Source organism: Agathobaculum sp. (assembly GCF_022775115.1).
GTDB lineage: Bacteria > Bacillota > Clostridia > Oscillospirales > Butyricicoccaceae > Agathobaculum.
Window position 1 is genome coordinate 57672 of the sequence record NZ_JALFLA010000011.1, and the last position, 49612, is coordinate 107283.

Annotated in this window: 35 protein-coding genes (1 of these 35 running past the window's edge); 6 read left to right on the plus strand and 29 right to left on the minus strand. The window is 60.4% G+C overall.

Annotated features, from left to right (window positions below; all coding sequences use genetic code 11):
- The 16 genes from MR935_RS01605 to MR935_RS01680 form a co-directional block, all read right to left on the minus strand.
- Window positions 1-760, minus strand: partial view of a hypothetical protein gene (locus tag MR935_RS01605; protein WP_290570444.1) — the 5' portion only. It extends 377 nt beyond the left edge of the window; 760 of the gene's 1137 nt are visible here — the first part of the coding sequence; it begins with the start codon at window positions 758-760; the stop codon falls past the left edge of the window.
- An 84-nt stretch (window positions 761-844) separates the two neighbouring features.
- Window positions 845-5629, minus strand: a complete 4785-nt coding sequence (locus MR935_RS01610; protein ID WP_290570446.1) for a hypothetical protein — start codon at window positions 5627-5629, stop codon at window positions 845-847.
- Between the two features lie 44 nt (window positions 5630-5673).
- Window positions 5674-5973: an STAS domain-containing protein gene (locus tag MR935_RS01615; protein ID WP_290570448.1), complete on the minus strand. Its 300-nt coding sequence runs from the start codon at window positions 5971-5973 to the stop codon at window positions 5674-5676.
- 10 nt (window positions 5974-5983) lie between these two features.
- Window positions 5984-9964 (minus strand): TraG/VirB4 family ATPase, encoded by a 3981-nt coding sequence (locus tag MR935_RS01620; RefSeq protein WP_290570450.1) that lies wholly within the window; start codon window positions 9962-9964, stop codon window positions 5984-5986.
- 55 nt (window positions 9965-10019) lie between these two features.
- Window positions 10020-12380 carry an Mbov_0396 family ICE element transmembrane protein gene (locus tag MR935_RS01625; RefSeq protein ID WP_290570452.1) on the minus strand — a complete coding sequence of 787 codons (2361 nt, stop codon included), beginning with the start codon at window positions 12378-12380 and terminating at the stop codon, window positions 10020-10022.
- A 40-nt stretch (window positions 12381-12420) separates the two neighbouring features.
- Window positions 12421-13368 (minus strand): hypothetical protein, encoded by a 948-nt coding sequence (locus tag MR935_RS01630; RefSeq protein WP_290570454.1) that lies wholly within the window; start codon window positions 13366-13368, stop codon window positions 12421-12423.
- Window positions 13369-13376: 8 nt separating this feature from the next.
- Window positions 13377-15404, minus strand: a complete 2028-nt coding sequence (locus MR935_RS01635) for a type IV secretory system conjugative DNA transfer family protein (protein WP_290570456.1) — start codon at window positions 15402-15404, stop codon at window positions 13377-13379.
- A gap of 51 nt (window positions 15405-15455) precedes the next feature.
- Window positions 15456-16928 carry a hypothetical protein gene (locus tag MR935_RS01640; RefSeq protein ID WP_290570458.1) on the minus strand — a complete coding sequence of 491 codons (1473 nt, stop codon included), beginning with the start codon at window positions 16926-16928 and terminating at the stop codon, window positions 15456-15458.
- A 70-nt stretch (window positions 16929-16998) separates the two neighbouring features.
- Complete coding sequence (locus MR935_RS01645) at window positions 16999-17430, minus strand: hypothetical protein (protein WP_290570460.1); 432 nt, start codon at window positions 17428-17430, stop codon at window positions 16999-17001.
- A gap of 147 nt (window positions 17431-17577) precedes the next feature.
- Window positions 17578-17979, minus strand: a complete 402-nt coding sequence (locus tag MR935_RS01650; RefSeq protein ID WP_290570462.1) for an Mbov_0395 family pilin-like conjugal transfer protein — start codon at window positions 17977-17979, stop codon at window positions 17578-17580.
- Between the two features lie 112 nt (window positions 17980-18091).
- Window positions 18092-18550: an RNA polymerase sigma factor gene (locus tag MR935_RS01655; RefSeq protein WP_290570464.1), complete on the minus strand. Its 459-nt coding sequence runs from the start codon at window positions 18548-18550 to the stop codon at window positions 18092-18094.
- Between the two features lie 106 nt (window positions 18551-18656).
- Window positions 18657-19106: a hypothetical protein gene (locus MR935_RS01660; protein WP_290570466.1), complete on the minus strand. Its 450-nt coding sequence runs from the start codon at window positions 19104-19106 to the stop codon at window positions 18657-18659.
- Window positions 19107-19145: 39 nt separating this feature from the next.
- The gene (locus MR935_RS01665) at window positions 19146-19523 is read right to left on the minus strand and encodes a response regulator (RefSeq protein WP_290570468.1); all 378 of its coding nucleotides are present in this window, start codon (window positions 19521-19523) and stop codon (window positions 19146-19148) included.
- Between the two features lie 379 nt (window positions 19524-19902).
- Window positions 19903-20676 (minus strand): response regulator, encoded by a 774-nt coding sequence (locus MR935_RS01670; protein ID WP_290570470.1) that lies wholly within the window; start codon window positions 20674-20676, stop codon window positions 19903-19905.
- On the minus strand, window positions 20673-21977 hold the full coding sequence (locus tag MR935_RS01675; protein WP_290570472.1) for a sensor histidine kinase: 1305 nt from the start codon (window positions 21975-21977) through the stop codon (window positions 20673-20675). Before MR935_RS01675 ends, MR935_RS01670 begins: the two co-directional genes overlap by 4 nt.
- 56 nt (window positions 21978-22033) lie before the next feature.
- On the minus strand, window positions 22034-22549 hold the full coding sequence (locus MR935_RS01680) for an ATP-binding protein (protein ID WP_290570474.1): 516 nt from the start codon (window positions 22547-22549) through the stop codon (window positions 22034-22036).
- A gap of 287 nt (window positions 22550-22836) precedes the next feature.
- On the opposite strand from MR935_RS01680, the gene MR935_RS01685 reads away from it, so the two are divergent.
- From MR935_RS01685 to MR935_RS01710, 6 genes are all read left to right on the plus strand, one after another.
- Entirely contained in the window at window positions 22837-24456 is a 1620-nt protein-coding gene (locus MR935_RS01685; protein ID WP_290570476.1) for a PP2C family protein-serine/threonine phosphatase, read from the plus strand.
- 330 nt (window positions 24457-24786) lie between these two features.
- Window positions 24787-27354, plus strand: a complete 2568-nt coding sequence (locus MR935_RS01690) for a hypothetical protein (protein ID WP_290570478.1) — start codon at window positions 24787-24789, stop codon at window positions 27352-27354.
- Window positions 27355-27414: 60 nt separating this feature from the next.
- The gene (locus MR935_RS01695) at window positions 27415-29550 is read left to right on the plus strand and encodes a hypothetical protein (protein ID WP_290570480.1); all 2136 of its coding nucleotides are present in this window, start codon (window positions 27415-27417) and stop codon (window positions 29548-29550) included.
- Window positions 29551-29587: 37 nt separating this feature from the next.
- A complete protein-coding gene (locus tag MR935_RS01700) occupies window positions 29588-29803 on the plus strand; it encodes a hypothetical protein (protein ID WP_290570482.1) in 216 nt (71 codons plus the stop codon).
- 15 nt (window positions 29804-29818) lie between these two features.
- Entirely contained in the window at window positions 29819-30553 is a 735-nt protein-coding gene (locus tag MR935_RS01705; RefSeq protein WP_290570484.1) for a C39 family peptidase, read from the plus strand.
- Between the two features lie 199 nt (window positions 30554-30752).
- On the plus strand, window positions 30753-32822 hold the full coding sequence (locus MR935_RS01710) for a hypothetical protein (protein WP_290570486.1): 2070 nt from the start codon (window positions 30753-30755) through the stop codon (window positions 32820-32822).
- Window positions 32823-32898: 76 nt separating this feature from the next.
- Here MR935_RS01710 and MR935_RS01715 read toward each other — a convergent pair whose 3' ends face one another.
- The 13 genes from MR935_RS01715 to MR935_RS01775 form a co-directional block, all read right to left on the minus strand.
- Window positions 32899-33840, minus strand: coding sequence for a 1-phosphofructokinase family hexose kinase (locus MR935_RS01715; RefSeq protein ID WP_290570488.1), 942 nt, complete (start codon window positions 33838-33840; stop codon window positions 32899-32901).
- A gap of 112 nt (window positions 33841-33952) precedes the next feature.
- A complete protein-coding gene (locus tag MR935_RS01720) occupies window positions 33953-34738 on the minus strand; it encodes an esterase/lipase family protein (protein ID WP_290570489.1) in 786 nt (261 codons plus the stop codon).
- On the minus strand, window positions 34735-35217 hold the full coding sequence (rlmH, locus tag MR935_RS01725) for a 23S rRNA (pseudouridine(1915)-N(3))-methyltransferase RlmH (protein WP_290570490.1): 483 nt from the start codon (window positions 35215-35217) through the stop codon (window positions 34735-34737). Before rlmH ends, MR935_RS01720 begins: the two co-directional genes overlap by 4 nt.
- The gene (locus MR935_RS01730; protein ID WP_290570491.1) at window positions 35199-36011 is read right to left on the minus strand and encodes an MBL fold metallo-hydrolase; all 813 of its coding nucleotides are present in this window, start codon (window positions 36009-36011) and stop codon (window positions 35199-35201) included. The genes rlmH and MR935_RS01730 overlap by 19 nt, the downstream gene beginning before the upstream one ends.
- A gap of 143 nt (window positions 36012-36154) precedes the next feature.
- Window positions 36155-37450, minus strand: coding sequence for a UDP-N-acetylglucosamine 1-carboxyvinyltransferase (locus tag MR935_RS01735; RefSeq protein ID WP_290570492.1), 1296 nt, complete (start codon window positions 37448-37450; stop codon window positions 36155-36157).
- A gap of 157 nt (window positions 37451-37607) precedes the next feature.
- The gene (locus MR935_RS01740) at window positions 37608-38429 is read right to left on the minus strand and encodes a hypothetical protein (RefSeq protein ID WP_290570494.1); all 822 of its coding nucleotides are present in this window, start codon (window positions 38427-38429) and stop codon (window positions 37608-37610) included.
- Window positions 38430-38455: 26 nt separating this feature from the next.
- Window positions 38456-39754, minus strand: coding sequence for a hypothetical protein (locus MR935_RS01745; protein ID WP_290570496.1), 1299 nt, complete (start codon window positions 39752-39754; stop codon window positions 38456-38458).
- Window positions 39751-41532 carry an ATP-binding protein gene (locus tag MR935_RS01750; protein ID WP_290570498.1) on the minus strand — a complete coding sequence of 594 codons (1782 nt, stop codon included), beginning with the start codon at window positions 41530-41532 and terminating at the stop codon, window positions 39751-39753. The genes MR935_RS01745 and MR935_RS01750 overlap by 4 nt, the downstream gene beginning before the upstream one ends.
- 93 nt (window positions 41533-41625) lie before the next feature.
- Window positions 41626-42324: a response regulator gene (locus MR935_RS01755; protein WP_290570500.1), complete on the minus strand. Its 699-nt coding sequence runs from the start codon at window positions 42322-42324 to the stop codon at window positions 41626-41628.
- A 41-nt stretch (window positions 42325-42365) separates the two neighbouring features.
- The gene (locus MR935_RS01760; RefSeq protein WP_290570501.1) at window positions 42366-42905 is read right to left on the minus strand and encodes an NUDIX domain-containing protein; all 540 of its coding nucleotides are present in this window, start codon (window positions 42903-42905) and stop codon (window positions 42366-42368) included.
- 26 nt (window positions 42906-42931) lie between these two features.
- Window positions 42932-44836, minus strand: a complete 1905-nt coding sequence (locus tag MR935_RS01765; protein ID WP_290570502.1) for a glycoside hydrolase family 13 protein — start codon at window positions 44834-44836, stop codon at window positions 42932-42934.
- A 238-nt stretch (window positions 44837-45074) separates the two neighbouring features.
- Entirely contained in the window at window positions 45075-49280 is a 4206-nt protein-coding gene (locus MR935_RS01770) for an S-layer homology domain-containing protein (RefSeq protein WP_290570504.1), read from the minus strand.
- Between the two features lie 103 nt (window positions 49281-49383).
- On the minus strand, window positions 49384-49612 hold a 229-nt coding region (locus tag MR935_RS01775; RefSeq protein ID WP_290570506.1), incomplete at its 5' end, for an IdeS/Mac family cysteine endopeptidase.

Below are 49612 nucleotides of genomic sequence, written 5' to 3' on the forward strand. Positions count from 1 at the left end.
ATGCCTTCAGCTCCTGCATGCCGGGTATCTGGTCAGCCGGTATGTCATAAGACCCGGCCTGATGCTCGTTTACAGTGACCGCGCCATCCTCGCCTACGGTCAGTTGCAGGCGGATGCCAAAATCCTGCTCCAGATCATACACCACAAGTGCGGTCTGCCCCGCCTTAAGGCCGGTCATGCGCAATGTGCACCCGCTCTCATCATATACCTGAGACACAAGTTGGAGGAGCGTATCGTCATAGCCTATCGACTCCCATATATACGGCTTTTCACCGCTTTGCAGGTGTATGGTGAAATTACCCTGCTCATCCGTGTACAGGGTGTAGGGCACAGGGCCATCTTCTCCCGCAACCACGGCCGGCTGCTGCTCGATATACACCGTGTCCACCACCTTCAGCTTTTCCTTTTGGGTGGTTTGCAGCGTCATGGTGATCTGAAAGCGCAGCTCCTGCGGCGCGCTCTCCCGCCGGCAGGTGAAGGTCACGGCTCCGTTGCCTAAGCCCTGACCTGTGATAGAAAACACGGCCTGCCCGTTCGTGCCGTCCTCCACGCTTTCCACTTGGATGGTGCCGTCCTCCGTGCCCCCGACCAGCCAGTGAAAGCCGTCCTCCGGCGCGCCTTGGATAGTCAGTTGCACGCTGCCATCCGATTTTTCCTTCCAAGCATAGGGGTGTGCCGAGCCTTGACCGCCCCGCCCGCTTCCACAGGCAGTGAGCAGGGTCAGGCTCAACGCCATCCATATCATAACCCATTTTTTCACAAAGCATCCTCCTTAACACCAGCGCTCTCCCGCACCGAAATCCTCCGGTACGGGAGAGCGGCTTGCTTCATGCGGTTCGATTCCTCACGCGGCTGGCGCGGGCACTGGGGCGTTCTCCGGATCAAATGTGTTTTTCGTCTGATCGGAGGCGCCTCCCCCTGCCGTGGCGTTTTCAGCCGGTGCAGCCGGGTCAGTCGGTGTGGTCGGCGCAGCCGGGTCGTCGGTCGGCGCAGCCGGGTCGGTCGGCGTGGTCTGCCCGGCCTTGGTGCGTGGCTCAACGGCGATTTCCAGCACAGCTTGCATCATCGGCACCTCGTCAGACGAGATGGTGATCCGGTAATAGGCGGTGAGCTGATCGGACTCATTCGTTACCTTAAAGCGCACGGTATTGCCGCTCTGCTCGAGCGCGCCTGCCGCACTCTTGGTGTACTCTCCCAAACGCTGCACCGCAGTGATGGTATAGCCCGTGGTCGAGCCTTGAACAGCCGGGGTGATCGTCACCTCCTGCCCGCTTTCCACCAGCAGGCTGACCGTCCCGTTTTCCGCGCTCACGCGCGTCTCCTCGCCGCTTGACAGGCTCTTTGTGACCGCAGCCGCGCTGACGCGGATGGCGGACAGGCCGATGCGCTCTGATGTGTTCCAGCTTTGCAGATCACGCTGATAGTTGATCTCCTTGTCACCCATTCGCAGCACAGCGGACACCTTGCTCAGCGCGAGCGGCGCGGCGCCGCCGTTTTCACCCGTCGGGCTCAGGCTGATCCAGCGCAGCTCCTCTACCCCGGGAATCAGCAAGCGGATGGTCACTGTGCTGCCGGGCGTAAAGGCATTGCTTCCCTTTTCGGCATAGTCGCGGATATCGCGGATGACCGGCAGTTCCTTATTGACGCCATTGACATCCCGGTAGCTCAGGCGCATACCGACTGCGCCGGTGGCATTGTCCGCTGCGGCGGGCGTCTGCTCCAGCTGCGGCACGGTAAAGCTGAGGGTAAGCTGCCCCACTGTGCCGTTCTCGCCGGTCGTCTGGCTGGTGCACGCCATCACCTGATCAATCGTGCGCAGCGTCTTGCCATCCGCAAAGCTGAACCACGCGCTCAGGCGCTCGCTGCCGGCCTTTTCATTAACCTCGTACAGCGCTGCCGTGGCTGCATTGACCGTTGCCACCAGATTGCTTGTGCCGCGCAGCTTGATACCCGTTATCTCCTTGACATATGGCTCCTCAAATATCAGCTCGACCGTTTTGCCCGCCCGCAGGTCGGTGTAGTTCTGGTCTGTCAGGAAAATATAGGCCGATTCGTATTCCTGCCGCCCCGCATCGTTGGTGGTGGTGTAGCGCAGCGCGACTGCGGCGTCGTGCTCCTCCGGCCTGAGCCATGTGTTCTGTGTGCCCTCACCGAAGGACAGCGTCACCACCTGCTTGGCGCCAACGCCGTCTTTCTTCGCCTCCGGCTTTGCACTGATCGGCCTGAGCGACGCATTTAAGCCATCGAAGTTCAGATAGTAGGTATCGATCACCACACCCGCGCGCACCTGCTGCACTACCGCGTGATCGACCTTGACCAGCGCCACCGAGCGGTCATCCTTGAGCTCGGCCTTCAGCGACAAGTTGTTCAGCGTGCTGATGCCGGAAACCTCCAGCCCCAGCGCGGCGAGCATCTTTTTGTCCCCGCCGCCTGCGGGCGCCAGCTCGCGGGACACCTGATAAAGCCCCTCATAGATTCTGCCGTACTGCGCGGTCGCGTACATGGTGTAGGCGTTCACCGCCGGGCTGTCCTCGCTCATATACACATAAACGTTGAGGGTATCGTTGATGGATTGCGGCGCGCGCGGCGGCAGGGTGGTGATTTGCCCGGACTCTCCGCTTTGCTGATAGATCCTGTTTTCTGTGAAGGAGATGTCGATCTCATTGTCCTGATTCATGGCCAGAAACGTGGTATACGGGATATTGCCCGTGCTGGTGTGCGTGCAGAGCGGCTGCACCTCAGTCGAGCTGACCCACTCGTACTCATCGTTTACGTTGATCATGCGCCTGCCGCCCGCGCCCACCAAGGAAACAGACACGGCCTTAATGTTCCATGTGGTGACCGTTGTGCTGCGCGCCTTCAGGCTAACGCCCACCACCTGCGATACATCGTCAATGCTGAGGATAAAGCGGTCAGTATGATCGGCTCGGAACATCAGCGCCGGATCGCTCTCGGCCTTATTCGGATAAAGATACTGCGCCAACTGCCTGTTCTCATCCGGGTAGTTCTTCTTTTTACCCATGTAGTCATACATGGCCTGTATCGCGTCAAAGGTCATCCGGCGCAGTTGTCCGTTGCCGTCATAGTATCTCAGCTCGCCGAACAGCTGTCCGACAAACTGCGGATCGGTCTTACTGTCGGTTTTCGTGTAAGCGCCGGTGGTGATCGAGAACTCCAGATTGACCACGTAAGAGCTGTAATCAACTCGGTAGCTTCTGACTAACTCGGCCGCAGATCGGCCGCGATATCCCATCGCCGTGCTGCCGGCCGCCTGGTCCTGATAGTTGATGTCGATCCAGCCGACATTGCCCACCACCCACTGGCGGCTGGTGGATTCGGCCGTCTGCTTGCGGACGCTGATCTTTTCGATGTTCAGTTTGTCGAACACATCGCTGCTGTCAGCCGTGTCCTCCGGCAGTATCCTGACCGCGGTCAGCTCGCCCAAATCGCGGTTGGTGCTGATAACGAGGGTCTCCTCATAGCCGGTGCGGAAGCCGTCGGCGGACAGCTGCTGGTTGGCCAGCACATAGCCGCTCTTGCCGTTTTCAAACACGAGCTGGAAATAAAACTGGTTTTTCGAGCCGGAATCACCGTAGCTGCCGTTTGTGACCATATCGTCCGCTACCTTGACCGCAACGATATAGGTATGCCGGTTCTTCGCAAAGCGCCCGAGCGTCTGCGTCGTTTCATAATCCATCGAGTACCGGTACTGCGACCAGTCCTCCTGTGTATCCTGAATCTGCATGGTGCTGTCCGAGGTAAAGCTTACCGTCCGCATATCGCCCGGCTCGACCAACACCTTCTGCTCGAGCCGCAGCATCTGCTTGCCGCTCCAATTGCGGAAATACAGCCGGTCCGAGGTGTCAATGCCGTCGGTCACGCTCTGCCACGCGGCCGAGCGGCTTTCCAGCAGGTCGAGCCGATGGATCTCCAATGCTTTGAGCTGCCAATCATCGTTTGTGTTTTTCAAATTAAATTTCGCGCCGGTAAATATATCCACATTTTGCAGTGACACGGTAAAATACAGCGTACCGCCCGCCTTCATACCGGCGCGATACATGAAGCCCTTTGCTGTGCCGGGGTATTCGCCGTAGTATTCATCCACCGCTTCTGTCAGGTCGAGTGGGGCGCTGTTCAGGCTTTTGCCCTCGAGATCATTGTAGCTCAGTATCAGGCTCAGCTCTCCCTTGGTGCCCGCAAGCGCGGCATCATCCGTTTGCAGCACGACCAGATACCGCTCCTCTTTGTTCTCGGGCAGCGTCCTTGCGCCTGTCTCATAGGGCGTCATCGGCAGCTCTGTCCCCCGCTGCCCGTCCGCCACTGGCGCGACGGCCACGCCCTGCACGGTGGGCGCACGGTAATAGCTGACAGGCTCACCCGCAAACGAGGGACGCAGCATGGTATCCTCGATCGCAACGGTGATCTGCGCTGTCTGTGGGTCATATATGGACATGCCGATCAGATACAGCGTATCCACATTCGCGCCGGCCTGCGCCGCCGGCAAAACCGTGCGCGCGGCGGGGGCACTCTGCGCAAGGCCGGTGACGGACACTGCCGCCTGTGTGCCGTAGCGCAGCTCAACTGATGTCAGCGACGCGAAATCCGGCAGGGACGCGGCCAGCGCCAGTGTATCGCCCTGCTGGGCGAGGCCGGACAGCTTTTCCGTCCCGGATACGCCCTGCTCCAAGGCAAAACCCTGCGCGCCGAGCACCACCGGCACATATATCTCGCGCGTCGCGCCATAAGCATCCTGATAGCGAAGCCCCAGCGCCGCGGCTTCACCGAATTGTGCGTCGAACATTCCGGCGCCGGTGCGGTTGCCCATCGCCCGGATCCCCGCACCATATTGGTCGGCGATATCCAGACGGAACACACGCTCGGTCGATGCGGTGCTGTACGTCTCCTCCGCCGCTGTCAGCACGGCGTCACCTCTGCCGTCCGGCACGATGCGGTGCATCCGGTCGACCGGCCAACTGAAGCTTACACCCTTCTCCATCTTTGCGATCAGTGTTCCTTCAAAATCGGCGTACTGCTGGCTGGAGACATAGCCATACATGCCGACTCCATTGACCGCGTTCACCTGATAGACGCGCAGCGCTTGGCAGCTCCATGTACCTGTATCCCGGGTCAGTATTTCCACCTTCTGGATGCCCTTGACTTTTTTCAGCGGCTGGAAAAAATAAGTATCCGTGTAATAGGGCTGAAAGGGGGTGTCATCCCGCGAGATCGAATAGCCGAGCTGCTTGGCGAAGGCACCGCGCGCCGCAGACAGCGCCTCCGCCGTGTCAGCCTGCGCGGCGTCTGCCCCGGCGGCGCCTTGCTCTACCGCCCAATCCATAGAATCCCTGAGCTCACCCTCACCCGGGAAGATGCGGTGGCTTCGGATATGGCCGTCCACATCCTCATAGATGATTTTGAAATACTGTACCTCCTCGGCCAGATTTTCGTCTGCGCTGACCGCGCCGGTCGTTACCTGCAAGGCATAGGTATTGTCATCCACCGCGCCGTTGAGCGCATATGCGCTGAGGCTCAGCGCCGCCACAGACGCAAGCACTGCCAGAAAACGGGCAGCCCAATGCGCTATGATGCACCGCGTCCGCTGCTTTTTCTCTTTTCTCCGTCCGCCCATTTTGTTTCCTCCGTCCTTCTGCGTGCCGCGCACGGCTTGCTTTGTCACACGATTTTGAGCAGTCCGGCAAAGCCGGTCATCTCAAAAACCTCCATGACCATTTTGTTGACATGGGTCAGCACCAGTGTGCCGTCCTTTTTCCGCATGGTCATATGCAGGATCTTGAGCGCTCTCAGTCCCGCGCTGGATATATACTCCAATTTTTCCATGTTTAGGGTCAGGGAGGCAAAGCGCTCGGCCATCTGCCCGAAGATCTCCTCGGTCTCCGGCGCGGTCATAGAATCGAGACGTCCGTCGAGCAGCAGCTCGCCCTCCGTCCCATGATTGATGAGTTGAATATTCATAGTTGCACACTCACTTTCCGTATTCTTTGAGCCGCTTTTGATTGTACTCTGCCAGCTCCTCAAATGTAATGTTCAGCACCTTTTCGTCGTATACCTCCATCATTTCGATGGGCGACGGAACGCTGATCTCACCCGTGCTCGATTGCAGAAGCGACACAATGTCAAGCTCCTCGTCCTCCGACGGCTGTTCGGCGGCCTGCTCTGCGTCCGCCAAGGGCGCTTCGCGCTCCTCTGGCGCAGGCCACGCTGTCTGCCTTGCGGCCTGCGCGCGCTCCTCGTCCGCATGAGCCGCCTGCCCTATGGGCGGCTGCTCGGATGCGGGCGCAGCCTGCGCCGCAGACACAGGTTCAGGTGCGGGCACAGGCTCGGCTATGGGAGCAGGCTCGGCTGCGGGTGCAGGCACAGATTCCGCCTCGGCTACGGGTGCAAAGCCCGGATGCAGCGACGCGACGCGCTCGACCTCTGTCTGGACGCTGCGCTGTATCTCCCGCAGGATCGCGTCATAGCTGAAGCGTCCCAGCAGGTCGGTCAGCGCCTGCTCGGCTTCAGAAGCCGACTGTACCGCAGCGGCAGGCTGCGGCTGGGCAACGTGCTCCTGCACGGTGACAGCCGCTTCGGTCGGAGCGGTGCGTTCCTGCAGAGTGACGGCCGCCTTGACCGGAGCCGGCGCTTGCTCCTCTGTTTCTACAAAGGTCACGCGGCGGCGAGGCTGCGCCGCAGATGCGGCTTGCTCGTTCTCGTTCCGCCGCTCGCGCTTTTTCTCCAGATATTTCTCCCGGCTCGCACCCACCGTTCTCTCCCAGAGCCGGGCCCCCTCCGCACCGGCAAAATACCGGCTCTGGTAGTCCCGCTCCTGAAACATGGACACCACATCCTCGGGCACCTCCACCTTAAAGGTGGAGCGGCTGGTCGGGCTCATGACGGTAAACGCCTGCCCACGCGGCGCCGAGGTGATCTGCTCCTGCTCCACCTCGTTGATGCCGCCCGCCTTTTCATACAGCTTGCACAGATCCTGTATATCGTTGGGCGCCAAGGCAAAAATGAAGCTGTACTGACAGGCGTTGATAATGGCGGTGGACTTGCGGGCGATCTCCTCGCTGCCCACAAAGTCCTTGATGTTCTGGGTGATGACGATCTGCATACCGTTGTATTTGCGGATGCGCTTGGCCAGCTGGAACATAAAGTCGAGCGCCACCGGGAACTTGGTATCGATGAAAACATGCGCCTCATCGATGACCACCACGACCTTGCGCTTGAGGCCGTATTTGGTGTTGTAGTCCCGGTTCTTGATGATCTCATTGTCGATGTACTTGAGCACCAGCAGCATCTGCGCGTTGGCGATGGTGCTGTTGCGGTTGGCCAGCAGACTCTGGAAGTTGAACACCGTGAAGTTCTCGTCCGTGGTGACGGTGGACGGGCCGTTCCAGATGTTCGCGTTTCGCCCGCCGGTAGAGAACTTGGCGACATAGTTCATCAGCGTGCGCAGCAGGGTGCGGATATACTCGTTGTCCGTCTGCTGGAACTCGGCCAGCACAGCGTCGTACAGGTCGTCGAACACCGGGTAGTCCTCGGGTCTCAGCTTGGACAGGTCGGTCTCCGCCGTGATGCCGCGGTTGGTGTACATCCGGTCGATGAGGTTGTTCAGATACTCCATCGCATCCTTGTCGCAGTCCGGCAGTATCTGGCGGAAAAACTCCTCCAGAAATTGCAGATGGGTGGCATAGCTGCCGGACACCATCGCGCCGTCGGTTTCGTCATCGTCGAGCGCGGTGATGATATGGAAGGGGTTGAGCCGCCCATGCTGGGCATTGCCCACGTTGATGAACTTGCCGTGCAGGTTATCCGCCAGCTCGGTGTACTCGTTTTCCGGGTCAAGGATGAAGATTTTGCAGTCCTCGGCGGCCAGATTGGCCAGCAGGCTCTTGGTAGCGTAGGATTTGCCCGAGCCGGATTTGCCCACGATGACCATGTTGCTGTTGACACGCTCGCTGTCCCGGCGGAAGAAGTCGATGAACACCGGAATCCCGCCGCTTGCGCCCAGCTTGATGCCGCCCTGATCGGATACATGGGCGTAGATCCACGGATAGCAGGCTGCCAAAGAATTGCTGGGAATGCCTCGGCTCTGGCGGCACAGGGGGTCAAGCCCGCTGACCTGCGCGCCGATAAAAGCCTGCATCTGGTCAAATTCCATATTGTTCAGACGGAAGCCGCTCTCCTGATAAACGCGGCGGACCGTCTTTTTCATATTCGTAATGACAGACAGCTCCGACCGCGGCGGCTGCACGAGGTGGTGGTTGGCGCGGGTGGCTGCGATGTCATAGGCTGTTACATACACGTTCACTTCCAGCAGGGATTCGTTGTCCTGCTGGAGGGTGGAAAGGAGCTCTCCCAGCGTCTCGATGTGGCTTTGCAGCTCCATGCGGCGGGAGTCCACGCCGGTGGCCATATACTGCCCGCGCAGCTCCTGCAGCGAGCGGTCGATGCCCCGAATGGCCTTGGTGCGATCCATCGGGCGGCACTTGACCACGCATTTGGTGCCCGGCATCGACATGACGCCGGCAAGCCAAGCATCGCCTACCACCGTGGGATAGGTCACCAAGCGCATATTGTGGGTGATGATGTGGTTGACCTCGACCGTGCGTGGCTTGATATCCACCGTCCTCGGCATCGCCCACTGGGCGTAATCCTCAGGCGCGATGCGCTCGATCTCCCGCTCATCAAAGTCGAGCTGGTTTACATATTTCAGAAAAACCGCCAGTTCCTTGGTGTTCAGCCGCTTGGGCGACATCTCAGCCGCGCGCAGCGTCTCCATGGCGGAGTTAATCTGGTTGTTCATCTGCCGCTTGTCGCTCTCAAACAGCACCAGATAGTAAAACGGCTCGATCACCTTATCATCATAGCACAGGCTGCGCACCTCATTGATGCGGTCGTACATGATCTCTACCCGCGCCTTGTACTCGTCCTCGCTGAGCATACCGTTTTCAAAGGAGGCCTTCAGGTCATCCAGCCGGTCGTACTCCAACTGCAAATAACGGTCATAGATGATCGGCCGCTCGATCTTGACGATATTGGCTGAATACTCGGCGTTAATCGAGCGCAGCACCCGCCCGAGACCGCCCTCGATCGACCGGCTGCGCCGGTACGGGCTGAAAAACCGAAACTCGACCGGCGGAATCTCCAGCGCCGCACCGTAATAGTTGCCGCCGTACTCGATCAGGTTATCCTTGATATCAGTAAAGGCAATGAGCTGATCCATCGAAACGCGGCTGGCGGCTGCGTCCTTGGCCTCGGCCAGCTTGCGGGCGGCCTGCTCAGCCGCCTGCGCCCGCTTTTGCCGGATGGCCTCCTTTTCCTCCTCAGAGACATCCTTGCTCTTGAGCAGCCTATCCTCCTGCTTGCGCTCGCGTTTTTTTGCCCTTTGCTGCGCTCTTTGCTCTTTTTTGCTTACTGTAAACTGCTCCTCCGATTGGAGTCCGATCTGCTCCCAATAGGCCTGCCACGCGGCTTCCTCCTCCTCGGCCGCCGCGCGGCGCTCCAATATCTGCGCCTTCTCCTCTTCGGAAACCTTGCTGCTTGCCAGCAGCTTATCCTCTTTTTTTCGCAGGGCGGCCTCGGCCTTTTCGCGTTTTTTGCGCTCTCGCGGGGATTCCTCCACCGCAATGCGCTCGCTGAACAGCTCGTCAAAGGCTGCTTCCTCAGACTGTCCCTCCAAAAGCATCGCATCATCATACAGCCTGCCAAAACGGCGGGTATACCCGAAATGGCGCAGGATATGCATCAGGTAGATGTAATTCGGCACTGTATCCAAGCGCGCCAGCAGACCAGCCGCCAGAACGCCGATGCCCGACAGGATATAGACCTTGCCCGGCAAGCTGGAGAGCAGCACAAACACCGCCATGAGCATGGCAACGCCGCACACCAGCATATCCGCCAGTGTGATGCCCTTGAACAGTTCGACCTGTACTTTTGTTTTCCCGGGAATCAGCCTCATGTAGAGCTGCCACCACCTTGCTTTATTATTTTACGCCCGCCCCTTACTTCAGGTTCTACCGGGACGGGGAATCGTCGCCCTGCTTGACAGGCCGCGGCGGCGGCGGCGTTTTGCTGGGCAATGCCCCGGAGCTGTTCATACTGCCCCTGCCGCTCACATCGGACGCCCTGCCCACGTCGTTGATCGAGGAATCACTCTGACTGAGGTGCTCCGCGCTGCTCTGCGTTGTAAAACGCTCGGCTGTCAGCACGTCCCCATCCGGCAGCCACGACAGTCCCTCGTCCTGCTGCCCGCCCTGCGCGCTGTCCTCCCGCGGCGGGGTGAAGCGCTCGGCCGTCAGCACGTCGCCATCAGGCAGCCACGATAGTCCCTCGTCACGGGCCGTATCTTCCGATGTAGGAGCGTTCTGAGGAACTGCCTCACTTGTGTCTCCTTGTCCGGCCCCGCCGGGATTCCCACCGGGCCAACCGGCAGTCCCACCAGAAGCTCCACCAGACCAGCCGCCTGACCAGCCGCCTGACCGGCCACCGGGCTGACCAAGGGTGATGTCACCGCTATCCACCAGCGACTGCAGGCGCGCGGCATTCTTCTTGAGATCTCGTCTGTTGTGCCCTCCCTTGGCTGTTATTTCGCTCAGGGCCTGCAAACCCTTTTGGGAGGCTCCGACAACAGACTGACCGCCGATGCTGAGTTGCCCGGAAGCTACCAGACTCCGCATACCCGCGATACGTCTCTGCGCTTCGGGGCTTTGCCCTTCGGAGCTCTTCTCCGGCAGTTTCTCCGCGTCTTTGCCACCCGAGTCGCTGCCGCCCTCTTTACTCTGACCGAACATACCGACCACACTCTTAGCCAGCTTGCCGGCCCCGCTCATCGCAGTGCCCACAACGCTGCCCGCGATACCGCCTGCCATACCGCGCGCACGGCTCATGCCCGTGCGGACAGAGTCGTCCATGCTGCCGGCCATGATGGCCTGTGTGCCTGCGTTATCCGCCAGAATGCCGGTAATCACGCCGCTGGCGCGCTTGGCGGTCGACATGCCGCCGAGGATCAGGACCACCTTTGCCACCAGATTGAGCACAGTGCTTTCAAACAGAACCAGCTGGCTGTCGATCACGATCGGGATGAACAGCAGCAGCACCCGCATGGCTATGATCGTGCCGAACACGCCGAAGCACTGGATGACAAACGCCGTTATCCACTGCTTCATCTTTCCGCCGTCATCCAGCGGGGTTACCGCGATGAAGGGCGGGGCGATGATGTAGAGGAACACCATATTAAAGATACGCGCCACGCAATTGATGATGATAACAGCCAGATCCCAGATGAGCTTAAAGGCCACCATATACAGCACGATATAGTCGATCTCGCCCAGTCGGAAATCAGCCGAGACAGCGTCATAATTGTAGATGCTCTTATCGCCTGTATAATACGCGCCGCGCAGCGGATCGCGCAGCGAGGTGTTCCGGTTGTACGCAGGGTTTTTGGCTGCGTCCATCGTACACATCAGAAAAATGATGCGATCCAAGGGGGTGCTCGCGGTGCTGCCTGTATACTGGCGCTCATAAGATTGCAGCGGGCCGAAAGAGTAGTCCGTCTGCAAAAGCTTCATGCAGGACAACAGCGCGTTGGACACCGATTCATTATAGATATCAAGGCTCAGGTCTTGGCTCAGGTCTGCCGCGTTGACGATTTTTTGCAGCGCCGACTGCCATGATTCTCCCTTCTCGGTATTCGTCACATAATGAAAGTTGAACACGCCGCGCTGCGTCAAAAATTGCAGATCTGCCCGGATATCGTTATAGCAGCTGTTGAGGTTATATCGGCTGTTATAGGAAGGATTGAGCGAATAGTTGCCGATGGTGTCCAGCACCCGCGCCATCGCGGCATACTGGTCGTCTGTAAAGGTGATCGAGTCCTCCTCATCCAAAGTATCCGCATTGTCAAACAGATAGGTGATCTGCCGCAGCAGCACGTCCGAGGTCGTCATAACCATGTTCATCACCGCCGTCAGGCTGATGATGATCAGGATACCCTTGAACAGGCTCGTCAGGATGCCGCCCATGGACTGCCGCATCTTATCCCCCGAATCGAGCGCCTTTTTGGCTACTGCGATGATGGCAAAGACAAAGCACAGCACGATGCCGATCAGCGCCATGCCCCAGTAGGCGTTCCCGATGGTGCTGTTGTTGAAAAACACCTCCATCAAATAGCTCTTGCGCCCGCCGTAGCTGACCCGGCTGATGCCGCTCATGACGGCGAAAAGCTGATCGAGCACATTGATGATCCAGCAAAGGCCTGTGCCGATCTGGTAGAATATGCCGTAAAAGAAATTGCTGATGATGCTGCCGATGCCGTCTCCGATAAAGCCGAACACACTGCTGGCCGCATCACCAATTGCTCCTAAGATTTCGCTCATACCGTATTCCCCTCCAAAAAAGGATCAAGGGCACAAGTTCTCAGCGCACCTTAAGCCTCTTTCTTGAAACGATGATATACACGCCGATAGCTGCCAGTACAACAGCCACCATGCCCAAAAAGACCAGACTGTTCAAATCAAAATAAATCAGGATGGAAAACTCATAGCTGCTCACATTGCCGGCCTTATCCATAAGCACAATCTGGTAATCGCCGATTTCGGTCAGCTCGCTCCGGTAGGCGACCTGCTGCCCGTTGCATGTAATGCCGATGCTCACGCCCTCTTCCAGATCTGCGATGGACACCGGGCCTCTGGCCCGGCCGTTCTCTACGGCCTCCAGCGCCAGCGTAGGCGGCGTGTGGTCAATGACCACGTCAAGCTGGTAGTCCAGGCCGCTGGGAACACAGCGGTAGTCGACCACATAATGCCCCTCCTCCGCCATGCTGATATAGCCGCGCTCATAGCCGATCTGCTCATCATCCCGTGTCACACTGGTGATAACAAAGCTGCGGGGCATGATATAACCTGTCAGCTGTCCGGTAATCTCCCCCACGATGGCGAAGGCGATCAGCTGGGTCGTCTGCCCATTGGCATCCGTTTCGACGATATAGTCGCCTATTTCCTCGATACTGCTCAGATTGGGCTCCTCGACTACCGTGCCGTTGCGGTACAGCTTGACCTCCACACCGGGATCCGGCACGACCTGCACGGCCTGCTGCACCACCATGCCCTCCGCAACGGTGCACAGCACGCTGCCCCCGCCGGGCACCTCATACACAAAGCCTTGCTGCGTCCGGTTAAAATACACCCCGTCGGAGAGCTGTACTTGATTGCCGACAGCCTCTGCCTGCGTCGACCGCATCGGGCTGCCGGTCTCCGAGTCGATCGGGCCTGTGTAGCCAAATTCGATTGCAGCGGCCGGCGCGCACAGCGCCCCCAGCAGCCATACGGCCGCTATCAGGGGTGAAAAGACCTCTTTGCGTCTCATGCGGTTCCTCACTCTCTCTCACCCAGCACGGTGTCATTGCGCCGGCCCAAGTCGTAATACACGCTATCCGCCCGGAACACATGATTGCGCAGATCGTCCATATCCATCTGCCCCATTTGATAGAACGGGCAGCGGTAGCTGGGGGTATACTTGGTCATCAGCGGATAGTTGCCAAAGGTCACGATGATGGCGTTGCCGGTGGATTCCTTGTTGTTGAGCTTTTGCAGCTCGCTGGGGTAGATCAGCGGCCGCGTCTGGGTTTGGCTAGAAACGTTCACATCCCCCTCCTTGCTGCCAAGGGATGAGGAAGTGCTGGTCGTTCTGACGGTCATGTTGCCGCACAGCTCGGAAAACTCCTTACAGGTGCCGATATCGTTCGAGCCGATGAACATCTTCATGCCGCAGTTGGACTTGACGATATCCGCCACCTGCTCGCCGTAAACGTTATTAAGCTGGGAATAGCTCTGCACCACCATGTTGAACCAGATCTTACGCGAGCGGCCGACGGTGATCATCTTGTCAAACTTCTCGATCTTGGGCATATTGCCGAACTCGTCCAGAATAAAGTACACGTTCCGGGGCAGGGACAGATCGTCTCGCGCCGAGGCCACCTTGATCAGCGCCTTGTACATACAAAGGATGAACACGGCGGCAAGGCCGTGGCGGGTGTCCTTTTCATCCGGTATTTTCATAAACAGCGCCGTGGGTTTTTCCGCGAACTGCGCCGCATTGATATCGGTCGCCGAGGTCAGGCCGCACAGGCCGCGGTCGTTGAACATATTGAGCTTGTCAAACGCGATGGACATATAGCTCGACATGGTCTGGTCGGCGGCGGAAAGCACCTGCTTGCTCAGCGTCACCGCTTGAGACAGGGGATTGCGCCCCTCAAAATACTCCTTCAGATCCTTGAACTCATTTTCGCTGTTGGTCAGCGCCTTGTTCAGATTGAAGAAGTTGAATTTATCCTTGGTCATGCCAAGGCGCGGGTCCTCGCTGTCCTCCAGCATGGCAAGGCAGGTCGCCATGATGATCGAGCGCGCACCCTTTTCCCACAGGGGGTCTTTTTCGTTTTCAATCGGGCAGATGACCGAAATCAGGTCGTTGAGGTCTTCATACATCTCGTCGTATATCTTCTGTCTGGCCACAGTGATATCGTCCTGACAGTGCGTAGGGTCGGCATAGGCCTTTCCGTTCCACTCGACCCAGATCTCACCGGGCGCTGCCGAGCCGTCAGGCTGCTTCAGCCCAGGATAAGCCGCCATATCGTCCCGGTGGGCGCAGATACCGTCGCCCATGTGGGCATACTCCTGATACATATCCCAGATGCTGTCCAGCGGATTCCACCGGCTGGACGAGTATGTATCGCGCAGGTCAAGCAGCAGCACGTCGTAGCCCCGCTCCTTCAGAAAGCGGGAGTGCAGCGAGAACAGCTCGCCCTTGGGGTCGGTCATGATCATGCTCGAGCCGCAGTTGGTCGCACCCAGCAGCTGGATCATAGGGTTGATGAAGGTGGTCGTCTTACCCGAGCCGGTGGCGCCGATAATCAGCGAATGTGCGCCGCCGAGGAAATTGACCTCCAGCTCGCCCTTTTTGTCCAGCACGGCGCGCACAGGCACGCCGTCCTGCTTGATCTCCTGCAAGTGGTCGTAGGTCGTGCCGGGGAAGTACTTATCGCGCTCCTTATCGGTCAAAAAGCGGCCGTTTTCCAAGGCGCTGTCGCCAACGACGCTCCTGTCTCCACCGCCGCCCAGCAGCCCCTTGCCGGCGCCCCCGCCGTTAAACACGGCCGGCCACAGCCACAGCATACCCCAGAACAGCCCTATCAGGCCCCAGCCCAGCAGCCATGTGCCCGGGCGCAGCAGCAGGGACGGCTCAAACTGAAAACCATCGCCCACGATCATGCGCGGAATGTTGCGCAAAAACTGACGCACCAGATAGCCGAGCAGACCGCCGCCAAACACCACCAGCACGATGCCCAGCAGCAGCATTCCCGGCTTGACGCTGTTCAGCTTATCTTTGATATGTTGCAAAATCATGCTTTACACTCCGTCCCGTTTGCGTTTGCGCGCATGGCGGTCGGCCGCGCCTTATCCACGCGGCCAAGCTGCCGGCCATTCCTTAATGATCAGATATTTCTGCGCATAGGTTTCAACATACGGCCGAAAAATGGTCGTGCCATTGCCGGCGTATGCCACCTGATTGCTTGTCGCACGCGCCCAGCCGCCCATATAGACCTTGCCGCGGTTATACAGCAGCGTATCCTCGCCCCAGTGCATGGTATACAGCTTGCCCAAAACGATATCCAACGTGGGCAGATATGTGAATACACCATCATAGCTCGCTACACTGGTCAGCTTATTCTGCGAAAAGGTGTTCAGGTTGCCGTCCTCCCGCCACCACAGCTTATAGCCGAACATGACCGCACCGGTCTCCCGGTTGTCCAGCGCCGCGCCCGACTCGAGATATGCGTTATTTTGCAGCACTATCGTGCCGAAATTGGTGCAGGTCGCGCCGTTTCTCAGCACAAAGCCGTTGCCGTAGGTCGCATCATAGCTGCACCACCCCGGCGCGATGCGCGCCCCGCTCAGCAGGATAAGGTCGCCGCCGTCGCAGCATATCACGCCGCCTGACCCGCCTTCCAAACGGAAGGTCTCGATGCTCGCGTCCTTTTGCAGTAGCACGTCGCCCTGATTATAGATGTAGCCGTTGTTATACAGCGTGCCCTGTATGCTCAGCACGCCGCCCGGCTCGACCGTGATGCCCGCGTTCGGCTCGACATAAACATAGCCGTCGATGTTTTGCACCTGCCCGCTCTTGACAGTGATAGGGTGGGTAATGGCCGACCAAGTCTCCTGCCGTCCCACATACATGACCATCTCACTCATACTCCAGCTGGACGATGTGTAGCATCTGAGCTGTCCCTTATTTATGTTCATCTGGGTATCGCTCGCACGGGGGACGTTGACAAAGCATTTGATCCTGCTTTGGCTGACATCTACACCTTTTGATACACCGCTGTCCGGGGTGAACATTGTCCACTTGCTGCGTGAGACTGCATCCTCTATGAAACCGTCATTATTGCCAAACAGACCGCGTGGGGCGCTCGATGCATGCAGATAGTATTGCTTGGCTGAAGCGTTGCCCTCGTCCACCCCGGCATACTGCATCCACATGTTGGAGACAGGCTTAACGGTGCGAAAGCTCTTCTCTCCGTACAGCACGCCCTGCGGCAGCTCGACGCCGCGCAGCTTAAAATTATCTGCCGCGCCGTTTCTGCTCGAGCCGTCGACCATATACCGCGTGTCATTCTCCTCAAAGAGGAACATCACCCGATAATTATAGCTTTGACCCAAGTGATCCTTGGGCGTATCGGTCGGCAGGTCGGCCTGACTGTCCACCCGCGTCCAGTTCCACAAGGCAATCGTGTTATCAATACCGGCCATGGGCGTTGCTGCGGCAGCAGATACAGCCGCCAGCGGCATACACAGCACCCCGGCCAGCAGCAGGGCAAAAACCCGTCGCAGCGCCCGTCTGGTGGGATAATTCATTTCTGTTCTCATGGCTTCTCCTCCTGCTGCCGGCCGGCAGCGCCAGTTGTGATTCTCATTTCCAAATTCCAAAGCCGGCGAGCTATCGTGCAGGCCCTCTCTTTTCGCGCGTCTCGCAGTCGGGCTGACGGGCTGGGGCGGGCTGTGCCGTCTCCGCCATTCTGCGCAGCAGCGCGCCGCTGCGCAGGGCGTGCAGCACGTCATGCGCGGTGCCGCCAAGCTGCCGTTGGAACCGCGGCTCTGCCGCAAGCTGCTGCGCCAGAGCGGGCAGGGGCGGCCCGTCCGGCAGGCGCTTTTCCAGCGCCAGCTGCCCCAGCGCGCTGATGGCTGCCAGCCGGCAGATACCCTCTTTGGACAGGGACGCACCCTGCCGCGCGAGCTGCTCCTCGGACTCACGCGCCCACACCACAGCTTCGCAGCAGCGACGGGTCTGCGCGACCAGCTTCGCCGGCGCGACCGGCTCATCCAGCACCACCTGCAGCTGCCGCTGGATCTGTTTGAAGTTCTCACTCATACCGATTCCTCCAGAAGCACCCGCGGCGTTTGCTAAACGCGGACGGTCGAACAGCAGGGGAAGGAGACAGCTCGGCCCTCAGCCGCTTTTCCACGCGCATCTCCCTCTTTTCAGTGTTCACAAAAATTGTGTTCTGCCGGGAAAAGCTTACTTTGTGCCGGTGGGGATGTCAGTGACTGCAACGCCCTGCGTTTTTACCCAGTCGATCATGACGTTCGTGCCTATGCGCAGGGCAACGATCAGCACAAAAATCAACACAAAGCCGATGATGGCGTTCTTCAGGTGACCCTTGGCCTTCTCGCGCTCCTGCGGCTCCTCGGCCTTGGCGAACTTGACGCCCAGCAGCACGCAGTACAGCGTGCCCACCGCGGCCACCAGACCCAGCAGCGGGCCGAGAAGCTGGTTGAGCAGGCTGATGATCGGGTTTACGACAGCGTCATAGCCGCTGCCGGCGGCAAAGGCCGGACAAACCATCAGCGCGGCAGTCAGCATGGCTGTGGCAAGGGTACCGCAAAGCTTTTTCTCGTTAATGTTTTTCAGCGTTTTCATGGGGTTTTCCTCCTAAGTAAAATAACATGGTAGTGTTTGGTCTATCGAAGCGGCGCATCCGGCACCGTGCTTCACTTTTCTGCGCAGCCGTTTCATGCCGCTTTCTGATGCCTCAGGTCAGGAATTTCCGCAGCTGCTCCCGCCCCCGCAGGAGCTGCGTTCTCACCGTGCTCTCATTTCTGCCCAGCACCTGCGCGAGTTCCTTGACGGAAAGCTCCTGCAAATAATACAGGCAAATCACCTCCCGATATTCCGGCCGCATCTGCTCAAGCGCAGTTTTCAAGTCGGCCGCGTTTTCCACCGCATCGAAGCCGCGCTCCTGCGAGGGGATGGACTCATCCAGCTCGGCGCTCTTTTTGTGCGCACGGTACAGATTCCGGGAAAAATTGATCGTCACCCGTATCAGCCACGCCTTGCGGTGCTCCTCACTGGCAAACTCCTGTTTTTTACGGTAGTAGGCCAGAAAAGTATCCGAGAACACATCCTCGGCATCGGCGAGATTTTTGGTATAACGAACCGCGACCTTGTACACCATGTCGGCGTAGGTTCGTATCACAAAATCGTCACTCATACTAAATACACCGGTGTCCACTCTTTTGTCCCACTTTCTCTAAAAAATTTTCATGGCGCCGCAAGCCGCTTTGGTGCGCCACGCCGGGGCTGGTCATAGGGTGCGGTCACTGCTCCCCAGCCGTCATATCCATTTGGCCGTCAAAGGCGGCCTCGACCACCTTGCCATCCTTACAGACTGCCCACAGCACGCGGATCTCGCGCAGCTCGTCATCCTTGGCATAGTGCAGCGTCAGCTGCCCCTCCCCGTCGTTCAGCGCGCGGAAGCTGGCAACAAAGACGCCGTCTGCCGTCTCCTGCGTCAGCAGCTCGAGCGTGTCCGCCGGATCGGCCGCGGCGCTCCATGTAAAGCCGGGCGCCTCATCCGGCAGGCGCACGGTCAGCACGCCGCTGCCCTCGTCGATCTCATACCACGTGCCCGCCTGCGCAGCCGCCGGGGATTCGGCAGAAGACGGATCATCCGTTCCTCTGCTTCCGCCGCAGCCTGTCAGCCATGCCAGCGTGCAGCCCAGCGCCAGCAGCAGAGCGGTTATTTTCCGGACAGTGTTGTTTTTCATCGTAGGTTTTCCTCATTTCATATATGTTTTATAATTTTCTCATGCTTCACTCGCTACGGGATAGCGCAGATTGCACAGCTCCTCGGCCACCTGTTCGCGCGTGACGGGCTTTGTCAGGTAGCCGCTGGGACGCAGGCGCAGCACCTCGCGCGCGTGCTCCTTTTCCGAGCAGACGGTGACAAAAATGATGTTCGCCTGCGGGAAGCGCTGCCTGATCTGCTCGGCCAGACGAATGCCGCCGCTGTGATACAGCTCAATCTCGCAAAACAGCACGTCACAGCCCTGCTTTTCCGCAAACGCAAGCGTTTCCGCCGCCCGCTCGAAGCCATACACCTGCGCGTGCGGCAGGATGCTCCGTATGTCCCGTATCAGTCCCTTCAGCAGAACCGGGTGATCGTCTACGCATAGAATTGTCATATATGCTCTCTCTCCAATACAGCAGATGTTTTGCCACTTTGTTGTCCTGTGCTATCATACAGGGCACAGCGTTACAAAGCTGTTACAAATTCCCTCTGTTTCCTGAAAAAATGCAGGACAAAAAAACAGCTCCGCCGGGTGGCGAAGCCGTTAGCCTGTTGAAAAGCTGCGTTTCCTGACAAAGACACCCGCGCGCAAAGCGCCTTGGGCTGACAGCATGGAAAAAGGCGCATAAATGAGCCTTTTCCAAACGCTCACTGTCAAAAAAGTCACGCGCGTGTCGCGCCTTTCTGCTATTTGAATTCGCGCTGCGGTACGAAGGATTCTCTCCATAAGCGCACGACCCCGCCGCTTGGCGAGGTCGATTCGTCTTCCTTGTTCACTTATGCCAGAGCAAGCCGCAGGTCTCCTCCGCCCAACTGTATTGGGACATATATTCCCCATGAAACGCGGGCTTACCGGTTTTCAGGTGGCTGTAATAGTCGCAATCAATCTTTTCCGGACTGAGCGCATACCGGTATCCGTCCTGGTGCAAGACCTCGCTCGCGCCCACCCGCTCGAGCGTCTGGCGCAGGTCGAGAAACAGCTGCCGCAAATAGCTCAATCTGCGGGTGTCGTCGCTGCCGTCCTCCCAAAGGCTGGCGCAAATCTGCTGCGACGTTACCCCCGAGCCGTTGCGGTCGACCAGAAACGCGAGCAGCTCCTTAGTTTTTGAGCGCCGGAAGGAAAGCGCCTGCCCGCAGGCAAACGCCTCAAAGCAGCCGAAGCACTGCACAGTCAGCAGCTTTTCCGTGTTCTTGGCGCCCTTGATATGGTCGATCTCTCGCTGCACCGCCTCGGCGGTGATCGGCTTCATCAGATAGCCTGAAACATGTATTTGGAATGCTTCTACCGCGTATTCGGCATAGCCCGTGCAGAAAACGATCTTGCAGCCGGGCGAAAACGCCAAGATCCGCTCGGCCAGCGCCAGCCCGCCCATGCCGCGCATCTTGATATCCAGAAAGGCCACGTCCACCGGATGCGCAGCCGTCCACTCGAGCGCGGCGGTGCAGGAAGTAAACTCCGCGACCGATTCGATATCCGGCGAGGCGGCGACCGCCTCGGTCAGCGCTGCCAGCATAGCCCACTCGTCATCCACCGTGATCGCTTTCATCCCTCCACCTCCTTCGGTATCGTGATAAGGGCTTTCGTGCCCTTGCCCGGGCTGCTGGTCACTGTCAGCGTGCCGCCGCACAGGGCTTGCAGCCGTCCCCGGATGTTGCGGATGCCCACATGCTTGTCTGCCTCGACCGGCACAGCGGTATCAAAGCCAATGCCGTCATCCACCACGCTGACGCAATACTGCTCATCCGTCTCATAGCTGGAAACCGTGATCGTTCCGCCGCTCGCCAGCCCCATCAGGCCGTGCTTGACCGCGTTTTCCACCAGCGGCTGCACGGACAGGGCGGGCAGCAGAAAATCGCTGGAATGCAGCTCCAGCCTGATCTCCATGTCCCGGAAGCGCACCTTTTCAATGTCAATATAGTGGCGCACATGCTCCATCTCGCGGGACAGCAGAATGGGATTGGGATTGTCCAGCTCGCTGAAATTGCCCCGCAGATAGAGGGAAAAGTCATGCACCAGCCTGGCGGCGGTCTGCGGCTGATGCTTGCAGAGATATTCGATCGTACCCAGCGTATTATAGATAAAGTGCGGCTGTATCTGGCTGAGCATCGTGGCGATGCGGCTTTCAGCCAGCTGCCGCTCATTTTCCCGCAGCAGGCGTTCCTTTTTTGCCAACTGCAGGGACAGCTCGCTATGGAACAGAATGTAGATCAGGATAATCGACAGCGTAGTAGCCATGTACAGCGGCGTCGGATACCAATCGGGCATCGCCAGCATGGCCAGCAGCGGCAATACGCTGAACGAAAGCAGAGACAGCGTCCCCCTGCAGCCGAGGACACGCCAGTAATAGATCACCATGCCCACCTCTAGCAGCAGCGTGCCAAGGTCGACCATCTCGACGATCCAATACCACGGGCCGTCATGGTAGTTGCCGGCCGCGTCAAAGCCAAACAGCATGCCGTTCAGCAGCGAGACCGCCGCCAGCAGGATGACTGCCCCGCAGATCGCCGCGACGATATGGGCGCACACCCAAGACAACCGCTCCCGCTCCCGCAGAAATCCGATCAGGCAATAGGCAAAGAGCGCGTTGACCGCCGCGCCGCAGCTAAGAGACAAAAAGGCGCCGAGCTTGAGCAGCGGAATGCGGTCAGGCTGTCTTCCAAAGTACCAAATACCGGCTTCCCCCACCAGCATCAGTATGGTTGTAGCCAGCAGCGCGATAAAAAAGCGCATAAACGCGCGGCTGCGGGCGCGGGATGCGACCGCTCCGATCAGCAGAAACAGCGTAACCGCCGCCGCAAACAGCAGTAGGCAGACGTTCGGCTCCATCATGTAATTCAGCTCACCCATGTGTCACCCTCCCCCAGCCCGCATATCTTGAAGGCGAGCCTGCCCGCCGCGCGGCCTTATCCCTGTTTTGTACGCGCCAGTGTCAGGGTCAGCACATTGCAGCCATCCTCGTGCCGATATTCGACGCGATCCATCATTTTGCGAACCATAAAAATGCCAAAGCCCCCGATGCTGTCCTCGTCCGCCGCCGTACCGATGGCGGGTGCGTCCGCCTGCAGCGGATCGTACGGCTTGCCGTCGTCCCGGAACACCAGCGACAGCGACTGGCCATCCCCGGTGCAGCGCAGCCATACATGAGCGGCGCCGCTGTAATGGATGATATTGGAATAAATTTCGTCCGCGGCGATCATCAGCTTGTTTCTGCGCTGCTCGGACTGCTCCATCTCCTGCAGCTGTCCCTCCAGAAAAGCGGTCATCTGCGCGATCGACGCCATGCAGGGCATAGCTTGAAAGACAGCCGCTTCGGGTCGGGCGGACGCCCCTTTGCCTACCGCAGTCGTGTCCTCCGGACGGACGGCCTGCTCCGTGGCGTGACTAGCCGCGCCCACCTTTTCTTTACCGGACTTGTCCATAACCATCCCCTCCTTTCGCTCGGCTCGCGCGGATGCGCTTTCTGTTATTTTTTATATTACTCCTAATATACATACACAGCAAAGACGGAAAATGTTTCACCACCCCAAAAAAATTTTGCCTGCTTTCCGGACAAAATGGAAGCCGCTCTCACCCGGTAGTGGACAGCGGGCATCTCCTCAGGTATAATATAGTCGTTATCCAGCCGGCAAACGACCTGCCGCGCGCGGCCTTGGCATGGCGGCGCTGCGGCCGGGCTTGCGCTTCCGGCGCATTTGGGGGAAATAAAATGAAACGCCTACAAACAATGTCCACCAGCCTGAAATTCCATTTGATCTGCGGAATGGTTCTGCTTTTGGTTTTATTGAGCTGCATACAGGGCGCAATCGGCTATCACCAGTTCACGCGCTCATTTGTTGCGGAGTATAACGAATCCGCCTTCCGCACCGCAAATACCGCCGCGACGCTGGTCAATGCCGACCGGATCGAGGAGTTTCTGGCCAGCGGCGGCGACAGGGCGGAATACCGCGCCGCGCTGCAGCGGATGGACGCGCTGTGCCAGAAACAGAATGTAACGCTGATCTATGTAATCGCGGTGGACACCTCGGATTACGGCAGCTTTGTGTCCGTGTTCAACACGGTAAATGAAAACAGCGGCTACACTCCGTGGGAGATCGGCTACCGGCGGGAGACGACCAACGAGGAATACCGAAACACCTACCGGGATATCTATGAAAACGGGCTTACGCGGGCGGCCATCGCCCGTACCGACGCGCTGGATGGCAGAGAGCCGCACACCACGGTGCTCATCCCGCTGACCGGCATCGACGGCACAGTCAAGGGCATTTTATGCGTCGAGCGCCCCATGGAGGAGCTGAACGCCAGCCGGTGGGGGTATTTGAAAAGCATCACCGCCGCCGCCATCCTGCTGCTGATCCTCGCCAGCATGGCCGGGGTGCTGTATCTCAACCGGCAGTTCGTCCTGCCGCTCGAGCAGATCAGCCAGGAGGCTCAGCGCTTTGCCGCGGAAAACAGCAGTGCCGAGCAGGCGGCGCTGCAGGGCATCAGCAATATCCGCGAGATCGCCGAGCTTGGCAGCGCCATCGACAAAATGGAGCGGGATACGCTCGGCTACATCGACCACCTGACAACAATCACGGCGGAAAAGGAGCGCATCGGAACCGAGCTGGCGCTTGCCACGCGGATACAGGCCGATATGCTGCCCCGGCTTTTCCCCGCGTTTCCCGAGCGGCCGGAATTTGACGTCTTTGCCTCCATGACGCCCGCCAAGGAGGTCGGCGGCGATTTTTACGATTTCTTTCTCATTGACGACGACCATCTAGGCTTGGTCGTGGCCGATGTGTCCGGCAAGGGTGTTCCCGCCGCGCTATTCATGATGATGTCCAAGATACTGGTCAGCAACTACGCCATGATGGGCGGCTCTCCCAAGGAGGTGCTCGAGCGGGTCAACAATTCGGTCTGCAAAAACAACAACAGCGAGATGTTTGTCTCTGTCTGGTTCGGCATTCTGACGATCTCCACTGGGCGGATCGTGGCGGCAAACGCCGGGCATGAATACCCGGTGCTGCAAAAGGCCGGCGGACAGTTCGAGCTTTTGAAGGACCGGCACGGCCTCGTGGTCGGCGGCGTGGAGGGCGCGCGTTATACCGAGTACGAATTCACCTTGGAAAAGGACGGCGCGCTTTTCCTGTATACTGACGGCTTGCCCGAAGCCACCAATACCCAAGGCAAGATGTTCGGCATGGACCGCATGCTGAAAGCCCTCAATCGGGAGCCGAACGCGCTCCCGCAGCGTATGCTGGAAAATATGCAGGCGGCGGTCGGCGATTTCGTCGGAGACGCGCCGCAGTTTGACGATCTGACCATGCTGGCCATCCGGCTCAGCTGAGCCGGATGCGTCCGTTACCCAAGGCAGGGGATGACTTAACGCAGTCATCCCCTGCCTTTTTCTTCCTTTTTCCGTCTTTTCTCTGCCTGCGCCTAAAATTTACTGAAAAATTTAGGCGCGGTGGGACTTCAGCCGCCGCCCGTGCGTATTAACAATAGAATGAACAACAGGGCAGCTTTCCACCGGCTCGAAAAGCTGCGGCATTGCAAAATACTGTAAGCATAACGGAAGGAGCTTTCTCAAATGGGCACTCAAAAATTTTTTGACAACCTCAGTAACCAGGTTGTCTCTGAGAGTGGAATCTTACCCTCCGCAGAGTATCGGCAGCGGATGCAGACGCTTATCGCGCAGCACATGAGCAGCCGCACACCCGAGCAGCTGTATCAGATGCTCGCAAGGCTCGTCCCAGTCGCACCCCGCCGCTTCACCGCGGAGGAGCAAGCTGCGCGGCGGCAGCGCTCCGAGCAGGTGCGCGAAGCGGTGATCGACGATACGCTGTGGAACAGGATGAGCACAAGCGCCCCCATCGGCCCGATATACCATACCCTTCTTGACCGCAGCGGCACAGAGGAAGCGCGCCGCTATAACGAGCAGCTCACCGCGCTGTTCCGCCCGCGCAGTGCGCAAGAGCTTGCGCAGTACCGTCAGGAGCGTATCGAAGCGCATGTGCGCGACGGCATGACGCAGCAGCAGGCCGAGCAGACCGCGCAGGACGAGATCGACAGCCTGCCCGCGCGCCGCGGCACGGCGCTGCTGGAGGCGCTCAGCCGTTATGAGCGGCTGACGTCCCAACAGCTCGAAGAAATGAGCGATCCCAATCTGCCGGGCGAGCAGCTCGCGCAAAATTACAGGGAGCTTCACCACGGCTCGACCATGATTATGGAATTGGATGCCATGCTGCGGGGCAACGACATTGCCTTGACCGAGGAGCAGAGAGCCCGCGTGACGGCTCTCCAGAATCGGCAGCAGGAATTTGCCAAAGCGGATATCAGCTTGATTAACATTTCCAATCCGTACCATGAGTATATGGATATCAACGACCTGCTGCTGCTCGATGATACCGCACTGAGCGCGCAATATGCACCAGACGATAACTTTTCCGAATACATCGGCGATTTGCCGCTGCTCAAGAATTGTATGATCATGCAGCGCGAGACGGCCGTCAAGCAATTCCTGTCGCAGCAGCTTGGCATCACCGGTGACGACGTTCGAATGACCAAGGCCGACCCTGCCGCGTATGCACAGCAAGATGCCGACCTAATGGATTTACAGGACGGGGCAATCGTTGCGGTGGAGCAGGGCGACCAGGCCTGCATCCTGTTCGCCGACCATGCCCCCGGCAGCACCGGTGTGATAACCGACCGACCGGGCCGTCTGTTTGACAACTGCCTCAACAAGGACATGAACGCGCTGATCGACCAGCTTGACCGCGCCGATCCCCCACTGCTACGCAGCTCCCGCGAATTTAAGAACATGAAAAAGCAGCTGGAAACGCTGGGCAAAATGGGCGCGCTGGGCGACCGTCCGACCCCCTACCAGCGCGAGCAGATGCAGCGGCAGCTCGAGACGCTGCAGCAGGCCGCCGCGGACTATCTCGCCACCAAGGGTGAGCAGGGCAAAAACCAGCGCGAGCAGCGCCGCATGGATGTAGCTTCCGCCATCCAGCAGTTTACCGCACACAAGCTCGAGCAGCTTGGCCTTGTGGCGAAAAGCCAGAACACCCTGACGCTCGACCAGCAGCGGGAAAGGGCTGCGTGGGGCGGGCTGCGCACGGGCGAGACCGCTCAGCAAAAGCGGAGCGAGCCTTACGCTTGGCTTGAAAACCAGTGCGCGGCCTACCCCGAGGATATGGCCGCGCTGCAAGGGGCGGCCGCTGACAGCATCCGAAATCTACGGGCAGCCGAAGCCCGCTATCAGCAAGACCTGTCGGAAAGACGATACGACACGACAAGCAACTACAAGCACTGCCGCAACGTCATTGGCAGCATGGCGCTGATGGAGCTGCTCCGGCAAGAGCGCAGCCAGACACCAGAGGGGCAGACCGGCCCGCTGGCGCAGCATCTGGCCGCTGACAAAGATAGAGCCAGCCAACTGGCCGAGGACTTGGGCAAGCGTCTGATCAGCCAAGCCGCTCAGCGTGGCCTTATTTCATCAACAGCGCTGAAAAATGATAACATGGCCGATTTTGAACTGAAGCACGATGACGTCCGCCGGCTGATGGACAGCTTCGATCCGCAAAAGCTGCCCGCCGGCCTGCTGGCAGACGAGCAGGCGAGAGCCGCAGAACGCGACGCGCAGGAAAAAGCGCAGGCTGCGGCGCGGGAAAGGGAGCAGCAGCTGCGGCAGGCGCCGCCCATCGCGCCGCTCGTGCACCAGCAGGGTATGCACAGTATGCAGTGTATGCGCGCGGCCGGATCGCCGCTGTCCCCGAAAATCTTTGCAAGCGATATGGAAACCGGTCTGTTCGGCTCGACCCGCTTTGATGCGCTGTGTGAGCAGGGCGAGCACCAGCTCGCCGCCACCGCAGGACGGGAGATGCTGCGGGACATGGTTCTGTACGACATGCTGGTGCAGGAGCGTGTCGGACGCGGCAAGAACAGCGAGCCCGGCCCCATGGAAACGCTGGTTTTCAGCGAGGATGGGCTCAGTCGGCTGCGGCAGGCCGTCGAAACCTCCAAGGAGTTTGCTCCGCTCGCCGCCGAGGACATGAATAAGCCGCGCATGAAGGAGCTGCTGACCGCACGCGCGCCCCAAAAGGTTGCCCAGCAGCTGCTGCAAACCGTCAAGGCGGCCGCGCGGCAGGCCGAGATCGGCGCGCAGCAGCAGCGCCGGCAGGGCGATCCGGAAAAGCAGCTCCAGCCACCCCAGAGCCGTCAGCCCGCCGCCCCGTCCAAATGACCGCCGGCGTGATGGATATATGTTGTAAACACGATATTAAAATACGAAAGGAAATGCATTATGGATACCTATTATGATGAAATGCAATCAATCGCTAACAGCAAAGGCGCGGACGAAACAGTCGACCAGCTCAAGCAGCGCATCCTGCGCGAAGCGCCGCAGATGGGCCCGCAGCCGGAGCAGGCGCTCAGGCTCCTGCTGCCGGAGAACTGCATCGTGCCACCCGAGCAGCGTGCCGCGCGCGCGCTGCTGTCCCAGCAGATGCGCGATAAGCAGGCTGGCATACTGGCAAACGCCGCAGGCATTGAGCAAGGGCGGCTCCTCGACAACTTTGCCCGGGTGAGCGATGCGGTAAAGAGCTATTACCTTCATCTGGGACAGCCCGACAAGGTCACGCAGTTCCTCGACCTGTTTGCCGATCCGGGAACGGATGAGGCGCAGCTTGAAGCACTGATGGGCGATGGCAGGACCGAGCAGCAGGCGCAGACCGAGCTGACAGAGCGCAAGCAGACGCTGGCGCAGCAGCGCGGCGCATTCCTGCAGGAGATGATGCAGCCCTTCACCCACTATGGGACAGCGGAGCTGTGCGACCTGTCCGACGAGCAGCTCGTGCAGCAGTACGAGAGCGTCCATTTGTTCCAGACCTTTATCATGCATGCAGAGCAGGTTTTGCGCTGGCCGCCTGAAACCATCACGCTGACCGATGAGCAGAAGCAGCTATTTACCAAATGGAAGGATATGCTGCTCCTGACCGATAACGTGTCAAGCCGAACAGACCTCATCGCCAATCCTTACTATGAGATGCTCGATCACCAAAGACTGGCAGACGACACGGACCGATCTAAGTTAATTATGCTCTTAGGGCAGTACAAAGATTTGGCAAAGGCGCCCCAAGATCCGGAAGCCGCCCCTCGTCCCCCCATTACCCAAGCGCTTGTCGCATCGATGAACCGGGCATATGCATTGAAGAACAGCATAGAGGGCCTGTCGATGGAGACGATCGAACAGCAGCTGCGCGAGGAGGGTGTAACGCTGCCTGAGTATTCATGGAAGTACACAGACGAGCACGGCAACCCAAGGGGCATTGACAAGACGGAGATCTTTGAAGGCAGAACCGTTTATGTCCAGGCCGACGGCAAAGCATGGAAGCTGTCCGCTGTGCAAACCCCCAACGGCAAGCGTCCGGTTGTCGAAGCCCCGGACACCGGCGCCTTACTCGACCAGCTTGACCAGAACTTCTCTGCCGAACGAAATGAGCTTAAGGCCGCACTCAAGGGCGCGGAGCTTCGGCTGCGCGGCTCGAAGGAGTATGATAACATCACCAAAAGCGTCGAAGCGCTTGAAAAGCTGGGCACGCTGGGCAAGCACCCGACGCCGTACCAGTGCGAGCAGATGAAGCAGCACCTTGAGGCGCTGCAGCAGGCCAGCCAGACATATCTGGATACCAAGGGCGCAAGGGGCAAAAACGAGCGCGAGCAAAAGCGCATGGACGCGGCGCGCAGCGTGCAGGAATTCGCCAAGCGCAAGCTGCAGCAGCTTGCGCTGACGGCAGGCAGCATGGCGACCAATGCAGCCAGAGCGGCAACCAGCGCGGAGGGGAGAATCTTCGGGCAAAGCGCCGAGGAGCGCGAAGCGCGCAAAGCGGTACAGCAGTCGCACATAAACGAGTCGCTCGAGAAGCGTCGTATCGAGCTTATCCATGAAAAGGCGCGGGAGCTCTGCACACGCACCCTGCCCGTGGTCGAATGCGACCTGCTGCGTCCGACGCTTCAGATGCAGCTTCAGAGCGGCCTTAACACCACCTTAGAGTGCATACAGTCGACCACCGGTGAGCTGAGCGATGGGCAAAAAAATTGGGCCAAGGAAACCATGGTGCAGATGACGGCAATGGAGCTGGTCACCCAAATGGTGGAAAGCCGCAAAGCCAGCAAAAATCCGGTCGAGCTGGGGCAGAAACTGTTCCCCGGCAGCAACACAGGGCAGCTTCTCGAAAGCATAAGAAAGAGTCCCCTCCTAAAGGAAGCAGTCAAGGACCTCACGCCGCGGAGCTTTGGCGACTTCATCGCGTTTGATGGCGCGAGAGACCTCAGCCGCCGCATCATCGCGGACGCAGCCGAGCGAAGCAAGCAGGCCAAGCAGGGCAAACCGAATAAGGCAGTTCAGAAGGAGAACGATCCACTCCAGCTCCATCTGTAAGCGCCGGCGCAATGCATAAACAAAAAGGAGACCGGATATGCAACCAAAACAGCCAATGAGCCAGAAAAAGAGAGGGAAGATCACGGTCGTCTGCGCCCTGATCGGCCTGGTTTGCGGTATCATCGTCCTGCTTGCGCAGCTGACCCACCTTGCAGCCCTCGACGGAGAAAACCTCGCAGGGACAATCATCTCCATTCCCCTATGCCTGTATTTGCTGTATCTCGGCAGAAAACAGCTGAAAGGCGATGACTGAACGAGGAGTGCCATGATGCAACACCAAGAACCCAAGCAGCAGCCCACTCCACCAGAAGTGCACACCATCGCCTATCCGGCGCGCTACCAGACGCACATGAAGGAGAGTGGCGCAACAGCCTTTGTGGGCAAGACCGATCATCCCAATTCGAGATATTATGTGTTTAACGACTATTACAACATGGAAAGCGACGAGACGCTGCACATTCTGTCTCATTTTCAAACCTATCAGCAGACAACCGAATACACCTGCGGCGCGGCCTGCGCACTGATGGTGCTCAACTGGTTCGGCCAGAAGCAGTATCACGAGCTTGCGGTCGGCCAGCTGATCGAAAGCCAGCCGGGTCGCGGCTCGACTGTGGAGAACATCGCGGATTTTTTCGATGTGATCGGCTGGCATGTCGAGCACCACGCGGGCACCGAACTGAAGTTCAACACGCTGGAAGGGTTTGAGCAGTCTGTCATCGACTATATCGACCGGGGACTTCCCATCATGGTTGACTGGGTCGACTGGGCAGGCCACTGGCAGACCATCATCGGCATCGACACCTGCGGTTCGGACACGCCCTATGACGATGTGCTGATTTTTGCAGACCCCTATGATATCACCGACCACTATCAGGACGGGTATTACATCTTCCCGCTCAGCCGTTTTTACGGCATGTGGCGGGAGGGACCCTGCGCAGGCAAGGAGCATCCGTACAACCAGCCCTTTGTCGTAGCGTATCCGCCCGGCAAGGGCGGCAGGTAATCCCCCCCTCCGCCCGCTGCATCAGCGCCCAAAAGCCTGACGCTCCACCGCACATGGAGCGTCAGGCTTTGCTTATCCCCCCTGCCGGGGTGTGCTCCTCGGCCTATCTATCCGCCGGCAGGAAATTTTTTTGCCGCGTGGGACATTTGCGCATCCCCCGGGGTGTTATATATAGATGAACGAGAAGGGGAGACACACAATGCCTACACAACAGCAGGCTTTGACGCAGCTGACCGCGCAGCTGGAGCAATATACCGCACAGGCCAAAGAAGGTTGGGAGACGCCCTTACGCGATGCCGAAATAGCCGAGCTGGAAACGCTTTTGGAGCAAAGCGGCTATCACGACGAAGCCTTTGAGCAGGCGCAGCAGGGCAACTACGAAAAGTTCGAGTCCGTTCCGCTGATGCTGAAAAACTATCTCGGTACGCAAAAGCTGCAAGCGTTTTTGCAGACGCATGGCTCGGATGTACGCGACGCCGGGGTGCAGCAGGCGCTGCAGGAGCACGCGCTGGACCCAGCTTTCCGCGTTGGCCTGTCCATCGCCCGCCATCAGGGCACCGCGCAGGCCAGAGAGCTGGAAAAGTGTGAACAGTTCATGAACCAATATGTGATGGAGCGCACGCTTGCGCCCGTGTCGCCCGCAGCCAAAAGGCGGCTTACAGACACGCTGGGCGACGGCGCCGCACAGGCTTTGCAGATCAATCAGGAAAAGCAGCTGATGATGGCCAAGATCCTTTTCCTAGGGCAGCTCGGCCGCTTTGACCAGAAGGGTACGGACGGGCAGGTCAAGCCCTATGACGAAACCCTGGCCGAGGCCTTTGCCCATGGTGGCCGCACAAAAATCGCCCTGCCGCATGGCAAAGGGCAGACCCGTATGCTCAAAGCCCTCATGGGCAGCACCCCCGAGCGGACGATGGGGCTGACCACCCGCTGGGCGGGCACCCACCATGTGGGTCGGCCCTCGGTCGATGGACAGGGACGAATCACCGGCAGTTGGCAGGAGACAAAGCCGCCCTTTTGGTTCCTGCCTTGGACGCTCTCCTCCGAGCACAAGGGACTGAACGTGGCCGTAGGCGGGCTTGGCGAGGTCGGCCCGACCGGCAAGCCTATCCTGCATGACGGCGGTAATGGCCATATGTACATGCGGACGGTCAAGGGCAACGCCAGCCACTGCGGTGTACTGCTGGTCGGCTTTGAAAACGCAGGCCCCGGCAAGAAAAGCTGTCTGGGCAAGCCGCACGGCCTGAGCGGCTCGAAGGCGGCGCAGTCCGTGTTCATGGCGGACAAGGGCGCGCCCGGTGCTGTTGAGGACGGCCGCGCCATTGACCTGAGCGGCATGGATCCGGACGGCTTCTGCCGCGTGATGAATGCCTTTGACGCGCACTACCGCCAGCTTATGGAGGGCGCGGGCACGCCCGAGGGCGCGGCACGGCTTGCAGAATTCAACCACAAGCTCTGCGGCGGCTGCATGGACCGGCAGGATCTCACCGAGACGCTGGAGAGCATGGGGCTCTCGCCGGAGGAGACGCAGCAGACGGTCGACCGCGCCCGCCGCGCTCCGGTCAACGCCTACGACCTGCCCTCCCGCAAGGTGCGGCCCATCGGCGAGCGGCAAGCCCCACAGTGGGAGCAATCGCTGTCCCAAAAGCTGCGCGATGACCTGCATCTGGATATGTCCAACCCACAGCAGGCCGCGCAGCGGCTGCTGGTGATGGAAAACTGCGCGGGCAAGTGGAAAATGGTGCCGCTCTTTGACCCCCAGCTGCACAACACATCCGCCGCCCGGTACGAACGCTTCCAAAGCCTGATCAACGAGGGACGGGAGATCTATGCCTATGGCCTTGGCGAGCAGCTGCCCAGACGCCTGACGCCCACTCCCGGACGGGCGGATAGCGTCACCGTCTCCGAGCAGGTCAGCGCCATCGCGCCGCCCGCACCGAAAAAGCCGGGATTTTTCAAGAAAATGCTCAACAAAGCTACCTTTGGCTGGGCCTTCAAGGCGGATATGGAGCGCTATGAGCGGGAGAAGAACCTCTCTGCCAAGCATCAGACTGTAGAGGGCAGGCGCGCCCAGCGCAAGGAAGAGATCACCGCCGAGGCCGCAGCCTATCGCGCAACACAGGCGCAAGCCGAGCGGACGCGGGAGCGACGGCGCACCGAGCCTTCGCTTCAGCGCCAGACTACCGCGCCGCAGCGGCAGAGCACCGCACCCCAGCGCCCGCGCAGCAGCTCTGTTCCGAGCGAAGCCAAGCCCCCAAGGGTGCGGTAAGCTGCGTCCCCGCATCAAGCACCGCAAAAAGAGACGCCTGACCAACCGGTCAGGCGTCTTTTCTGTTTTCCGCTGTTTACAGAACATATACCTTGGTGGTTTCGTATACCTCGTACACCTTTTTAAGCGAGGCCATCTCGGTGCCGGCCAAGCGGCTGCTCGCGCGCCCCATCGCCACAGCAAAGCGTGCCAGCTCGTCATACTTAAAGCCCTGCTGCATCGAATTTGCGATCGCGCCAACGATCGCATCACCCGTTCCGACCGCGCCCTCGTCGTATATCTTCGGCTCAGTGGTCACGAACAGCGCCTCGCGGCCATCCTTGGCCACGAACACCGCGCCCTCCTGCCCCATCGAGACGCAGACCGCGTGCGCGCCCATGTCCAGCATCTTGCGCGCGGATACCACGACAACCTCTGGATCGGCCGAGGGCTTGTCGCCCACTGCCTGCGCCAGCTCAAAGATGTTGGGCTTTACCACATCCGGCTCGCACTTGAGCGCTTCGAGCAGCATCTCGCCCTGCGCGTCGATAATCAGGCGGCAGCCACGCTTTTTGATCGTTTTGCACAGCTTACGGTAGTTACTCATCGAGAAAGCCGGCGGCGCGGAACCGGCCAGTACAAAGATATTGCCCTCATCCAGATAGTTGTCCATGCGGTCGAGCAGGCGAAGAAAGTCCGCGTCCTCCAGCTTGCTGCCCGGCTCGTTGATCTCGGTGTGGCCACCCTGCGTGTCGATGATCTGCGTGTTGACGCGCGTCTGTCCCGCCACATCGACAAAATCATGGTGGATATCGGCCGAAGTCAGCATATCCTTCATCATACGTCCGTTCGTGCCGGCGCAATAGCCCAGCGCGACACTCTCTCCGCCCAGCGCCTTAACCGCTCGCGATACATTGATGCCCTTGCCGCCCGGCTCCAGATGGGACGAGACCGCGCGGTTGAGCTTGCCGATAGCAAGCGGCTGCTCAATGCGCAGCGTGCGGTCCAGCGCCGCGTTGAGCGTTATGGTAATTATCATGGGACGCCCTCCTGATATGTTCTTATCTGCTTTTTCTATTTTACCGAATCGAACCGGCAATGTAAATATGCTTTTTGCAAAATCCGGCGCAAAACATAGGCCGCGGCCGCGCTCACAGCCCCATCCGCCCAAGCTCGTGCACCAGCGCCGCGTAAAACCGGCAGGGTGAAAAGTGCGCGGTATCGCGGCCAAAGGCATCAACCAGCTGTTGGTGTGAAACACCGCGCAGCGTGCCCCGGTACCGCCCCCACCGCGCCGAGACGGGCGTGACCAATCCATCACTCTCGCCGTGCAGCGGATAGAACAGGCCGCGCATCAGCACCATCGCGCCATCCGACCGCGCATGGTCAAGGCGCGCGCCCCAGCTTTGGTAATACACGCAAGCCGCGTCCGGGCAGCGCCGGTTGAACGCCGCCAGATAGCGCGGCGTCAACTGTCTGCCCGCGCGCAGCGTATCGGGGCGCTCGTCTCCATGGCGGCGCCAGTAGGCGTCGTTCCCTCGCGCCCAAAGCGCAATACCCGGCCTTGCACGCAGCAGCGCTTCTGCCACACGCGAGCCGCGGTTGGGGGTGGACAGCATGGTCAGCGAGGCGACGTGCCGCGCCCACCCCATGGCCGATATCAAAAAGCGCGCTTCCAGCCCGCCCTTGGAGTGGGCGATGATGTTGACACGTGTGCAGCCCTGCTCACGCATCGCACGCTGCACCGTGCGCCAAAGCTGCCCGGCGCCAGTCTCAATGCTGCCCCATGCATCCTGCCCGCCGAGGTAGACCACCGCCCCCTGTGCACGCAGCGCTTCGGGCACACGCCCCCAAGGCGTGTATATACCGTCCGCGTCGTGTACGGCAAGGCCATGCGCCAGCACGATGGGGTATTTTGTGCAGCCCGCGCCCCTCACTTGTGATACTTTCCGCCTGCGGCAATGTTGAGCGCGCGGTAGAGCTGCTCGAGCACCATGACACGCGCCAGATGGTGTGGAAAGGTCATGGCCGACATCGACAGCCGCAGCGCCGCCCTGCGCTTGACGCGCTCGGCCAGGCCATGCGAGCCGCCGATCAGCAGACACAGCCTGCTCGTGCCTGACACAGTCAAGCGTTCCAGATAGCCGGCCAGTTCCTCAGACGAGAACAGCTTGCCCTCGACGCACAGCGCGACAACCGTCGCGCCCGCCGGCAGCCTGTCCTCGATCAGTGCGGCTTCCTTTTCGATAGCCTGCGCGATCTCGCCCGCCGAGGGGCTTTGCGGCAGACGCTGCTCGGGCAGTTCGACGATTTCCAGCCTGCAATAAGCCGACAGCCGTTTTTCATACTCCCGCACAGCCTCCGCCCAGAACCGTTCGCCCAGCTTGCCCACGCAGATCAACCGGACAGCGAGCATAACGCTTCCCCCTCCTCAAGCAGCACCGGCTCACCCATGCAGTCCCGCGGGGCGACGATCACACGGCACAGCGGCAAGCCGCGTACCGCGTGCCGCGTTTGCTGCAGGGCAAGCGCGGGCATATTGTTTTTCTCGCTCAGGTGGGCAAGGATGAGTGTGCGCGTACCGCTTTTGACCAGCTCAGCCGCGCACACGGCGCAGTCCGGGTTAGACAAATGTCCCGACGGCCCGGCCACCCGCATTTTGAGCGCGTAAGGGTACGGCCCGGCTTGCAGCATATGCGGATCGTGGTTGCTTTCGAGCACGACGGCCGTGCAGCCGCGCAGCCTGTCCGCCGCGTCGTGCGGCACAAAGCCCAGATCGGTGGCAAAGCCGAAGCGCCTGCCCTCATGCGTCAGTACATAGCCGACGCTCTCCGCCGCGTCGTGCGGAGTGGCAAAGCTGTCCACATCCACATCGCGCACCCAGAAGCGCGCGCCGCTGTCAAAGGTGTTCAGCCGGTCGGCGCAGATCGGCTCCTTCTGCGTAAGTACACGCGCTGTGCCCCGCGAGGCAAACACCGGCACGGCGCACTTTTTCAGCAGCATCGGCAGCCCCCTCACATGGTCGCCGTGTTCATGCGTCAGCAGCACGGCGGCAAGGTCGTCCAGCCCCAGCCCAAGTGCGCTAAGACCAGCTGTGATACGGCGCAGCGACACGCCCGCGTCGATCAGGATCGCTGTGCCGCCCGCCAGATACAGGCCGCAGTTGCCAGCCGAGCCGCTGGCGATGCTGTAATAAAACCGCTCTGCCATATAATCCTCCCAAATTTATCAGGCGGGGCAACACCGGGAAAGCGCCGCCCGCGCCTGCACATCCGTTTGCAAAAAAAGCGAGGTGCACGCCCCCGCTTTTGCAAGGCCGCCGCGCGGCCTCGATTTGATATGTCTCCGCGCGCTCAGTCCTTGCGCGGCAGTCCCATGGATTCCGGAATATCCGCCCGGTACATATCCGCGCCGAGCGCGACGAACTTTTCCACCAGCGTTTCGTAGCCGCGCTCGATGTTCTGCACCTGCTCGACCTCGGTCACACCGCCTGCGGCAAGCCCCGCGATGACCATGGCCGCGCCCGCGCGCAGGTCATGTGCGCGCACCGCTGTCCCCCTGAGCGCCTCGACGCCCTCGACCACGGCGCGCTTGCCATCGACGCGGATGTTCGCGCCCATGCGGATCAGCTCGTCGGTATAGCGGAAGCGGCTGTCCCACACGCCCTCGGTCACGATGCTGGTGCCCTCGGCCAAGCACAGCGCGGTGGTCAGCTGGGGCTGCATGTCGGTCGGAAAGCCCGGATAGGGCATGGTCTTGAAGTTGGTGCGGATCAGCCGTCCCTCTCGCCGGATGAGCACCGAATCGTCAAAGTCGGTTATCTCAACGTTCATCTCTTTGAGCTTGTTGGTGATACACTCCAGATGCTTGGGGATGACGTTTTTGATGAGCACCGAGCCGCCGCAGGCCGCGACCGCCGCCATAAAGGTGCCCGCCTCGATTTGGTCGGGGATGATCGAATAGACGCCGCCGCGCAGCCGCTCGACCCCGCGTATCTTGATGACGTCCGTGCCCGCACCCTTGACATCCGCGCCCATCGCGTTCAGGAAGTTTGCCAGGTCGACGATATGCGGCTCCTTGGCGCAGTTTTCCATCACAGTCTGCCCCTTGGCGAGTACGGCCGCGAGCATGATGTTCATCGTCGCACCGACCGAGACCACGTCAAAATAGATGCGTGCGCCGTGCAGTCCCTCCGGAGGCGCTTCGGCGCGGATGTATCCGCCCTCGGGCAGCGTTACCTTGGCGCCCAGCGCTTCAAAGCCCTTGACATGCTGGTCGATCGGGCGAACGCCGCCGAAATTGCAGCCGCCGGGCATGGCGACCTCGGCAAAGCCGTATTTGCCGAGCAGCACGCCCAGCAGATAATAGGAAGCGCGCAGCTTACGCTCCAGCTCGTGCGGCTTGAGGCTGGGACTGCTGGTGTTCTGGATTTCGACAGTCGTCGCGCCGCGCAGGCGGATCTGCGCGCCAAGCTCGCGCATGATCTCCATCTGAAGCGTCACGTCGATGATCTTGGGCACATTTTCGATGCGGACGGGGCCGTCGGCCAGCAGCGCGGCCGGAACGATGGCGACCGCCGCGTTTTTCGCGCCGGAGATGGTGACCTCACCGTTGAGCGTCCTGCCGCCGTTGATAACATACTTGGTCAAAGCCTAACTACTCCTCACTCTCGAAGCGCGGGCGGGGGATACGGCCCGCCCGGTTTTCTTGCTACCGTATTTTATGAATACAGCCGACAGATGGTGCGGCTGCGCAAAGTCTCACCTATACATTTTACCACAAATTCAGATAAAGGAAAGAATTTTTTCAGTTTTCTTGCGCAACCATTGTCTTTTTGGCACAATCCACCAAATATTCGCCTGAATCGGTGTTGATCTTCCAAGTTGGCACGAGCTGCAAGCGGCGGCTGCCGTCCAGCTGTAGGCGGTAGCCCGCCGTCATCACACGGATGCGCGCGCCCTCCGGCGCGGCGGCGGCAAAGGCAAGCAGCGCATCGGCTGCGGCATACGTCGTGCCGTCCCCGCGCACCGTCGTATACGGTGTGCCAAAGCTCCACCGCCCGGAGAGCATGACACAGCCCCGGTCAAACCGCAGCTCCAAGCTGCGGTTGTACACCGGCTGCCCGGCGAGCGTACCGGTCACAGTCACGCGCAGGCCATCGGCTGCGAGCGTGACCTCCTCGCCCAGCAGTCCCCAATCAGCCAGCAGCCCACGCGCGCGCGACAACGCCTGCCGCTCATCGGTGGGCATATTTCCCTCGAGCAGACAGGCCGCTCGCACCGTGCCGTCCGCGCGCCATTCCAGCGTGCCGGTCCGGCTCTCAAACCGGGCCGCGCCATCCTCCTGCTCGGTGCGCGCCACCTCCTCGCCCAGCATGGCGGCGGCTACGGCCTCCTCGCCCGCACGGCTGCGGTCAAGCGAAAGCAGCGGCAGCACCTTACCGCGCGGCAGCGCGAAGTCCTCGTCCAGCGTCAGCCCGGCGTGTGCGAGCAGGCGGGTCAGATTGTCCAGCAGCATCTGCTCCCGCTGGCGGTCCTGCCACAGCTTGGCGCCCAAGCTGCCCATCAGAAACAGGTTGACCGCCAGCAGGATGACGATCAGCGTATTTTTGACCTTATCCCATTGCACGGCCAGACCTCCCTTTCCTACTGTGTTTACAGATAAAACCGTCCCGGCACAAGCACGTCCTCCTGCTGCCGGTAGGCTGCGATCAGGCCGCGCCGCGCGCCGTCCGCGCCCGCGGCGGCCTGCCGCGCGGGCAGAATGGTACGGTAGCGCTCCCCCACACGCAAGCACTGCAGGCGAATGGTCGCCGAGGCAAGCGCGCCCTCCTCAAACACAAAGGTGGCAAAATCCTGCTCGCCCAGCACGGGCACACCGCCGTACATCTGCAGGAAAACCAGCGCTGTGCGCCCGCCGCCCTGCTGGCGCACCGCGTAGAGCGAGGGCTGTGTACCCGTTTCTGCCGCGCGCATTGCGCCTTCCAGAATCAGGCGCGCGCAGTCGAGCTGTGCGTCCAGCGCGGCCAAGCCCTCCGCCTCGCCGCTGTCATAGGCACGCACAGTGCTGTCCGCCCCGGTAGCGGCATACTGCACCATACCTGTGTCCCAGACGCGCAGCGTGCTCGCGTTGTCCACAAACACCTTGACCCTGCCGCCCTGCTCGGGATAGGTACGCGCGTAGGGCGTGTAATCGAACGCGGCCAGCAGGGTTTCCAGCCCCGCGCCGCTTTGCGGCTCGAACAGCGCGGGCGCTTGCGCCGTCAGCAGCGGCAGCGAGAGCGCCTCACTCTCAAACAGCAGCGTTTCCGGGTAGACTGCATACGCGCTGCCCGCAAATTTGCAGGGCAGGCCGCGAAAGCCTTGCTGCGCGGTCTCGAGCGCCGCGCGGTCGGCCTTAGCCTGCGCGGCATACAGCGTACCGTCCACCGCGCGCACAAACAGCGTTTCGGTTTCGGCCGCGTACACCACTGTTTCCACGGCCAGCGTGCTGTCCCACACGCCGCCCATCCAGCTTGCCAGCATCCCGAGCGGGATCGCGCCGTGATAGCGCAGCAGCGCGCAGTTCTGCCCGCCGAGTGCGGCGGTCAGCGCGGTTTCGTCCGCCGGGTGCAGCGCGCCGCCTGCCAGCACCTGCGCCCAGAGCGCGCGCGTAGCCTCCATCCCGGCGTCCAGCTCGGCCGGACTGTACTGCACGCCGTACAGCTGCCCATCGACCACCAGCGCAAGCTGCGCCGGCTCGGCCGCGGCCACGCCCGACGAGCGCAGCACATAACCGACTGCGCCGCCGCTCAGCCGGTCATACGCCCGGCGCAGCACGCTGTCCACCGGCATCTGCGCGATGTTCAGGCCAGTCAGCCAATTGGCCGCGCACAGCACGACCAGCAGCAGTACCAGCACGACCAGCGATACATTTTTCACCGTGTTCTTTGCCGACTTCTGCGCGCCGTTCATGCCTGCGCCTCCTCCCCACCCGGGGTCAGGCCGGTCGGCAGCGTAATGGTGACCGTCGTGCCCTTGCCGTATTCGCTGGCAAGCGCGATGCGGCCTTCATGCTGCTGGACGATCTCCTTGGCGATCGCAAGGCCAAGGCCGGTGCCGCCCGCCGCGCGTGAGCGCGCCTTGTCCACGCGGTAGAAGCGCTCAAACAGCCGGGGCACGTCGGCCTCAGGGATGCCGACGCCGTCATCCTCGACCGTGATGCGCACATGGCTTTGCCCGTGCGCGCAGGCCGACAGGCGGATGTGCCCGCCTGAGGGGGTATATTTGACCGCGTTTGACAGGATATTGGCCACGACCTGCTCGAGCCGCTCACGGTCGCCCACGAGCGCGGGCAAGGTATCCGGCGCGTCAACGGTCAGCTCGTGGCCGCTGTTCTCGGCGGTCAGCTTCATCGCGCCCGCGACGTTTTTGAGCATATCCCCCAGTGAAAAGCGCGTCATGCGCAGCTCCATGCGGCCGTAATCGAGCTTGGACAGCGTCAGCAGGTCGGTCACAATGCGCGCCATGCGGTCGGACTCGCTCGATATCACGCCGAGGAACTGCTTTTCCGTCTCCGGCGGGATATCGCCCGCCGCGTCCAGCAGCGTTTCGGTGTAGGAGTGAATGTTGGTCAGCGGCGTGCGCAGCTCGTGCGACACGTTGGCCACAAATTCGCGCCGCGCCTCGTCCAGCTTGCGCTGCTCGGTGATATCATGGAAGACGGCGATCACACCGCCCTCGCCGTCCAGCGCGCCATAGGGCGCGAGCGTCACCGACAGCACGCGCCCGCGCCGCGTGATCTCGCTGGTCAGGAAAGTGCGCATGGCGGTCTCGTCCGCGCCGAGCAGGTCGATGTCGGCAAACAGCTCGTCAAAGCTGAGACCGTCCTCCATGCGCACGCCAAGCAGGCTCTCGGTCGCGGGGTTCATGTGGATGAGCGTGCCGTCGGTGGTGAAGGCGGCCACGCCGTCGGTCATATGCAGAAACAGGGTGGACAGCTTGTCCCGCTCGCCCTGCACCTCGCCGATCGTGCTTTTGAGCCGTTCGGCCATATAGTTGAACGAGCGCGTCAGCTCGCCGATCTCGTCGGACGACTGCACGCCCAGCTGCTGGTCGTAATGCCCCTCGGCGATCAGGCGCGCGCCCTCGGTGATGCGCTCAATCGGTGTGGTGATCGTTTTGGACAGCAGAAAGGACAACAAAATGGCCGCCAGCATACCAAACATCATAGCCTGCATGACGATTTGGAAAAACCGCCACGACAGGTCGGAGATCTCCTGCTTCTGGTCGGCGATATAGATGATATAATCCACCTGCCCGTCCCCGTCCGCCTGGAGCGGGATGGCTACGTCTATCACGCTGTCCGCCACCGAGGAGCGCGTACCCGTACCGCCCGCCATCGCGGCGATGATGTTGCTGGTGCGCGTGAGCGAGCCGGCCAGATTTTCATTCCAGCCCTCCAGATAGCGTCCCTCACCGTCCAGAATATAGTACGGGCGGTAATCACCGATGCCGAGCGTGACTGCGTAGGCGCTTACCGCCGTTTTCAGTCCGGCTGCGCCCGTCTCCGCCGCCGTTTGCTCCAGCGAAGCGATCAGCGCAGGGTCGAACACGTCCTGCACCTGCTCATAAAAGCTATCCAGATAAAAGGTGCTGACGCTGTTGATGAGAAACGTGCCGACCACGGCCATGACCGACACGATCAGCAGCACGAGGATCAGCACCAGCTTCATGTGTAAGGAGCGAAACATTTGACACCTCCGCTGTTTCGACCGGAAGCGCGCTTCCGCATCCGGGTGGCTGCGCCGCGCATCCGCCGCGGCAGGCCGGGACACGGCATGTTCCTATGCCCCTTCCCCGGCAAAATAATATCCCATTCCCCGCTTGGTCATGATATAATGCGGGCTGGCGGGCTGATCCTCAACCTTTTCGCGCAGGCGGCGGATGGCAACATCGACCGCGCGCAGGTCGCCGTAATATTCATAGCCCCACACCTGCGCCATCAGCTCCTCGCGCGAGAACACGCGCCCCGGCGCGGCCGACAGAAAGCACAGGATGTCAAACTCCCGCGCGGAAAGCTCGAGCGGCCTGCCGTTTTTGTAGGCCATGCCGTTTTCCTTCGAGACGCGCAGGCCGCTGCCGGTGTACACCGGCAGCCTTTCCCGCTCCTCTCCCGAGAGCACGCGGCGCATATTGGCCTTGACGCGCGCCATCAGCTCGCGCATGGAAAAGGGCTTGGTGATGTAGTCGTCCGCGCCCAGCTCAAGCCCCATGACCTTGTCGGTCTCCTCCTCGCGGGCGGTCAGCATGATGATGGGCGTGTCGTTTTTCTCGCGCACATGCCGCAGCACCTCGAAGCCGTCCATGCCGGGCAGCATCACGTCCAGCAGGATGAGGTCGGGCATGTCGTGCAGCGCACGGGCCAGTCCCTCCATGCCATCGTAGGCGGCAAGCGTGTCGTAACCCTCGCGCTGGAGATTGAACACCAGAATATCCGCGATGGCGCGTTCATCCTCGATCACGAGGATCGTTTTTTTATCCATAATGCCTCCTTTTCAGAGGGGTCGTGCGCTGATACCGCCGCTCAATACAGTCCCTTGAGCCTTGCGCGGTACAGCGCGGCGATGGTCTTGGCGTCGCGCAGCGCGTCGCGCGCAACCATTTCCTCGACCTCGGCGATGGGAAGGCGCACGACCTCAACGAACTCGTCCTCGTCCGGCTGCATCTCGCCCTCGGTCAGCTCGAGCGCGGCATACAGCGAGATCACCTCGTCCAGAAACCCGGGCGACGGATACAGCCGCCCGAGCGGCACCATGCGCCCGGCCGTGCAGCCGGTCTCCTCCCGCAACTCGCGCCTGCCGCATTCTTCCGCGTCCTCTGCGCCGTGATCCATCTTGCCCGCCGGTATCTCAAGCAGCACCGTGTCAAACGGATAGCGAAACTGCCGCACCAAGATCACATTGCCGTCCCGGTCGATTGGCAGCACGCCCACACCCGGCACATGCTCGCATACCTCACGCTGCGCAGTGCGGCCGTTTGGCAGCAGCGCCTCGTCCAGCCGCGCCTTCATGATCCGCCCCTCAAATAAATACCGGGCGGAAAGCTGTTTTTCAGTCATATCCATCAGAAACACCTCACTGTCATCCTGCGTCAGAGCGTGCCGAAACAACGCAGCACATAGGCTGTTTCAGGCGGCACGCTGGCGATTACACCTTGGTCGCCGTGCATGTCAAACTCCACCGGACTGAGGATATCGGCCGCGTACAGCGCGTCGATCGGCGCGCGCGCGGTCGTGTGCCCCCGGTTTACCAGCACAACGATGCGCGACTGGCCGTAGCACCGCTCATATTGCAGCAGCGCGCCCTCGCACGCAAGAAAGCGCAGCTCGCCGCGGTTGAGCGTTTCGCTCCGGTCGCGCTGCTCGCACAGCGTGCGGTAAAACTCCAGCAGCTCCGCATCCTCTGCGCCCCATGGGTAAGTGCCGCGATTGAAGGGGTCCTCAAAGCCCTGCTTGCCGGCCTCATCACCATAGTAGATGGTCGGCGAGCCGGGCATGGTGAATTGGATGACGGCCGCCAGCTTGAGCCGGCGCTTGGCGCTTTCCAGCCGGTCGGGCGGCAGGGTATAGTGGGCGCGGCCGTCGCGGTCCATCTTCCATTCCTCGTCCGACACGCCCAGAATGGTCAGCGCGCGGGGCGTGTCGTGTGTGCCGATGATGTTCATGAGGTTGTAGAACACCGCACGCGGATAATTTTCCCGCACGGTCTCCATCCGCTCAGCGAAATGCTCAGCCGTGCCGCCGCCCAAAAAGCCCAAAATGGCCTCCCGCAGCGGGTAATTCATCACCGAGTCCAGCTCGCCGCCCTGAAAATAGGTGCGCCGCTCGGAATAGGCGATCTTGTTGGAGGCATCCTCCCAAACCTCGCCAACGATGAGCGCGTCAGGTTTTTCGCGCTTGGCCGCGGCGTTCAGGCGGCGAATGAAGGCGTCGGGCAGCTCATCGGCCACGTCCAGCCGCCAGCCGGACGCGCCCAGCCGCAGCCAGCGGCGGATGACACTATCCTCGTTTTCGATGATGTAGTCGATGTAGCTTGCATCGTCCTCGCGCACCTGCGGCAGTGTGTAGATGCCCCACCACGAGCCATACTTGTCCGGCCACTTCTGAAAATCAAACCAACTGTAATAGGGCGAATCCTGCGACTGGTGCGCGCCGACGCTGTCATACCGTCCCCGGGCGTTGAAGTAGCGGCTGTCGTAGCCGGTGTGGTTGAACACACCGTCCAGAATGACGCGCATCCCGCGCTTTTCCGCCTCGCTGCACAGCATGCGGAAGTCCTCCTCATCGCCCAGCTGTGGGTCGATTTTCTTATAATCGCCCGTGTCGTAGCGGTGGTTGGAATACGCCTGAAAGATCGGATTAAAGTAGAGCGTGCGCACGCGCAGGCTTTCCAGATAGTCCAGCTTTTCGATCACGCCGCGCAGCGTGCCGCCGAAAAAGTCGTTGTTCAGTATCTCGCCGTGCTCATCCGGCTTGTATACAGGCAGATCGTCCCAGTTTTCGTGCAGCACACGGGGGGCAACGCCCTCCGCCTCAGGCTGGACGGGCAGCTTATCCCGGCAGAAGCGGTCGGGAAAGATATTGTAGGTGATACCCTCGCCAAACCAACCGGGCGGACGGTACTGCGGATCATACACCGTCAACTGGTATTTATCGCCCAGCGTGTCGATGATCTCCGACCGGCCGCCATAGCCGCGCGAGACAAAGCGCGGCCCGCCCGCGGTATCCATCGTGAAATAGTACCAATACAGTCCCGGCTCGGCCGGGGTGAAGCTCACGCAGTAGCGGTCGCGCGCGCCGCACAATCCATACCAGCGCATCGGATAGGCGACGGCCTCGCAGCCGTCCCGCTCGATCCAGAGCGTGATATGCTCGGTGCCGCGTTCACGGCGCGGATAGGTGGAAAACTCGATCACTTCCCCGGCCGGCGCTGCGCCGTAGGGCGTTTTGCAGGCCAGCTCGCGCGAGTGGAACATACAATTGGGAATCTCTTTCAAAACATTTCCCCCAGACATAAAAACTCTGTATACAGTATAGCACAAAGCGTCCCGCCGGTAAACAAAAAACGGTGGGACTTATTCATCCCGCCCGACAGCGGGCGACGCGGCGGCAAAGAAAAACGGACTTAGCAGCAACTGCCAAGTCCGTTTTTGGTCTGTTTCACGCGCGGTTTTCCGTGTCAGTCCCCAAAGGGGACAAAGAACCGCTCATGCCCTGCTTACGGGCTCGTTCGGCTCAGCCCTGCTGACTGTCCACGAGCTGCATCAGCATCTGCGCCACCTGCGCGCGGGTCGCGGTGCCCTGCGGGTCGAGGATGCCCTCGCCCTTGCCGCTCATGATGCCGTTTTCGTTCGCCCAAGCCAGCGCCTGCTGCGCATATTCACTGATCTGATTCGTGTCCCGGAAGCCGTCAAGCGTGTGCGCGCTCGCCGGGCTGCCCGCGTAGCGCCAGAGCATGACCGCGAGCTGCTCGCGTGTGATGCTATCCTCTGCGCCGAAGCTGCCGTCTCCATAGCCGCTGACAATGTTCCTGCCGACTGCCCAATCGACGGCATCGGCATACCACGCACCTGCGGCCACATCGGCAAAGCCGCCCGCCACACCTGCGGTGGGGTTATTCTCCAGATTGTGCAGCACCTTGGCCAGCATACCGCGCGTCATCGGCTGCTCAGGCGCGAAGGAGGTCTCGCTTGTGCCGCTGAAGATCTCGCGCGCGGCCACAAAAGTCACTGCGTTGTTCGCCCAGCTTGCCGCCGGCACGTCGTCAAACTGCCGGCTGTTGTCCACCAGCTTGACTGTGGCAGCGCCATTCAACGTGAGCACCACGCCGTTTTCGCTTACAGCCGACTTTTTCACCAGTGTCTCCGTGCCATCCGCGCTGACCAACACGGCCACCGTGCCGACGGTCAGGTTCTTGGTCGGAATCTCAACAGCAACGTTGCCGGTGGGCGCGTCCACCTTGACTGCCGCAGCCTGACCGCCCTGCCGCGCGGCCTCGGCCTGCACAGGCAGGGTCACCGGCCGGCCGGTCTGCTCCGCTGCCTGCACGGCAGCCGTAGACACCTTGGCGGAGACCTCGGTCACCGCGCCGTTTTTGTCGGTCACGGTCGTGCCGGCAACGCCCATGGCAGTCTCGCGGGTCTCGGTGGTCGAGCCGTCCTTCTTGGTCTCCATCGTGACGGTCGAGCCGTCAGCATATTTGGTGGTCTCGGTCACTGTGCCGGTGGCTGCATCGGTCTTGATGGTCGTGGTCGAGCCATCCGCGTTCTGCTGGGTGGTATCCGTCGTGGTGGTCGTACCGCCGCCGGTTCCGCCACCGCCGCCACCGCCGGTTCCGCCGCCGCCAGTTCCGCCGCCAGATGTGGTCGGCCTGTCAGCGATGGTAAGTGTAGCGGGCTGGTATGTAACGGCATAATTGCCATTGCCGTCCGCCGCGCTGACGATCACGATATCATAGCTGCCGGACTTGCTGGTATCCGGCATGACCGCCGTGCCGCCCGTCTGATACGCCATCACGGGCACGCCGCCCAGCGTATCACCGCCGACCAGTCCACTTATGGTGTAATGGGTGTTCAGTACAGGGTTTGTCAGATCGGGTATCGAGTCGCCCACATAGATACTCTGGCTCTTGGCGGCAACGGTGACCGCCGCCTTGTTCACGGTCAGGCGGTAGGACGCGCTGGCCGCGACGTACTCCGCCGTCTCCGCGGCATTGGCGGTGATAACAGCCTCGCCCACCTTGCGGATGGTCACCTGCCCGGTCGTTTGGTCAACAACGGCGACCTCCGGCGCGCTGCTTTCATAGGTCACGTTGCTGCCCGCCGCCGCGCCGGTGGCCGGGACAGTAAAGGGCGCGTCGCCGTAGGTCTTGGTCTGCGCAGGCGCGGCAAAGCCAAACGCGCTCTGCGTCTCCTTGCTGCCCACGGTCAGCGTCACAACGATCTCGTATTCCTCATAATTGTCGCTTGCCACAACCACCCGTACTATAGCCGTCTCGCCTACGGTGGCGTTGTTTTGGAAGGCAAAATGCAGGCTGTCGCCGGATACGGTCGGCTCACCGTTCAGCAGCGCCTTACCCGCCGTCACATCTACCGCGTCCACACGCGCGCCCGCGACCAGCACGGCGGTCAACTGCACTGTGCCGCTGCTGCCATACTTGGCACTGCCCGCGAGAGGAGCGGGGGTGTACACATCCTTGCCGATGTCCACAGTGACGGGGTTGACGCCGGTCAGGCTGTAGCTGCCCGCGCGCGCACCCGCGAGCTTGACGCCGGTGACGGTGACGGCCTTATTGTCGCCCGCGTTCGCGTCCGCCATCTTGCCGACCGCACCACTCAGGTCAACGCGCACATCGTCATTTACGATCGCGCCGTCAACTGTGCCGCCGACCAGTTCGACCATATTCGAGCCGTTGTAGATGCGGCTCACGGCTTGCAGGCCGGTAACGGTGACAGGCTTTGCCGTCACCACGGCCTTGACCGTCTTGGTGGCAAATACGCTCGCGTCACTCTTGAGGGCGACCTTGACCTCGACCGGCAGTTCGCCCGCCTCCAAGATCGTCGGGCATACGGTCGTCGCGGGCGCGCCCTGCGCGGTGTAGGTCACGTCATACAGGCTGGCATCCACGCTGCCCAGCAGAACTGCGTTGTGGGACTGCCCGTTGTACTCACCAGTGTAGGCAGTGACCTGCTGCATTACCGCTTCCGGAATCTTCGCAGACGGATCGGAATCGCCGGGACCGGGGTCAGGGGGGGTGGAGGGATCGGTGATGTTCAGCGTGAGGGTATCTGTCGCGGTCGTGCCGCTTTCCGTCTCCACCGAGACGGTGAACTTGTAGCTGCCGGGGTTCTGAAGCCCAATATGAAATACGGGATAGGTATCATCCCCCTGTGCATCTATCGCAAACATATCTGTGATGCCTAAGATTGTGCTACTATAACTGTATCCGTATCTCCCATCATACTCCCGATAAGCCGTTTTCACCTCTCCTCCATCCTTTTGGATTTGAACAGTGAACGGAACTAGGAAGATGAATTGACCGTCCGGGATCGGAGCCTCAATACTGACCTCTACGCCCCGCTTATCCTTAATTTCATCCGTCGTTCTGTTGATGACATTGTTTACAAAGCGGAAGGAGGACGGCTTGACCGGACCGGTCGGCTTTGTGCCGCCGCCCGAACCAGAGGATGCCAGCTGCCAGCCCTTGTCCGCAGCCGACCATTCAGGAGCTGTGCCGCCCGCAGTCTTCGGCAGGAAGGTAAACTCGCCGCCCTGCGCCTGACCCGCCTGAATATAGAGATGATCTGCGGTAGCCGCCTCCCACGCAAGATTCGTATAGCTATTCCATCCACCGATGGCCACCGTAGTTGTGCCCGTCACAGCGCCAGTCAAATACAACGTCTGCGCCGTTCCGATCTCCAGCACACCGCCATCACCGCTCCAACTGGCCGGTGCAATGGGTGAGGATACATTGCGCAGGTCAAGGCGCGCACCCGATCTAATTGTCACCGCTGTATCATCCAAATTGCTCATCGCATTTGCCTTGCCCGGCGCAAAGTAACCTTTTTTCACCTCCAAAGAAGCAATATCCTCCAATCGGCTGCTACGGGCATCGCTGATACTAGAATTATATACGACCTTGGCATTCGAGCTGCCACCGGTCTCGCCATATACCGTCCCCACCGCGCCGTTGCTCAGGTTGATGGTAACCTCACCCGTTACCGGGAATTTATCGCTGTTCGGTAAGATATCGTTTGAGTTGCCAGTGCCGGTCGGCTCATATGCGCCGCAGGCGTAGATATTGCCGATCGTGCCGCCTGCGCTCTCCTCGATAGTGATGGTGGACGAACCGCTGTATATGCTTTCTTCGTTCGTACGCGACCAATTGCCGGCGAAGATATCGCCCAAACGGTTGTCCGAACCCCGGATGATGATCTGTCCGTGGCTGCCGCCATTTGCGCGGCCATCCCAACCCGCATTCATGGCTCCACCGCTGAACAGGTGTATCACGTTCGCTGTGGCCCCAGTCGCTTGCTCGTTGCGCACCTGATTGAGCGTCAGCCTGTGGCCGTTTGCATATATGGCGTTGCCAAAGGTGGACGTCATGGAAATAGTGAGACCATTAATGGTCACATCCGCGCCCAGCAGGATGCCGGCGTAACGAACCGTAAGCGTATGACCGTTTCCGTCGATGGTAACTTGCTTGTCGATCACCAGCGGCTCATCTTCCTTGCTCTCAGAAAACGCGCCTGCATTGCCAAGGAAGCGGATGGTATCGCCGGGTTGCGCAGCGTTTAATGCATCGGTAAGATATTTGTAGGTTGCTCCAGTGCCGTCCCCGCCTACGGTCAGGGTGTTTCCACCCTGCGCCAGCGCCGCTGTGGGCAGCAGACTCAGGCAGAGCGCCAAGCATGTGAATAGGGCCAGAATGCGTTTTTTCATCATGTATCCTCCTGATGTCAAAAAAGAATGATTGCTGTGAGGGAGAGTACCCTCACAGCCACAGGGGCATACCCCTGTTCAAAATCCTGTTTGGTGGAATGCGTTAGTTCTTTTCGATGTTTGCAAAGTACGCCTCCCATTGCTCCGTACCGAGCGAGAGCGGTACGATTTCGGTCAGCCACGGGCCTGCGCCCTTGCTTTCCGCGTTTTCCAGAGCTGTGTATCTGGCGCGGCCGCTGCTGTCCTTATAGATAGGTATGCGCTTCATGCCCAAAAACGGCTCGGCCTGATCGTCAGAATCGGAGGTATACGCTGCTATGACCTTACCGTTC

Excerpts from the sequence above, each read along its gene's own strand:
- MR935_RS01665 (WP_290570468.1), bottom strand. The coding sequence starts at position 19,523 with ATGACAATTCTATGCGTAGACGATCACCCGGTTCTGCTGAAGGGACTG.
- MR935_RS01630 (WP_290570454.1), bottom strand. The coding sequence starts at position 13,368 with ATGAGACGCAAAGAGGTCTTTTCACCCCTGATAGCGGCCGTATGGCTG.
- MR935_RS01625 (WP_290570452.1), bottom strand. The coding sequence starts at position 12,380 with ATGAGCGAAATCTTAGGAGCAATTGGTGATGCGGCCAGCAGTGTGTTC.
- MR935_RS01695 (WP_290570480.1), top strand. The coding sequence starts at position 27,415 with ATGGATACCTATTATGATGAAATGCAATCAATCGCTAACAGCAAAGGC.
- MR935_RS01635 (WP_290570456.1), bottom strand. The coding sequence starts at position 15,404 with ATGATTTTGCAACATATCAAAGATAAGCTGAACAGCGTCAAGCCGGGA.
- MR935_RS01620 (WP_290570450.1), bottom strand. The coding sequence starts at position 9,964 with ATGAGGCTGATTCCCGGGAAAACAAAAGTACAGGTCGAACTGTTCAAG.
- MR935_RS01660 (WP_290570466.1), bottom strand. The coding sequence starts at position 19,106 with ATGAAAAACAACACTGTCCGGAAAATAACCGCTCTGCTGCTGGCGCTG.
- MR935_RS01715 (WP_290570488.1), bottom strand. The coding sequence starts at position 33,840 with ATGATAATTACCATAACGCTCAACGCGGCGCTGGACCGCACGCTGCGC.
- MR935_RS01675 (WP_290570472.1), bottom strand. The coding sequence starts at position 21,977 with ATGGGTGAGCTGAATTACATGATGGAGCCGAACGTCTGCCTACTGCTG.
- MR935_RS01705 (WP_290570484.1), top strand. The coding sequence starts at position 29,819 with ATGCAACACCAAGAACCCAAGCAGCAGCCCACTCCACCAGAAGTGCAC.
- MR935_RS01650 (WP_290570462.1), bottom strand. The coding sequence starts at position 17,979 with ATGAAAACGCTGAAAAACATTAACGAGAAAAAGCTTTGCGGTACCCTT.
- MR935_RS01655 (WP_290570464.1), bottom strand. The coding sequence starts at position 18,550 with ATGAGTGACGATTTTGTGATACGAACCTACGCCGACATGGTGTACAAG.
- MR935_RS01700 (WP_290570482.1), top strand. The coding sequence starts at position 29,588 with ATGCAACCAAAACAGCCAATGAGCCAGAAAAAGAGAGGGAAGATCACG.
- MR935_RS01685 (WP_290570476.1), top strand. The coding sequence starts at position 22,837 with ATGAAACGCCTACAAACAATGTCCACCAGCCTGAAATTCCATTTGATC.
- MR935_RS01615 (WP_290570448.1), bottom strand. The coding sequence starts at position 5,973 with ATGAATATTCAACTCATCAATCATGGGACGGAGGGCGAGCTGCTGCTC.
- MR935_RS01670 (WP_290570470.1), bottom strand. The coding sequence starts at position 20,676 with ATGAAAGCGATCACGGTGGATGACGAGTGGGCTATGCTGGCAGCGCTG.
- MR935_RS01610 (WP_290570446.1), bottom strand. The coding sequence starts at position 5,629 with ATGGGCGGACGGAGAAAAGAGAAAAAGCAGCGGACGCGGTGCATCATA.
- rlmH (WP_290570490.1), bottom strand. The coding sequence starts at position 35,217 with ATGCTCGCTGTCCGGTTGATCTGCGTGGGCAAGCTGGGCGAACGGTTC.
- MR935_RS01745 (WP_290570496.1), bottom strand. The coding sequence starts at position 39,754 with ATGAACGGCGCGCAGAAGTCGGCAAAGAACACGGTGAAAAATGTATCG.
- MR935_RS01680 (WP_290570474.1), bottom strand. The coding sequence starts at position 22,549 with ATGGACAAGTCCGGTAAAGAAAAGGTGGGCGCGGCTAGTCACGCCACG.
- MR935_RS01760 (WP_290570501.1), bottom strand. The coding sequence starts at position 42,905 with ATGGATATGACTGAAAAACAGCTTTCCGCCCGGTATTTATTTGAGGGG.
- MR935_RS01730 (WP_290570491.1), bottom strand. The coding sequence starts at position 36,011 with ATGGCAGAGCGGTTTTATTACAGCATCGCCAGCGGCTCGGCTGGCAAC.
- MR935_RS01755 (WP_290570500.1), bottom strand. The coding sequence starts at position 42,324 with ATGGATAAAAAAACGATCCTCGTGATCGAGGATGAACGCGCCATCGCG.
- MR935_RS01645 (WP_290570460.1), bottom strand. The coding sequence starts at position 17,430 with ATGAGTGAGAACTTCAAACAGATCCAGCGGCAGCTGCAGGTGGTGCTG.
- MR935_RS01640 (WP_290570458.1), bottom strand. The coding sequence starts at position 16,928 with ATGAGAACAGAAATGAATTATCCCACCAGACGGGCGCTGCGACGGGTT.
- MR935_RS01710 (WP_290570486.1), top strand. The coding sequence starts at position 30,753 with ATGCCTACACAACAGCAGGCTTTGACGCAGCTGACCGCGCAGCTGGAG.
- MR935_RS01770 (WP_290570504.1), bottom strand. The coding sequence starts at position 49,280 with ATGAAAAAACGCATTCTGGCCCTATTCACATGCTTGGCGCTCTGCCTG.
- MR935_RS01750 (WP_290570498.1), bottom strand. The coding sequence starts at position 41,532 with ATGTTTCGCTCCTTACACATGAAGCTGGTGCTGATCCTCGTGCTGCTG.
- MR935_RS01690 (WP_290570478.1), top strand. The coding sequence starts at position 24,787 with ATGCAGACGCTTATCGCGCAGCACATGAGCAGCCGCACACCCGAGCAG.